The following is a 55,333-nucleotide window of genomic DNA, read 5'->3' on the forward strand; positions in this document are numbered from 1 at the left end:
GCAGCAGCGTGAGGTTTTCGGTCTCGGCGATCTCGCGCGCCTTGGCCGCCGCGACCTCTTCACGGGCCCGCTCGCCATGGTCGGTCAGCACGACGCGCGCGCCGTACCCCGCGGTCGCGTCGCGCTTGGCGGCCGGCGCGTCGATCGGCATGACGATGGCGATGGGGATGCCGAGCGCCTGGCCGGCAGCCGCCAGCCCTTGCGCGAAGTTGCCCGAGGAATAGGCGACGACGCCCTTTTTGGCCTCGTCAGGCGAAAGCCGTTTCAGCCGCCAATAGGCGCCGCGCACCTTGAAGGAACCGGCCCATTGCAGCGATTCCGGCTTGATGAAGACGCGGGCGGCACCCGTCTCGCGGGCAAGTGCGGCCGATTCCAGCAGCGGCGTGATCTGCGTCGCCTTCGAAGTAACAGCATAGGCCTGCTTGAGGTGATCGAGGGAGGGGACGAGAATTGTCATCATTCGCCTCGCGGATACCTTTTGCTCTCTTCGAGATTGTCGAGGTTCATGTGGTTGCGCATGTAGCGCTCCGAGGCCTTTTGCAGCGGCTGGAAATCCCAGGGGTAATAGGCGCCGTTGCGCAGCGCCGGATAGACGACCCAGCGGCGCGCCTGGCTTTCGCGCACGGCGGCGTCGAAACCGGCCATGTCCCAGCGCGCCCGGATCTTGTCCATGAACGCCGCCACCAAGGCCGCATTGGCCGGGTCGGCGGCAAGGTTGTCCCGCTCGAGCGGGTCGGCCTCGAGATCGAACAATTGCGGCGGGTCGAGCTCGCAATGGACGAACTTGTATTGGCCGTCGCGGATCGCCACCAGCGGCGCGTAGGAGCCTTCGGCGGCATACTCGATCAGCGCAGGCGCGGCGCGCTGTCCGCCCTTGGTAAGCGGCAGCAGAGACTGGCCATCGGTCCACGGCGCGATGGCGCCGATGTCGATGCCGGCGAGGTCACAAAGCGTCGGCGTCACGTCGAGATTGGAGACCGGCGCTTCGACCAGACCGGCCGGCACACCCTTGCCGGCTATCATCAGCGGCACCCGCACTGAGCCTTCGAAGAAGTTCATCTTGAACCACAGGCCGCGCTCGCCGAGCATGTCGCCATGGTCCGAGCAGAACAGGATGACGGTGTCGTCGAGCATGCGCGTGCGCTTGAGGACGTCCAGAAGCTCGCCGAGCTTGTCGTCGACATAGGAGATGTTGGCGAAATAGCCGCGCCGCGAACGGCGCACCTGCTCGCGGGTAATGTCGAAGGAGGGGTAGTCAGAGGCATGATAGAGCCGCTGCGAATGCGCGTCCTGCTCGTCATGCGCGATGAACCCGGTTTCAGGGTCGAGCGCCTGGCAATGTTCGTAGAGATCCCAGTACTGCTTGCGCGCAACGTAAGGGTCGTGCGGGTGCGACAGCGAAACGGTGAGGCACCAGGGTCGATGGGTGGCATCATCCTGCTCGCGCGAGAGCTGGTAGAGCTTCTGCGTGGCCAGGAACACGACCTCGTCGTCATACTCCATCTGGTTGGTGGTCTCGGCGACGCCGGCGCCGGTCACTGAACCCATATTGTGATACCACCAGTCGATGCGCTCGCCGGGCTTGCGGTAATCCGGCGTCCAGCCGAAATCCGCTGGATAGATGTCGGTGGTCAGCCGCTCCTCGAAACCGTGCAACTGATCCGGTCCGACGAAATGCATCTTGCCGGATAGGCAGGTGTAGTAGCCGGCGGCACGCAGATGATGCGCGAAGGTCGGGATGGAAGACGCGAATTCGGCGGCATTGTCATAGACCCCGGTACGCGACGGCAATTGCCCGCTCATGAACGAGGCACGGCCCGGCGCGCAGAGCGGCGAGGCCGTATAGTTGTTGGCAAAGCGCGCCGAGCGGGCGGCAAGCGCCTTCAGATGCGGCACATGCAGGAAGTCGGCCGGTCCGTCCGGGAACAAGGTCCCGTTGAGTTGATCGACCATGACGATGAGGAAATTGGGTCGATTCACTGCGCGCTCCGGCCGTTGAGTTTGGTTTCGAGATAGTCCTCGACCAGTGCGATCGCCGTCGCGGCATCGGGCACGCCGTCCTTCAACGCGCGCCTGATGTATAGCCCGTCGATCAGCGCCGCTGTCGCCTCGGCGACGCGGTCGGCTTCGGTGCGCGGCAGGATGCTGGTCAGCCCGCTCAACAGGTTGGAATGCAGCCGCCGCGCATAGACCTTGAGCAGCCGGCGAAGTGCGGCCGATTTCTGAGCCTCGACATAGAAGGCGAGCCAGGCGGCGATCGTTTCCGGCTGGAACTGGAGATCGGAGAAATTGACCGCGACCACCGCCGAAACACGCTCGCGTGAGGTTTTGGCCGAACCCAGGGCGCGCAAAGTGTCGGCGGTCAGTTCGGCCAGTATGTGCCGCATCGTCGCCAGCAAAAGCTCGTCCTTGGCGCCGAAATAGTGATGGGCAAGTGCCGACGACACGCCGGCGCGGCCGGCGATCTCCGACATGGTCACGTCAAGAGAGCCGCGCTCGCCGATCGCCGAGATCGTCGCGTCGATGAGCGCCTTGCGGCGCAATGGCTCCATTCCGACTTTCGGCATTCTTGTTCCCGGCTCTTTCGCCATGATTATTTTTTATTGACCCGTCAATCAACAAAAAATTGACAGAGCGTGTGCGCTGCACCAAGCGATTGTTCGGTTCCGGCCCTTCACGGATCGACAGAAATGGTTCATGCTTGAACAATGCTTGAACAGCGCGCCGTTGCCTTACGTGCTAAACTGGCGCCGAGGATGGAGACCGCCATATGACCGCATGCATCGTCGGCTGGGCGCATTCGCGCTTCGGCAAGCTCGAAGGCGAGACGCTGGAGGGCCTGATCGTCAAAGTGGCAACGGACGCGCTCGACCACGCCGGCATCGGCCCGGACGATGTCGACGAGATCGTGCTCGGCCATTTCAACGCCGGGTTTTCCGCCCAGGATTTCACCGCAAGCCTGGTGCTGCAGGCCGACGACCGGCTGCGCTTCAAGCCGGCGACCCGGGTCGAGAACGCCTGCGCCACCGGCTCGGCGGCGGTCCGGCAAGGCATTCGCGCCATCGACGCCAATGCCGCCCGCGTGGTGCTGGTGGTCGGCGCCGAGCAGATGACGACGACGCCCGGTCCCGAGATCGGCAAGAACCTGCTCAAGGCATCCTACCTGCCGGAGGACGGCGAGACGCCGGCCGGCTTCGCCGGCGTGTTCGGCAAGATCGCGCAGGCCTATTTCCAGCGCTATGGCGACCAGTCGGACGCACTCGCGATGATTGCCGCCAAGAACCACAAGAACGGCGTCGACAACCCCTATGCGCAGATGCGCAAGGATTTCGGCTACGAATTCTGCCGTCAGGAAAGCGAGAAGAACCCCTTCGTCGCCGGCCCGCTGAAGCGCACCGACTGTTCGCTGGTTTCCGATGGTGCGGCCGCTCTGGTCTTGGCCGACACTTCGACAGCGCTCAAGATGCGCCGCGCGGTCGCCTTCCGCGCCAGCGAGCATGTGCAGGATTTCCTGCCAATGTCGAAGCGCGACATCCTCGCGTTCGAAGGTTGCGAGCAGGCCTGGAACCAGGCGCTGAAAAAGGCCGGCGTGACGCTGGACGACCTCTCCTTCGTCGAGACGCATGACTGCTTCACCATCGCCGAGCTGATAGAATATGAGGCGATGGGCCTGGCCAAGCCGGGCGAGGGCGCGAAACTGGCCCTGGACGGCACCACGGCAAAGGACGGCCGGCTGCCGGTCAACCCCTCCGGTGGGCTTAAGGCTAAGGGCCACCCGATCGGTGCTACCGGCGTGTCGATGCATGTGTTGACCGCCATGCAGCTTGTCGGCGAGGCCGGCGGCATCCAGGTGCCGGGCGCCAAGCTCGGCGGCATTTTCAACATGGGCGGTGCCGCGGTCGCCAACTACGTTTCCATTCTCGACCGGATCAGGTAGAAGCGGCCCGCATTTCGCGGGTGATTTCATGACAAATCCGCTTCTGGTCGAGGTTTTGCGCGGCGCGGTGGTCGAGAGCGGCCATCGCGGTGCGGTCGCCGTGTTCAATGCCGACGGCAAGCCCGTCTGGGAGCTCGGCGACACGGCGCGCCCGGTGTTTCCGCGCTCGGCGGTCAAGGCGATCCAGGCGCTGCCGCTGGTCGAAAGCGGTGCTGCAGACGCCTATGGGTTCGGCGACCGGGAACTGGCGCTCGCCTGCGCCTCGCATTCCGGCGAACCGGCACATGCCGAACTGGCCGACGCGATGCTGGCCAAGGCCGGCCTTGACCGGACCGCACTCGAATGCGGCGCGCACTGGCCGATGGATCATGACGCGACGGTGGCGCTGGCGCGCACCAGCGGCGTACCGAACCCGCTGCACAACAACTGCTCCGGCAAGCATGCCGGCTTCCTCTGCACCTGCGTGCACACCGGCATTGCGCATCGCGGCTACGTCAAGGCGGGCCATGCCTTCCAGGAGTTGGTCCGCGACGCCATGCAGGCGGTGACGGGCGCCGCCCATGATGTCGATCATTGCGGCACAGACGGCTGCTCGATCCCGACCTATGCCGTGCCGCTGAAAAACTTTGCGCTGGGCTTTGCCCGCATGGCGACGGGTGCGGGCCTCGAACCTGTGCGCGCCAAGGCGGCGAAGCGGCTGTTTTCCGCCTGCATGGCCGAGCCTTTTCTCGTCGCCGGCACCGGCAGGGCCGACGTCGCGTTGATGCAGGCCGCGCCCGGCCGCATTTTCGTCAAGACCGGCGCCGAAGGCGTCTACTGTGCGGCAGTTCCCGAACTGGGCCTGGGCATTGCGCTCAAATGCGACGACGGCGCCGGACGTGCCGCCGAAGCCATGACCGCTGCCGTGCTGGCGAAGCTGCTGCGCGCCGATGAGGCGCTGGCGGCAAAGCTGATCGAACAAGCCAATCCGGCCATCGAGAGCCGCATCGGCGTCAAGGTGGGTTCGCTTCGGCCAACGGCGGCGCTCAGCTAACGTGGTTTCGTTCAACCGTCAGATGCGCATAGCCGGCATTGCCCAGTGAGGCGAGGTCACCCGTCGCCGGTTCCGCCCAGCGCTGGCCGATGATGGCGCCGTTTTTCGCGCCGTCGATGACGTTGTCCGAGATAACTGCCGTTCCGGCGCCTTCGACGACTGACACGACGATGCCGGTTCCGGCCTTGCGGATGATGTTTCCGGTCGCCACGACATTGCGCAGATACGACCCCCAGCCGATCTGCATACCGTAGAGCGGTGCGTTCTCGACGACATTGCCAGAGACGGTGGTGTCGGCCTCGACGCTGATGCCGACGCCGAAGCCGGGGGCATCGGCGGGGTAGGGGCCCGTCGTCGAGAGGTTACGCACGATGTTGTTCGAGCACACTCCCAGACGGCCGCCTTCGTTGAAATTGACGATCGAGATGCCGTTGGCCGCGCCATCGATGATGTTGTTGCCGATGATCGCGCCTTCAAAAGAGAATTCGGAATAGAGCGCGGTTTCCCCGGACCGCGAGCAGGTGTTGCCGGTGACCTGCAGGTTGCTCGAACTGTTGGCGCGGATCGCCGAGAAGGCGCAGTCCGAAACGCTGTTGCCCGAAATGGCGACATTGCCGGCGCGGAAGGTGTTGATGCCATTGCCGTTCTGGCCGGTGCCGCCGCTGCGCGCCTGGATGCGCTGGACGCGGTTGCCGCTGACGATGGTGCCGTCCTCCGCCTGCTGCCAGCGATGCACGAGGATGCCGCCATTGCCGCAGTCGGACACGGTGTTGCCCGATATCTCCAGGCCGCCGGCCTCGACCGAATAGATGCCGGCGTCCGCCGCGCCCGATATGTCCGAACGCTCGATGCGGCCGGTCACATGCTCCAGCGCCAGACCGTTCTTGCGGCTGCCGGTGACCTGGCAATTGTCGATCATCAGGTGGGCGACGCGGCGCAGGTCGAGCAGCCCTTGTGCATAGTCGGCCATCCAGCGGTTAGCGCCGTCGAACACCAGCCCGCTGAGATCGATATGCTCAGCCTGCTCGGCCATCATCAGATGGCCGTTGCCGCCATAGACGATCCGCGTTGCGCCCGGCACGCCGGAGAGCCTGACACGGGCTGGAAGCGTCAGATTGGACACGACATAGGTTCCCGGCGGCAGGAACACCGGCATGTCGCGCTCGGTGGCGTCGCGCAGCAGTTTGGCAAAAGCCTTGCTCTGATCGTCGAGCGCACCGGGCTGTACGCCAAGCTCGGTGGCGTCGATCGAGCCGCGCATCGAGGCATTCTCGATGCCAGGCAGGACTTTCGCCGAGACCCTGCTCAGCGCAAGGCCGATGACCGCAAAACCGGCGGTTCCCGTGAGAAGCGTTCGTCTGTTCAACATCGGCACAGATTCCTGGCGTTTGTCGCTCAAGTCGCAGGAAACGTGCCAGGCCGGACCGACCTGGCCGGAACGCAGGCAATGGCTTGTGAAGTCACTGCTACACGCCTAAGTTTGGTTTATGAGCAGGGCCTTCACCCGCGAGGAAGACAGCGAAAACGCCATTGCCGGCATCGGCGAGCGGCCGGTCAGCCAGCACCGCAACCTGGTGACGGAGCGCGGTCTCGCGCTGATAGACTCTGAATTGGCCGAATTGCGCGATGAACTGGCCAAGGCCGAGAAAAGGGCCGACCGCGAGCGCATTGCGCTGGTGTCGCGCGATCTGCGCTACTGGACTGCCCGGCGCGAAAGCGCCGAGCTATCCGTGCCGGAGCCGGGCAGCGACCTGGTTCGTTTCGGCATGGGCGTCACACTGGAAGGCGATGACGGCAGGAAGGTGCACTGGAAGATCGTCGGCGAAGATGAGGCCGACCCGGCCAAGGGTTCGATTTCCCATGTCTCGCCGATGGCCGTAGCGCTGTTCGGCAAGAAGGTCGGCGACGTGGCAAGCGTCAACGGCAAGGAGTGGGAGATCGTCAAGCTCTCGGACAGCTAGTCTTCAAGCTTGACGACATGATCGTGGAAGAACGCTGTCGCGCCCGCTTCATCGATTTCGCTGGCTGCGACCATCATAAGCAACTGGATGATATCCGCCTGCTCAGCTTCTAAGCTCAATCCGTTGAAGTAGAGAAACAAGTCGGCTGCCGCAAAAGCCGTGCGTTTGTTGCCGTCAACGAACGGATGGTTCTTGGCGATGCCGAAAAGATAGGCGGCCGCCAATTCGCAAAGATCGGGCTCGCCGTAGGCCTCTTTCTGCTGCCGTCTGGCGAGCGCTGATTCCAGCATGCCTTCGTCGCCGATACCCGGCGCTCCGCCGTGAAGGCGTAACTGTTCTGCATGCATCGCTTCAACGAATTCCCGCGAATGATGCTCGATCATTTCGCCAGCGCGCGGTAGGCAACCTCGTATTTCTTCATCCGCTCACGCGCGATCTTCATCTTGCGCTCGAATTCCTCGGCAGAGTCCTCAAGGCGGCGCAGCCGGAGCTCCTCGCCCTCCCGAACGACAGCTACCTTATCGCCCGTCTTCAGATTCAGCTGCTCAAGAAGCTCTTTGGGCAGGATCAAGCCGTCGGAATTGCCGATCTTACGAATGGTGGTGTTCATGTTGAAATGTCCTGTTTCAACATCGATTATAACGCAACATGCCGGATGTTGCAACCGGAATTATAACAAGCTACCCCGCCAGCAGTCTGTCCAGCAAACGATCCGCCGCTTCCGGGATGACGGTACCCGGCGGGAAGATTTCCGCCGCACCTGCTTTGAGCACGGCGTCGTAGTCCTGCGGCGGGATGACGCCGCCGGCGACGATCAGCATGTCGCCGCGGCCGAGCTTCTTCAGCGCGCCCTTGAGTTCGGGAATGAGCGTCAGATGTCCCGCCGCCAGCGACGAAGCGCCGACGATATGGACATCCTGCGCGACCGCCAGTTTCGCGATCTCTTCCGGCGTCTGGAACATCGGACCGACCGTGACGTCGAAGCCGAGATCGGCGAAGGCGGTGGCGATGACCTTCTGGCCACGGTCATGACCGTCCTGGCCCATCTTGGCGACCAGAATACGCGGCTTGGCGCCAGCCTTTTTCTCGAAAGCCGCGATCTTGTCCTGCAACCGGTCGACCGCCGGATTGTCGCCAAGCGCATTGCGATAGACGCCGGAGATCGTCTGCACCGAGGCGACATGGCGGCCGAACACCTTTTCCAGCGCCAGTGAAATCTCGCCGACCGTGGCACTTGCGCGCGCAGCGCGGATGGCGAATTCGAGCAGGTTCTCGCCGCTCTCCGCGGCGCGGGTGAGTGCCGCGAGCGCGCTCTCGACCGCGCTGACATCGCGCGTGCCTTTCAGCCGCTGCAGCTTCGACAACTGCCGAGCCCGGACCTCGGCATTGTCGATCTTCAGCACGTCGACCTCGATGTCTTTCTCCGGGCGATGTGCGTTGACGCCGACCAGGGTCTGCTCGCCGGAGTCTATGCGGGCCTGGGTGCGGGCGGCGGCCTCCTCGATGCGCAGTTTTGGGATGCCTTTTTCGATCGCGGCGGCCATGCCGCCAAGGCTTTCGACCTCCTCGATATGGGCAAGCGCGCGCGCCGCCAGATCATGCGTCAGCCGTTCGACAAAGGCCGAGCCACCCCACGGATCGACGATGCGCGTGGTGCCCGATTCCTTCTGCAGGATGAGCTGCGTGTTGCGGGCGATGCGCGCCGAATGGTCGGTCGGCAGCGCCATCGCCTCGTCGAAGGAGTTGGTGTGCAGCGACTGGGTATGGCCCTGCGTGGCCGCCATCGCCTCGATCATGGTGCGGGTGATGTTGTTGTAGGGATCCTGCGCCGTTAGCGACCAGCCGGATGTCTGGCAATGGGTGCGCAGCGACAGCGAGCGCTCGTCCTTCGGCGAAAAATTCTTCTTCATCAGGCTCGACCACAAAAGGCGCGCGGCCCTGAGCTTGGCGACCTCCATGAAGAAGTCCATGCCGACGGCCCAGAAGAAGGAAAGCCGTGGCGCGAAGCGGTCGATGTCGAGGCCGGCGGCGACGCCGGCACGGGCATACTCGATGCCGTCGGCAATCGTGTAGGCGAGCTCGAGGTCGGCGGTCGCTCCCGCCTCCTGCATGTGGTAGCCGGAGATCGAGATCGAATTGAACTTCGGCATATGCTGAGACGTGTAGGAAAAAATGTCCGACACGATCCGCATCGAAGGCTTTGGCGGATAGATGTAGGTGTTGCGCACCATGAACTCTTTCAGAATATCGTTCTGAATGGTTCCCGCGAGATCCTTCGGCGCAACGCCATGTTCTTCCGCCGCCACGATGTAAAGAGCCATGATAGGCAGCACCGCGCCGTTCATGGTCATCGACACCGTCATCTCATTAAGCGGAATACCGTCGAAAAGCTGGCGCATGTCGAGGATGGAATCGATGGCGACGCCCGCCATGCCGACATCGCCGGCGACGCGCGGATGGTCGCTGTCATAGCCGCGATGGGTGGCGAGGTCGAAAGCGACCGAAAGGCCTTTCTGGCCGGCGGCAAGATTGCGCCGATAGAAGGCGTTCGATTCCTCGGCCGTCGAGAAACCGGCATATTGCCGGATCGTCCACGGCTGCTGGACATACATGGTTGGGTAGGGGCCGCGCACGAAGGGTGGCAGGCCGGGATAGGTGTCGAGATGCGGCAATCCTTTGAGATCGCCCTGGCTGTAGAGATGCTTGACCGCAATGCCTTCCGGCGTCAGCCGCTGGCCCTTGACCTCGGCCGGCATGCGCCGTGGCGCCGACCAGCCGATCTGGCTGAAATCCGGGATCATGATCCGGCTCCGATCGACTGATCGATGCGGACCGGAAACAGCGGCTCACACACTGCCACGCCCTCGGTCAGGGCTGGCCGCCGCTCAGCCGGCAGCGTCTCGACCGGACGCTCGGTGCCGGACCGGAAAAGCGTCGTGCCGACGATTGCGCGTTCTCCCGATCGATATGCGGCATTGCGCTTCGCGGACGCGGTCTGGACGCGGTTCTGGATGTATCCCTGCTGCAGGCTGACCAGCACGCCACCCTCCGCCTCGATCCGCTGGAATTCCTCCCAGGCGGCCGCGCACAGATCGGCGGTCAGCGCTTCGACGGCGCCCGAACCGCTCGCCGGATCGGCGACATGGTCGACATGGCTTTCATTGGCCATGATCAGCTGCGTGTTGCGGGCGACGCGACGGGCAAAGCCGGCCGGCAGTCCATGCGCGATCGTATGCGGCAGGACGGAGATTGAATCGGCGCCCCCAGCGGCCGCGGCAAAACCGGCGATCGCGGTGCGCAATATGTTCGTCTCCGGATCGGCCGCGGTCATCATGCGATAGGACGTCTCGGCATGGATGCTGGCCGTCGAGGCCGGGATCGAGCAGGCTTCCTGGATTCGGGCCCACAGCCGGCGCAAGGCGCGGACCTTGGCCATCGACAGGAACTGGTCCTGGTCGACGCTGAGCGCGAAGCCGATATGGGGTGCGGCATAGACCAGCGGCTGGCGCGCCTGCTCGAACATCCTGAGATAGGAGACCGCCGAAGCCAGCATCGTGCCGAGTTCCTGCGCCTCGGTCGCGCCGGCATTGTGGAAGACGCGCCCGTCCGCCTCGAGCAGCACGCCCGGCACGCCCATCGAGAAGAAATGCGCCAGCGATTGCGGCATCGAGGCCTGCAGCGCCTCGATCGACATGCGCAGCCGGCCGGTGCCGGCAAAGATCGCCGCCGGATCGATACCGAAGGACAGATTGAGCTTTGCCGGGTCGGAGCGCCGCTTGCCGAGGAACGCCACCAGCCAGTCGGCCACCGCACGGCTCCAGGGATGGGCATCGATGCGGATCTGGACGCGGTTGAGCGGCACGCCGTCCAAAACCGTTTCCAGCGCTTCGGCCGTCCTCGGCAGGCCGTAGCCAAAAGCGTTCGGCGCGCCTTCGAAAACCAGCGACAGTCCGGTCGCGCCTTGCGCGACATCGTCCAGCGCCTGCGCCTTGGCGCGGCCGATATCCGGATCGTCGATGCGCTGGCTGACAATCCATGGCGCTCTCGGATTTGCCCGCACCAGCGGCTCAGCCGTGACCGAACGCTCGTAAAGCGGCTCGATGCGGATGCCGTCATCGCTATGCGACACCAGCTTGTCCTCGAAGGATCCGCCGGCAAGCGCCTTTTCCGCCAAGGCCAGCCAGCGCTGGCGCTCAACGTTCGGAAGGTCGACATCCATGGTCAAGGCGCCGGCGCCCATTGCATTCCCCGTTTTCTCGGCCGCATCAGCCGGGAGTCCAGTCTAAGGTCCCCGGTTGGATATCACAATGCGGCATCCGTTCCGCCAGTTCCCGGGGATAGCTAACCGATTGCCAAACATGCGCAAAATCCGCAAGTTTCGAAAGGCCAATTTCAATGGCGGCCATTGCCGCTGCACGATAGCGTTACTATAGCTCGGATGAGCCTGACATTTTCGACGGATCAGTTTGCGGAGACCGGACATATGGCTGACGACAAGAGCATTTTCATCGGCGCCAGCCGCAAGCCCGACGACAGCTATCAGCGCGCCGAGCAGCTTCTGCTGCAATACGGCAATCGCCATGGCCTGATCACCGGCGCAACCGGCACCGGCAAGACGGTTAGCCTGCAGATCCTGGCCGAGGGCTTTTCCAACGCCGGCGTGCCGGTGTTCTGCGCCGATATCAAGGGCGACCTGTCGGGCATCGCCATGATGGGCACGGCGCAGGATTTCCTGGTCAAGCGGGCCGAGCAGGTCAAGCTCGATCCCTATGATTTCCAGGAATTCCCGGTCATCTTCTGGGACCTGTTCGGCGAGCAGGGCCACCCGATCCGCGCCACCGTCTCGGAAATGGGGCCGCTGCTCTTGTCGCGGCTGATGAACCTTTCCGAGGCGCAGGAGGGCATCATGAACATCGCCTTCCGCATCGCCGATGAGGACGGCCTGCTGCTGCTCGACCTGAAGGACCTGCAGGCGCTGCTTGCCAACATCGCCGAGCGCGCCGACGAGATCGGCTCCCGCTACGGCAATGTGACCAAGCCGTCGGTCGGCGCCATCCAGCGCACGCTGCTGGTGCTGGAGCAGCAGGGGGCGGCGAACTTCTTCGGCGAGCCGGCGCTGCACATCGCCGACATCATGCGCACCACGCGCGACGGGCGCGGCGCCATCAGCGTGTTGGCCGCCGACAAGCTGATGATGAACCCCAGGCTCTACGCCACCTTCCTGCTCTGGCTGATGTCGGAACTGTTCGAGGAACTGCCCGAAGTCGGCGATCCCGAAAGGCCGAAGCTGGTGTTCTTCTTCGACGAGGCGCATCTCCTGTTCGAGGACGCGCCGAAGGTGCTGGTCGACCGGGTCGAGCAGGTGGTCCGCCTGATCCGCTCCAAGGGTGTCGGCGTCTATTTCGTCACCCAGAACCCGCTCGATATCCCCGAAACCGTGCTCGCCCAGCTCGGCAACCGCGTCCAACATGCGCTGCGCGCCTATACGCCGCGCGAGCAGAAGGCGGTCAGGACCGCCGCCGATACATTCCGCCCCAATCCCGATTTCGACTGCGCCACGGCGATCACACAGCTCGGCGCCGGCGAGGCGCTGGTCTCGACGCTGGAAACCAAGGGCGTGCCGTCCATGGTGCAGCGGACGCTGATCCGCCCGCCGTCGTCCAGGCTGGGTCCGATCACGCCCGACGAGCGCCGCCAACTGATCGGCGAGAGCCCGGTCTCCGGCCAGTACGACCAGACCGTCGATCGCGAATCGGCCTTCGAGATGCTGCAGAAGAAGGCCAAGGAGGCGCAGGAGGCGGAAGAGCAGGCGCAGCAGGCCGACAGCGGCCGCTCGCGCTGGACCATTCCCGGCTTCGGCAATGACGACCCCGCGCCGCAGCCAGGCGGCCGCCGCGCACCGGCGCCACGGCCGTCCAACCGCCAGACCGTGGCCGAAGCCGCGATCAAATCGGTGGTGCGCTCAGTGGGTTCGTCGGTCGGACGGGCGATCGTGCGCGGGATTTTGGGAAGCCTCGCCAGGGGGCGCTGAACTGCATCGACCTAAAGCCCGCATATCGATCGGGATCGGCATTGAATTGAACTACTTGGGCACGGTGTAGAACTCGTGGGTGTTCATCTGAGCATTGATCCCAGGCATGCCGTCGGACTGGAAGGAGCCACCAGCGACATGGAACTCGTTGCCAATGAAACCGGCTACGAAGCCGTGGCGGGCAATCTGCATATGCGGTAGGGTCTGCCACGTGTCGGTTGCGGGATCGTAGGCCTCGAAGGCCCAGAATGTGCGCTTGCCTGCCGGGTCCTGGTACTCGCCACCCGTCACATAGATCTTTCCACCATAGGCACTGCCCGACACCCCGCCCCGCGGCGTGGGGGAACGGCCCTTGTAGGTCCAGGAATCGGATTTGGGATCGTACTCCTCGACCAGATCGGTGACGTCGCTCTTGGTCACGAAGGGCAGACCAATTCGACCGTCAATCGCATAAATTTTTCCACCGACAGCAGCGGCGAGAAAGTGATTGCGGCCGGTCTGCATGGGAGATCGGCTTGTCCAAGTGTTGGATGCGGGGTCGTAGACCTCGACAGTCCTGCCGACGATGTTGGGAACGTCGGCCCAAAGGGGCTCCTTCATGTCACGGCCATGTTCATGGGCATGTGCGCCGCCGACCACGTAGATTTTTCCGTCGAGCACCACAGCCGCTGCCGCTCCGCGGGCAGTTGGCATAGGTGGAAGCCTGGACCAGCCGTCGGTCTTCGGATCGTAGACAAAAGCATCAGCTGTCGGTTGCCATTCTTTGGTGCCCGGCTCTCCGACGAAACCACCGAACACGTACACTTTGCCGTCGTAAGCTACAGTTGCAGTATGATGGGCCGGCTCAGGCATTGCCGCCCTCTTCGACCAGGCCTTCGTATTTTCGTCATACATCACGACCGTGCCGACGGGCATAACCTCCGGCACGTCGATGCCGCCAATGACTAACCACTGATTGCCAACCACAGCGCTGGAATTCTCGCTCTGAGGCTCAGGCATCGGCGTTCCCATCTGCCACGTGCCATCCTGGGCGAACGCTGGCGCAAGATTGAGTGCCAGACTTATCATCGCAGCGGAAACCAGCAATTTCGTCTTCATAGGAAGCTCCTTGGTTGCGGTTAGGCGCCGACCCGGAGTTGCCTGAACGCCTTCGTCTCGCAACAGGAGGTAACTGAACGTATGAACAGGTAGAATTATCGATTACGGAATGGGCTCTTTGGGCCCGCCAAACAATGTGATGCTCAACCTTGCTATTCCGAAGCGGCCTTGTCAGAGCTTCGGCCGCGACGCCGCGCCGGTCGGGAAATTGAAGCTTGAGCACTTACCGAACCGTCAATCGACGGCAGGCCCTAGCGAGGAGGACAAATGCACAAGCCAGAACTGCGGGAGCTCATCGCCTTCGCGGAGGCCGCTCGGCAATTGAACTTTACCAGGGCCGCCGCCGCACTGGGGGTGTCGCTACCCAGCTTCAGCCAAACGCTGAGGGGTCTGGAAGAGAAGCTCGGCGTGAGACTGCTCACACGAACCACCCGTAGCGTGTCGCTGACCGCGGCGGGCGAAGAGCTTCTTACCAACATAGGCCCGATATTGAGCGGACTGGACAGTGTCCTCGACGGATTGAACAAGTTCCGTAGCGCTACGGGCGGGAAACTGAGAATTCTGGGTTCACGGACGGCAACAACTGTCCTGATAGCCCCTCTTATCGGCCGCTTCCTTGCAAGGCACCCCGAAATTGAGTTCGAAATCCTTGTCGAGGATCTTCACCTTGATCTGGTGGAACACCGCATCGACGCGGGCATTCAGGTCGGAGAACGCATCGAGAAGGATATGATCGCCGTCCGGATCGCCGAACCTTTCAACGAACTTCTTTTTGCTGCGAAAGACTACCTGCTGGCTCATGGCGAGCCCAGCGCGCCCGGCGCGCTCGTGGATCACCGGTGCGTTCGCCTTCGATCCCCGTGGGACGGCACGATCCAGCCCTGGACCCTCTACAAGGGGGATGAGAAGGCCGAACCCGCCACCGGCACGCATGTCGTGGCCAACGATCTTCGTGCGGTTGCCAGTGCAATTGCCGGAGGCGCCGGAATCGGCCTGGTGCCAGCCGTTCTACTGCAGGAACAGCTGCGATCGGGACGCGTCGTGACTGTCCTCGAGGGGTGGGGTTCCCCGATCTCCGGGATCTACTTGTACTATCCCAGCCGCCGACAGATACCTGCAGCCCTTGCTGCCTTCATAACGTTCATGAAGCAGAATCGACCCGCGCTACATGTGCCTGCAAAGGGAAAGCCGCAGGCGCAGTAGAAACCTTGGAGGGCAGCGGCAACCTGTTGGGTGGCCGCCGCCCCCAAAGAAAGCGGAGTTCAGGGTTGCGGAACAAGGATGTCGCGGGAATAGACAGGCAACGATACGACCGAGACAAGGCTCTCGCTGCCGTCGAAGATCGCGGTCAACTTTCTGCCTTCGGCCTTCAAGGACAGGCTGCGGAGATGGTTTGCGTCGCCGGACTTCACAACGTCAGTAGCCTCCTTGTAGCGATAGATGCGCGAGAATTCTGGCTTGAGCTGCGAGTAGACGTGACTGTCGCCCTTCTCCAGGGTCATCGGGCCACGTTCGAATTCCGTTTGCAGTGAAACCTTCTCACCGCTGCCTTCGAAGTTCCAGTTCTCGCTCACCGTCGTCGGGCTCGAGTTATAGTGAACCCCACGATTGACGTCGTCTTTGGCCGTTTCGGCAATGCCGTAAGGACCGGCTCCACCGCGCGAAAGGCCATCGAACAACATCAGCACGTTCTCACTGCTTCCCGTCTTGTGAACAGGGATGCCGAAAAGCACGTAGCGGTACGGAGCTCCGACTGTACCCTTGGGATCCACCGCATAGAGCTGGTCCACAAATTCCACCTGGAGGTTGGCGCCGGCGGAAGGTGCTGTTGTAAACGGGCTGAGTTCCCAGCCTGCTGGCAGGAATCTGGAGAGCGCAGCCGTCGAAGCCTTGTAGTAGAGAACCGTGCGGACATCGGAATTGCTTCCGCTATAAAGCTCGGCGGCGTTTACGAGCGAAGGCAATGCAAGCGAAATGGTGAGCGCGGCGGCCGCGGCAAGACGGTTACCCAGCGATTTGAGATGCATCATGTCAATGGTTCCTTTGGAGTGCGGCAGCTCCGTCCGGAGCCGTCGCTGAACGAGGATCAAAAGCCGGCAAGGCCGGCCTTGGCGCACTGCTCGTCCTGCGCGCCCGTGCCGCCGCTAGCCGAGATCGCACCGACGATCTTGCCGTCCTTCATGACCGGAATGCCGCCAGGCGCTGCGATGACGTGATCCATGTTCAGCATGAATGGACCCATCTTGGCCGTGACGTCGAAGAAGTCGCGTGTCGGACGCTTGTAGACGGCTGCCGAAGTTGCTTTGTCCAAGGCGATCTGGGCGCTCGCCACCTCGGTGTTATCTGCCTTTTCGTAATAGACCAGGGCGCCGTGCGTATCGACGACGGCGATGGCCATGAGCCACTTGTTGGCTGCGCATTCCTTGATAGCGCCGGCGGCAACCTGCTTGGCCTCCGACAGAGTGATGTCGGGACCATAAACATCAGCGTCGCTGGCAAATGCTAAGGTGGTAACCGAGAGAAAGCCAATGGCTGCTGCTGCGGCCGCGGCCCATTTTGACATAGACATATTTGAACCTTTCGTTGGTCATGCGACCTTGTTTCGTCGAGACGAAGCGAAGGTCGTTGCCGCTTCACGAGAAGACCTGACGGGCGCTCATCAATCATTGGTAGATCTGAGAGTGAATGCCGTTGGTCACTGGACATGGATATTCCTGGCCGTCCCGCGAATGAATGACGAATTCCGAAATGGAGTATTTGGGGATGTGAAAGAATGGGTTTGCACGGACAATGACGCGGCCGATAGGCGGCACACGAACGCGATGAATTGCGCCCAACGCAAGCCGCCTGGTGCGCGACGGTTAAGCCGCCGTTATTCAACGGAGTTATGATGCTGCCCCTAAACTCTGAATTGGACGGGGCTGGCCATCTCGGCAACGGTACGCCCGCAACAGCCCGGCCGAGGCGTGCAGAACTTCGGCGAGTGAGCAGCGAGGCGGAAGTCCAGCTGCAGTGCCCCGACAAACGCAAACAGAGGTCCGAGAATGGTCGCTCCCCGGATGCCGCTCGATCGCTTGTTCGACGACACCAAAGGCTCTGTCCAGCTGCCCAGCGGCGACGCCGTCAATCCTACCCGTCGCGCCTTTTTGGCAGCTGGCTGTCTTTGCCTGGCCTGCGGTTTTGCGACGCCTCTGCTCGCAGATGCGCCCATGGTGAAAAGCCAGGCACCCGGGTTCTATCGCCTGGCGGTCGGCGATTTTGAGATAACGGCGCTGTCCGACGGCAGCGATATGCTCCCTGCCACGAAGTTGCTGCAGGGCGACCCGGCTCGGATCGAAGAAGCCCTGAAACGCAACTATCTCGGCGACCTTGTCGAGACCTCGCACAATTCCTTCCTCGTGAATACCGGAGCCAAGCTGGTCTTGATCGACGCTGGTGCAGGCACGCTATTGGGGCCAACGACGGGCCATCTACTCAGCAATTTGCGCGCCTCGGGTTATCGGCCGGAGCAGGTCGACGAGCTCTACCTTACACATCTGCACACGGATCACGTTGGCGGTCTCATGGCCGAGGGCCAGAGGGCTTTTCCCAACGCGATTGTGCGTGTCGAAAAGCGGGACACCGATTACTGGCTAAGCGAGGCAAATATGCGCGCTGCTCCGGCTGAAGCGAAGCGGTTCTTTCAGGGCGCCATCGCATCGATTACGCCATATATGCGAGCCGGCAAGCTCGCCGTTTTCGAAGGCAACACCGATCTCGTGCCGGGTGTGCGCGCGCAAACAGCCTATGGCCACACGCCCGGACACACCATGTACGTGGTCGAGAGCAAGGGCGAGAAAATAGTGCTGTGGGGCGATGTCGTGCACGTCGCCGCCGTACAGTTCAAAGACCCTTCCGTCACGATCCAGTACGATGCGGACGCATCCGAGGCCGAACGCGTGCACCAACTCGCATTCGCGGATGCGGCAGAAAATGGCTACATCGTGGGCGGTGCGCACATATCGTTTCCTGGGCTGGGCCATGTGCGACGCGAGGCCGAGAACGCCTACACCTACGTGCCCCTAAATTACGAACAGGGATAGGCCTCCATAAGCCAGACTATGTTTGCGTAGCTGGGGCAGCATCTTCAGTCGGCGGGCCGTCGAAGCGCGATCCGCAGACATCTCCTACCAGCGAACGAAACCATTGGTGGGCAGGGTGGGTGTGCAATCGTTCGTGCCAGATCAGCTTGTAGAGCAACTTCTCTGTCTCGAAGGGCAAGTCTCGCGCCACCAGCTGTCGCTCGGCAGCAATGGTGCGCCAGGGTCCGTTGAAGAAGCCCAGCGGCACGCAAGTCAGAAGGTCGCTGCGGGAGACGATCCTCAGCGCGTCGGCAAAGTGATTGACGACGACGGCGATCGTCCTTGTCCGCCCCGTCAGGCCGAGCCAGCCATCCACCAATCCCAGTTCCAGACCGGATGGGGTTACCAGAACATGCGCCGCGGCGGTGAACTGATCGAGCGTTAGTCCGTCGGCAAATTCGTGCCCGCTGCGCATGACGCAGACATAGCGATCCGTCCGCAGGCTTTGCACATGCACATCTCTTGGCAGCGAGGCAAACATGCCGACGGCGCAATCAAGCGTACCGCGGTCGATCCCTTCCAGAGAGCTTTCATGGGTATGAACCGCAAAGGAAACGCGGGCGCGTGGGGACGCCGCCTGCAACGTCAGCGTGATTGAGCTGACACCTTCCATGGCGAGACTGTCGGTGACGGCAATTCGAAAACTGGTCGCATCCGATGCGGGATCGAAATCGTCCGGCGCGAAAGAGGCGCGGATTGCCGTAAGCGAGCGATGCAGTTCGGGCCACATCGCGACCATGCGGGCCGTCGGCTGGACACCAATCGCTGTCTTGAGGAAGAGCTGATCCTTCGTCAGCTTGCGGGCGCGGCGCAATGCATTGCTGACCGCCGGCTGGCTCATTGCCAGGCTCGAGGCCGCACGCGTCACGTTCCTTTCCAGCATGATAGCCTCGAGGACTGCGATCAGGTTCAGATCGAGGCGCACGTTATTCACCCAGGAAATGACGCTTGTGTCTAATTCTAAATTGGACGCACTGCCCGCGGCAAGCAATCCTGTTTCGAACGAGCCACCGAACGCATGCGAGTGAATGCGCGCACCTCGCAACTGGTGCTAAAAGCTCCGCCCAAAACAGAGGATACGCCATGAATGATCTCGCTTTCGCGGACGTGCTGCCGAAACTTACCGGCAAGATCAGCGCCGACCGAATTCGGCTGATGCGGACGCCGCGTCCGCCGAAGGAGCTGATCGACGGCTTCAAGCGGATCGGCGACGCCACCAGCGTTATTTCGGATATTTTGGATGAACTCGGCATCACCGGTGCGATTGGCGCATCGCTTCTGAAGCCGACCCTGCCTTCAACGTCAATCGTTGGTCCAGCACTTACGGTACGCAACATCCTGCAGCGCGAGCATGTCTACGAGACGGCGCGAAACCACGTCAACCGGATGGCGGAGTTCGAAGCCCACAATCTGGCTCTGCCGGGCGACGTGGTGGTCATCGACGGCGTCGCCGGCGTTTCGAACATGGGCGGGATCTCGGCCCAGACGGGAAAGAGACAGGGGGAGGCAGGTGCAATCGTCTCCGGAGGCATTCGCGACCTCGGGCATTCGCGACGGGTCGGCTATCCGCTTTGGGCCACCGAGGTCACGCCCGTCACCGGCAAGTGGCGGATCGAGACCGTGGAGATCAACGGCGATATCCAGATTGCCGGCGTCCGGGTTGCTCCCGGCGATATTGTCGTTGCGGACGAAACAGGCGTCTGCTTCATCCCGATCGCCCGGGCCGCCGAGGTCCTCGCAAAGGCGCTGAAGAAGTCAGCTTTTGAATGGGCGAAGTGCGAAGCAATCGACGCTGGCACCTCGGTCGCAGACCTGCCGGGCAATGCATGAAGCGGTGGATCATCCAGTGAAAAAGCTTCGCGTCGCCATCATCAACGATTACCAGGACGTGGTCCGGACACTGGACTGCTTTTCCAGGCTGGAAGGTCATGAAATTACCATCTGGACCGATATCGTTGACGACATCGACCTGCTCGCAAATCGTCTGTCCAACGCAGACGTCCTTGTGCTGATGCGCGAGCGGACCAGGATCGATGAAGATCTGCTCAGCCGCCTGCCCAATCTGAAGCTCATCAGCCAGAACGGACACATCCCCCATATCGACCTGGCGGCGTGCGAGAGGCATGGCGTCGTCGTTTCGTCCGCTCTTACGTCGCGCCCGTCTTATTCGACGGTGGAATTTACCTGGGGGCTGATCCTTGCAGCGATGCGCAACATTCCGTTCGAGAGCGCCTCGCTGCGGCAAGGCCATTGGCAGACGACCATCGGGCTCGGCTTGAGAGGCCGTGTCCTGGGCATCTATGGTTTCGGCCGCCTGGGCTCGATGGTGGCGCGCATCGGCAAGGCCTTCGGCATGGATGTGCTGGTTTGGGGTCGCGAGGGCTCGCTCGCTCGCGCCAGGTCCGAGGGGTTTGACACCGCCGCGGACAAGGATTCGCTGTTCAGGCTGTCGGATGTCCTCAGTTTGCATCTGCGGCTGAATGCCGAGACCACCGGTGTGATTGGTCCTGATGACCTGGCCTTGATGAAGCCAACGGCCCTGCTTGTGAACACCAGCCGCGCCGAGTTGATTGAGCCGGGAGCTTTGGTGGCGGCGCTAAAGAATGGCCGACCCGGCAAGGCGGCCGTCGATGTGTTCGAACGCGAGCCGCTCACCAATCCGGACGACGCCTTGCTCAGGCTCCCCAACGCGCTATGCACGCCGCATCTCGGCTACGTCGAACGCGACAATTACGAGTTCGCCTACGGCAACGCGTTCGACCAGATCGTCGCGTTCGCTGAGGGAAGTCCGATCAACTTGCACAACGCCGACGGCTTAAAACAGGATCACTGATATGAACCTCGAACTCGACGGCAAAGTCGTCCTGATAACTGGCGGCAGCAAGGGAATAGGGCTGGCTTGCGCCCGGGCCTTCGGCAGGGAGGGCGCTCGCGTGGTGATTGTCTCGCGCAGCCAGCAGAACCTGGATGCCGCGAAAACAGCACTCGCTGCCGAGGGCCTGTCGGTAGCGAGTTTCGCCGCCGACCTGTCGGACGAGCTTGCGGCAAAGGAAATGGTCGCCGCACTCGAGGATCAGGTGGGTCCGATCGCGTCCCTGGTCAATTCAGCCGGCGGCGCCAGGCGAGTTCCTCCGGACGAACTGACGCCAGACAAGTGGCGTATTGCGATGGACGCGAAATTCTTCACCTACATGAACGTTACGGACTACGTCCTGCCCCTGATGGTGGCACGGCGCGCCGGCACGATCGTCAACATCGTTGGCACCGGCGGCAAAATCGCATCACCCATGCATTTGCCGGGAGGGGCCGCCAACGCGGCGCTGATGCTCGCCTCGGCGGGGCTGGCGGCTGCCTGGGGGCACGCCGGGGTAAGGGTCAACGTCATCAATCCCGCCGCCACCATGACCGAGCGTCTGCAGTTGTCGCTTGAGGTCGAGTCCAAAATGACGGGCAAGACGCCGGAGGAGCTGCTGCGATTGAACGAGCAGCGCATCCCGCTGCGGCGCTACGCAAATCCTGAAGAAGTGGCCGACGCCGCGCTTTTTCTCGCCAGCGTAAGATCCTCCTACGTGACAGGGGCGTCGCTGACCATGGACGGAGGTCTCACTCCATTGGTCGTTTGACCCAGCCTTACAGCAAAGAAAATCACGGGAGGAAAAGATGTTCGCTTGGTACAGGGAGTTGACGGAGCGGGAGCGGAACACCTTCTGGGGTTGCTTCGCCGGCTGGGCAGTCGATGCGATGGACGCGCAACTCTTCAGTTTCGTGCTGCCAATTCTCATTGCGGCCTGGGGAATGACGACGGCGCAGGCCGGCTATCTGGCCACGGCAACGCTGCTCTCCGCGGCGATCGGAGGATGGGCCTGCGGATATCTTGCCGACCGTTTCGGCCGTGCCCGCATCATGCGGTTCACGATCCTGTGGTTCTGCGCCTTCACCTTCCTTGCCGGTTTTGCGCAGGACTTCCAGCAGTTGATGGTCCTGCGCATCATGCAAGGGCTGGGCTTTGGCGGCGAGTGGGCCGCCGGCGCGGTTCTCATGGGCGAGATCATTCGCGCCGAACATCGCGGCAAGGCCGTGGGCACCGTCCAGAGCGGCTTCGGCGTTGGATGGAGCGCTGCCGCCATATTGGCAGGCCTGGTTCTGGCGCATCTGCCCCAGGAGTATGGATGGCGCGTTCTGTTGATGATCGGTGTTCTCCCCGGCCTTCTGGTTCTCTATTTGCGCCGCAAGATCGAGGAGCCGGAGATTTTCGTCAAAACGCGCGCACATGTTGAGAAGACCGGGACTCGTCCGGGATTGGGCGCAATATTCCAGCCGGAAACCTTGCGGATAACGATCCTGTCCTCATTGCTTGCCTTCGGCGTGATTGGCGTTGGCGGTGCGATCGTCAACTGGCTGCCCACCTTCATGAAGACAGTGCGCGAACTGTCGCCGAGCGATTCGGGGTACTACGTGTTCGTGGCGACCGGTGGCTCGTTTTTCGGATTTCTGGCGAGCGCATACCTGTCCGATTATCTGGGACGGCGCCGCACGTTCCAGCTGTTTCTCCTGTGTTCCTGGCTGATCACCATCGCGTACATGTTTTTGCCGCTCTCCGGCTGGCCGCTGGTTGTCCTGGGAGCGCCGTTCGGTTTCTTCACGATCGGAAACTATGCGGCGCTGGGCCCGTTCTTCACCGAGCTGTTCCCCTCCGCCATTCGCGCCAGCGGCCAGAGTTTCGCCTACAATTTCGGCAAGGCGGCAGGCGCGGTAGCCGTGTCCACCATTGGAATACTGGCGCAATACATCACTCTGGCGGAGGCGATCGGCCTGGTTGCGCTGCTGGGCTACAGCATCGCCTTTGCCGCAACCCTCATGCTGCCCGAGACGCGTGGAATTCAACTCACTCCTGGTTATGAGCCTCTCGCGCCGCGCCCCGACAGCGGCGTTTCTTCCCCGCCTGCCGAGGCCGCCGTTGTGCGCGCGAGACGATAGCCGGCTTCGGTTTTGCTCTTGCAGCAACCTTGATTCCTAGACTCGCCACCAGCACCCCACGAACCAGATCTCGCGGAGGATCATCAGACCATGCGCAAGAGCATTTCGGTGAAGGGACTGAGCCACAGGCATCCGGTTCCCAATGCCTGTCGGATTGGCAATATGGTGTTCTCAGGCGCGGTTCACGGGGTGAGCCCGATCACGCACGAGCTGCCCTCCGGCATGGCCGATCAGTCCGCCAATGTTTTTGCCAACATGCTTGCCATCATCGAAGCCGCCGGCGGCAGCGCGGCGGACATCATCAAGGTGGAAATCTATCTCCGTGACAGCAGCGACAGGAATGCCGTGAACCAAGAATGGCTGCGGATGTTTCCTGATCCGCAATCGCGCCCGGCTCGGCACGTTCGGCCATTGCCCCCGGATAGCCCATCTCTGGTGCAATCCGAATTCATTGCCGTCATCGAGGATGTCGCTTGATCTCGGCGCAAAGGCTGGTGTGTGGCTGATAGGCTAGTCCAACAGCACACCGCGAGGTGTGCGTTGCGCACCGACCCACATTCGATGCTGACGTGAGCCACAGGGCGGCGACATTCGCCGCCCTGTACGACGAGCTCAGAAAATCGAATTCGGGATCAGTTCACAGGGCCGAGCAGGGTCGATCCATCCGGGACGCCGGCGTCGATCGGAATAGCCCTGCGGTTCGCCGTCGCCACCATGGGCTGACCGATATTGGCGGTAACGACCACAGGCGTCTTCGAAGGCACGCGGTCGTAGAGGTCGATGATGTCCTGGTTGATCAGGCGAACGCAGCCCGACGATACCGACTTGCCGATCGAATTCCATTCCGGCGAACCGTGCAGGCGATAGAGCGTGTCCTGGTTGCCCTGGAACAGATAGAGCGCGCGTGCGCCGAGCGGGTTCTTGAGCCCGCCGGGCATGCCGCCATTGTCGGCACTGTATTCCTTCAGCTCCGGCTGCCGGGCGACCATCTCGTCCGGCGGCGTCCATTTCGGCCATTTCTGCTTCCACTGGACGACGGCATCTCCCGCCCATTCGAAGCCGGCGCGGCCAAGGCCGACGCCGTAGCGGATCGCCTGGCCGCCCTCACGCACGAGATAGAGGTGGTGGCCGGTCGTATCGACGACGATGGTGCCCGGCCTCTGGCCGGTCGGGTCGGGAACGATCTGGCGCAGGAACTGTGGGTCGATCTTCTGGTACGGTATGGCGGGAACCTCGAAGCCTCCGTCGCTCATCGGACCGTACATCATCGCATAATCGGACAGGGGCGGCTCGACATAGGCCGGCGGTGGCGGCTCGACCGGCTGCTGCCCGATTGTGCCGCAGGCGGAAACCGCGACCGAGGCTGCGCCAAGCGCGGCGGCATTAAGAAAGCCGCGGCGGCTCAGGCGAAGGGAGGACGAATCGGGTGTGAACATGGTTGCCTTTTCTAGGTCTTAGTTTGCAAGATAGCGTGAATGTACCGAGCGTGCGGTCCACCTAACGGTCGGTGGCGATAGGCGGTTCCGATTCTGGCCTGACGGTGGACAAACAAAGGCAAAGCTGTGACTGCCATGCATCTGTTGCCCAACAGCAACAGGCCACGTCACAGGCCTTGAACCATGGGCGGGAGCGGTTTCATCCACCGGTCATCAGACCTTCTAGCGACGGCAGGATCAGTGATGGTGGAAGATCCCGGTATTCGTCGGGCTGGTTGGCGCGGTTGATCCACACCGTGCGGAAGCCGAATTTGGTGGCGCCGGCGACGTCCCAGCGGTTGGAGGACTGGAACGACACCGCCGCCGGGTAGAGACGCCATCCAGTGCTCACCATGTCGTAGACCGACGGATCGGCCTTGAAGCGCCTGACAGTATCGACGGAAAAGACGTCGTCCAGCACCTGGTCGAGCGCCGCCGACTTGACCGCCGCCTCCAGCATCTCAGGCGAGCCGTTGGAGAGGATGGCGAGCTTTGCTCCCGACGCCTTGAGCGCCTTGAGCACGGCCGGCACCTCTGGGTAGCAGTCGAGGCGCCAATAGGCGTCGAGCAGCTTGGTCCGTAGCCCTTTGTCTGCCGAGGGCACCTTGCGAAGTGCGAAATCCAGCGCCTGCTCGGTCAGCTGCCAGAAATCGACATAGGCGCCCATCAGCGTCCTGACCCAGGAATATTCGAGCTGCTTGGCGCGCCAGATTTCGGACAGCAGCTGGCCGTCCGGGCCGATCTGGTCGGCATGGCGTCGCACGGCGGCATGCACGTCGAATAACGTGCCGTAGGCGTCGAAAACATAGGCTGCGTGATGCATGGCGACAGTTTTGAGGCGAGCAGGCAAAAGGCGCAAGCATTGATTGCAAGGCGCTCATGCTGGCCTGAACGATTCTCGGCGATGCCGGTTGACGGCAGCCGTCAAAGCATCTTCCTATGCTGCCCCGGAATATCATTCAGGGAAGCAAGCGATGACACTGGCGGCAGCGGCGCAATCCGTGACATGGACCTTCGTCGACGGCGACTGGCATGAGGGCAATGTCGCCATCCTGGGACCGCGCAGCCACGCTATGTGGCTTGGCACCAGCGTCTTCGACGGCGCCCGCTGGTTCGAAGGCGTCGCGCCCGACCTCGAGCTTCATGCAGCGCGGGTGAATGCGTCGGCGATCGCGCTCGGCTTGAAACCCACCATGACCACCGACAAGATCGTCGGGCTGACCTGGGACGGGTTGAAGAAGTTCGACGGCAAGACCGCGGTCTACATCAGGCCGATGTACTGGGCCGAGCACGGCGGCTACATGGGCGTGCCGGCCGATCCGGCCTCGACCCGCTTCTGCCTCTGCCTCTACGAATCGCCGATGATCTCGCCGGCGGGTTTTTCGGTCTCCGTGTCGCCGTTCCGGCGGCCGACCATCGAGACCATGCCGACCAACGCCAAGGCCGGCTGCCTCTATCCCAACAACGGCCGCGCCATCCTCGAAGCCAAGATGCGCGGCTTCGACAATGCGCTGGTGCTGGACATGCTGGGCAATGTCGCCGAGACCGGAACCTCGAACATTTTCCTGGTTAAGGACGGCCATGTGCTGACGCCGGCCGCTAACGGCACCTTCCTGTCCGGCATCACCCGTTCGCGCACCATAAACCTGCTCGGCGACTATGGTTTCAAGACCACCGAAAAGACGCTGTCGGTGCGCGACTTCCTCGAGGCGGACGAGATCTTCTCGACCGGCAACCATTCCAAGGTCGTGCCGATCACCCGTATCGAGGAGCGCAACCTCCAGCCGGGGCCGGTGGCCAAGAAGGCGCGCGAACTCTATTGGGACTGGGCGCATTCGACGTCCGCCGCCTGAGCCGCCAGGCGACTTGCGGCGGGCTACTTCGCTTGCCCGCCGTTTGTTTTGACGCAGGGTCCATTCGCAAAACCGTGTGACAGTTTTCCGGAACCTCTCTAGAAAGGGAACCGGCGCTTCATTCCGGAGTTGTCCCTAATCATTCCAGACCTATGTTAGTCCGGTATCGACACCGGATTTTTCCATGAGGGAGTACCATCCATGGCTTTCGAATTGCCCGCTCTGCCGTACGACTACGAGGCGCTCCAGCCTTACATGTCGAAGGAGACGCTGGAATACCACCACGACAAGCACCACAAGGCGTATGTCGACAACGGCAACAAGCTGGCCGCCGAGGCCGGGATGGGCGACCTGTCGGTCGAGGACGTGGTGAAGCAGTCCTTCGGCAAGAATGCCGGGCTCTTCAACAACGCCGCCCAGCACTACAACCACATCCATTTCTGGAAGTGGATGAAGAAGGGCGGCGGCGGCGGCAACAAGCTGCCGGGCGCGCTGCAGAAGGCCTTCGACAGCGACCTTGGCGGCTACGACAAGTTCAAGGCGGACTTCGTCGCCGCCGGCACCACCCAGTTCGGCTCGGGCTGGGCCTGGGTTTCGGTCAAGGACGGCAAGCTGACGATCTCGAAGACGCCGAACGGCGAGAACCCGCTGGTCCATGGCGCCACGCCGATCCTCGGCGTCGACGTCTGGGAGCACTCCTATTACATCGACTACCGCAATGCCCGGCCGAAGTACCTCGAGGCCTTCGTCGACAGTCTCATCAACTGGGACCACGTCCTCGAACTCTACGAAAAAGCCTGATCGCACTTTTGAAAAGCCCCGGTCGACCGGGGCTTTTCTTTTTCGGCGCTGAAGCAGCGTCAACAAAATTGCACCTGGGGGAGGGGAATATTCAGGCCATCCACGCCGTTATTGTTTTGTCTCGAACTATCTTCACCATGGAGCCAATTGAATGAGAAAGCTTGTCATCGCCATCTCTATGCTCGCCTTTGCCGGTTCGGCGGCGTTTGCCGACCCGATCATGGATCGCCAGGCCCTGATGAAGGAACGTGGAAAGATTGCCGGCGGATTGTCGAAAGTGGTCAAGGGTGAGGAGGCTTTCGATGCTGCCGCCGTGCTGACTGCGTTGCAGTCGCTGCAGGCGAATGCCGAGAAACTTGACGTCGATGCCCTCTTCCCGGCCGGCAGCGACAAGGGCGACACCAAGGCGTCGCCGAAGATCTGGGAAGACACGGCCGGCTTCAAGGCGGCCAACGATAAATATGTCGCCGACGTCAAGGCGGCGGTCGCGGCCGCCCCCGCCGATGTCGATGCCCTGAAGGCGCAGTTCAACACCATCGGCGGTGATTGCGGCACCTGCCACGAGGGATACAGGATCAAGAAGGGCTGACGGCGGGCAATGCCCTTGCTGAAAAAGCTCATCGGCGCCGCCCTCGTTCTGGGCGGCGTCGGCGCTGTTGCCGCGTGGTTTATGTCGGCGCCGGTCAGGCTCGACGCTGAAACCGTGGCGCAGCTCGGTCCCGGCGATGCCGCCAGGGGCAAACGCATCTTCTATGCCGGCGGCTGCACCTCCTGTCATGCCAAGCCCGGCTCGCAAGGCGAGGCGCGTCTGCAACTGGCCGGTGGTCTTCAGCTCAAGACGCCGTTCGGCACTTTCGTGCCGCCGAATATTTCGCAGAATGCCAAGGACGGCATTGGCGCCTGGACGGAGGAAGACCTGGCCAACGCCATGCTGAACGGCGTCTCGCCGGGCGGCGAGCACTTCTATCCGGCGTTTCCCTACGCCTCCTACGCCCGCATGAAACCATCTGATATTGCCGACCTCTACGCCTTCCTGAAGACGCTTCCGGCGGTGGCCGGCAAGGCGCCGGGCCATACGCTCGGCTTCCCCTTCAACATCCGCCGCGGCATTGGCCTGTGGAAGCTGCTCTATCTCAGCCCGCAGCCGGTGATCGCTTTGCCTGAAGGCACGCCGGACAAGGTGATGGCGGGCCGCTATCTGGTCGAGGGGCCAGGCCATTGCGGCGAATGCCACACGCCGCGCGATCTTGCGGGAGGAACGAAGAAGGCCGAGTGGCTGGCGGGTGCGACTGCCGCCGAAGGCAGCGGTATCGTGCCCAACGTCACCTCGGGCGAGGGCGGCATCGGTGACTGGTCGGATGCCGACATCGCCAACTATCTCGAAACCGGCTTCACACCGGACTTCGATTCTGTTGGCGGCGCAATGGTCGACGTGCAAAGGAACATGGCCCAATTGACGCCCGAGGACCGCGCGGCCATCGCCGCCTATCTCAAGGCGGCCCCGCCGCATCCCAACGGCTATCCCGCACGCAAAAAGCCGGCGGGCTGATCAGCGCAATTTACGGGTGGCGGTCCCCGAGGAAATCGAAGCCGCTGTCGAAGAAGTGATTGTAGTCGCAGGTCAATTCCTCGCCGGGCGCGATGTCGCGCAACGCATAAGTCTCCTCGGGCGAGGAGACGTCGCAGTTCGGTTCATCGGCATGGTTCATGTAGCGCGCGTCATCGGCTTCGAAGACGATGTATCCGGGGTTGCGCCGATCAGGATAGGAGTAGCGGTCGAGATAGCCCTTCACCGGCCCGGTCTCACCCTCATAGGTGTCGACCTCGATCAGCCGGTCAAACCGGGGGTCGAGCTTCCAGACCAGCGTGCCCCGTGGAATGTGTTTCTTGGCGAAGACGCCGATGCCCTGGATGGACGATTTGTCGAGATAGACGTCGACGAGCAGCATGGCGGACCCTTGCGAGGTTGTGACGGGCAGGTGCGGCTCTGAAAAGCCGAGCATTGGGTAGCGCGCGGCGATGCCAATTGCGAGCGGAAAATCAGCGGCGCTTGCCGCTCATTCAAAGCTTCGAAAAAGGTCATGCGCAAATCAAAAAATCATTACCCAAGGCGGGGCATCGCATCGCATTCACCCGGCCAGATCGGCCTTGCCTGTCACCTTGAGCGCGAAGGCATAGGTGTAGGCGATCTCCTCCAGCCTGGAAAACCGACCGGAGGCGCCGGCATGGCCTGAGTCCATGTTGATCTTGAACAGCACCGGGTTGTCGCCGCTCTTGCGCTCGCGCAACCGCGCCACCCATTTGGCCGGCTCCCAATAGGTGACGCGCGGGTCGGTTAGCCCCGCCAGCGCCAGGATCGGCGGATAGTCGAGCGCCGCCACATTGTCATAGGGCGAATAGGCAGAGATGGTCCGGTAGTCCTCCACCGATGCGATCGGATTGCCCCATTCCGGCCATTCCGGCGGCGTCAGCGGCAGCGTCGCGTCGAGCATGGTGGTGAGCACATCGACGAACGGAACCTCGGCGACGATGCCGCCAAAACACTCCGGCGCCATGTTGGCGATCGCCCCCATCAGCATGCCGCCGGCCGAGCCGCCTTGCGCGACGATACGGTCATGCGCGGTGTAGCGCTCGGCCACGAGATGGCGGGCGCAGGCGATGAAATCCGTGAAGGTGTTCATCTTGTGCTGCCGCTTGCCGTCGTCGTACCAGCCATAGCCCTTGTCCTTGCCGCCGCGGACATGGGCAATCGCATAGACGAAGCCGCGATCGACCAGTGACAGGCAATTGGTGTTGAAGGCAGCCGGCACGGTGATGCCATAGGAGCCGTAGCCGTAGAGCAGGCAAGGTGCTGTGCCGTCGAGCGGCGTGTCGCGGTGATGGATCAGCGAGATCGGCACCAGTTCGCCGTCGGCGGCAGGCGCCATCAGACGGCGCGTGACATAGTGGGCCGGGTCGTGGCCGGACGGCACTTCCTGGGTCTTCAGCAGCACCCGCTCGCGGGTGCGCATATTGTAGTCGAAGATCTGCGCCGGCGTCGTCATCGACGAATAGGTAAAGCGCATGAACTCGGTGTCGTATTCATAGGATCCGGACAGGCCAAGCGAAAAGGCCTCCTCGTCGAACGAGATGAGATGTTCCTCACCGCTCTTGCGGTCGCGCACGACGATGCGCGGCAGGCCTTCCTTGCGCTCGAGACGGACCATATGGTCCTTGAAGCCGATCACCGACAGGATCAGCCGGCCGGCTTCGTGCGGCACCAGCTCCTGCCAGTTGGCGCGCACCGGGTCGCCGGCCGGCGCCGTCATGATCTTGAAATCCTTGGCGCCGTCGGCATTGGTCAGGATGAAGAAGACGTCGCCGCCTTCCTCGAGATCGTATTGCAGGCCGCTTTCGCGCGCTGCCACCAGCTTCGGCTTGGCAAGCGGATCGCCGGCGCGCATCAGCCGGTATTCGGATGTCTCGTGATCGTTGATGCCGATCAGGATCCACTCGTTGGAGCGCGTGCCGCCGACATCCATGAAGAAACCGGGATCGGTTTCCTCATAGACCAACCGGTCGTTTTCGGTTCCGTCGCCAAGCGCGTGGAACAACACCTTGGACGGGCGATGGTTGGAATCGAGGCGGGTGTAGAAGAAGCCGCTGTCGCCGGCATCCCAGACACCGCCGCCGCCCGTATCGGGGATCTGGTCCGTCAGTTCCTTGCCGCTGGCGAGATCGCGTACGCGAAGCGTGAAGAATTCAGAGCCCTTGTCGTCGAACGCCCATAGCAGCTTCCCGTGGTCGGCCGAATGGTCGACGCCACCGAGCCGGAAATAGGCCTTGCCCTCGGCTTCGGCGTCGCCGTCGAGCAGGATCTGCTCGTCGCCGCCATCGCGCGGCGTGCGGAAATATCGCGGCTGCTCGCCGCCGAGCTTGAAGGACGAGCCGTAGGCGTAAGAGCCATCCTTCATCGGCACGGTGGAGTCGTCCTCCTTGATGCGTCCCTTCATCTCGGCGAAGAGCCGCTTGCGCAGCGGGGCCATATCGGCCGTCAGCGTTGCCTGGTAGGCGTTCTCGGCTTCGAGGTGAGCGCGGATGTCGCCGTCGAGAAGGGAAGGATCCCTGAACATCGCCTGCCAGTTATCGGCGCGCAGCCAGCCATAGTCGTCGGTGCGGGTGAAGCCGTGATGCGTGTCGAAGACAGGCCGTTTCTCGGGCTGCGGCGGGCTGGCGGTCGGAAAGGCTGGTGTCCTGGTCATTGCGTCTCGCTGGGAAGTTGTTTGAATGGCAAATGAACACGCCGACCAGCACCGGTTCAAGGGCAGGACGGCAGGATGAGGGCGGCTCTCAGGAGATGGGCCGGAGGAGGGATGATGAAGTTCCATATTCGCACCGCTGCGGCTCTCGCCGTTGCTTCGACTGTTCTGGCCTTCACCGGTCAGTCTCATGCAACCGTCTTCGCGGCTTGGCAAGTGGCCAACGTGCCGTTCGGCGACACGCTCAACGCGCGCAAATATCCATCAGGTGAATCGCAGAAGCAGGCCGCCTATCCCAACGGGACAGTCTTGCAGATGACCGGCAAATGCACCGGCGGCATAAACCTGCTTGATATTGCCGGTCAGCCGCACTGGAGGCAGGAACAGAAGATCCGCTATCGCTGGTGCGAAATCTGGCATGATCCGGCGCAGAACGGCCATTTCGTCACCGGGTGGGTCTATGGGAAGTACATCACGCCCTATTGACCGGCCCTGGTTTCCTGCGGCTCAGTCACACGCATCAGTAATGCGCTGCAACCCATGATTTCATTAGAATCGGGAAACCTTTCGACCTGTTTCCGGTCAAGCAAAGCCCAAGCATTCGCTCCTTTTAGCTGTTGCTGCTGATGTAACGGAGGCCTGACGTCGCGTCAGCCGGCGCTGGTCGGGTCAGAAAAATCTCGCTAAGTTACGCAGCGCACGAAATTTTGAAGCTGAACAGCGAATATTTGATTACTATCGCTGAATATAGCGTAATATGCGAATTGACTTACTTGGTTCGCGGGCTCATTAAGATTCCCCGACGCGAATCGCAGGGTCACTCACCTGCATGAAAATTCGCGCGATGCCCGGCCAAAAAAGGGCGCAGTTAGAAACAACTCTCGTTGGGGCCTGAATATGATGGATATCGTCGAAACACCTTCCAGAAACAGCGATGCGCTGATCGAGCTGACCGCCGATGTGGTGGCCGCCTATGTCAGCAACAACCCCGTGCCGGTTGGCGAACTGCCGAACCTTATCGCCGATGTCCATGCCGCTCTCGGGCGCGTGGGCGGAGCCACCGAGGCGCCTGTCGCCGACAAGCAGAAGCCTGCGGTGAACCCGAAGCGCTCCGTCCATGACGACTACATCGTCTGTCTCGAGGACGGCAAGAAGTTCAAGTCGCTGAAGCGCCACCTGATGACCCACTACAATCTGACTCCCGATGAATACCGCGAGAAGTGGGGTCTGGACGCGAGCTATCCGATGGTTGCTCCGAACTATGCCGCGGCTCGCTCGCAGCTTGCCAAGAAGATGGGTCTCGGCCGCAAACGCAAGGGCCGCTGATACTGGTCTTTGCTGATTTCGTTTCGACGACAGACGGCGCCTGCGGGCGCCGTTTTGCTTTGAATGGATTTGTCTGTGTCCGCCGGCAGACGAACAGTCCATCATACCGGCCTATGTCCGGTTAGGCGGTCAGCTTCAGCGCCGCATCGGCGTCGCGCTTGATGCGCTTGACCATCGAGCGGAGGCCGTTGGCGCGCTGCGGCGATAGGTGCTCGTCGAGGCCGAGGCCCTTCAGCGTCGCTTCCGCGTCGGTCTCCCGGATTTCGCTCGCCGGCCGTCCCGAAAACAGCGCCAGCATGATGGCGACCAGACCACGCACGATATGGGCGTCGGAATCGCCCTTGAAAGAGATGACCGGATCGGCGCCCGGTCCCTGTTCGGTGGTCAGCCAGACCTGGCTGACGCAGCCCGGCACCTTGTTGGCGGGGCTACGCTCGGCATCGGGAAATGGCGGCAGCGCTTCGCCCAGTTCGATCACATAGCGATAACGGTCTTCCCACTCGTCGAGCAGGGAAAAGTCGTCGCGGATCGTCTGGATCGTCGTCGTCATCATACCGGATATAGTCATCCGGCACTGTCGCGTCACGGAAAAAGAAGAAAAACACCGCAGGCGTCGAGAGGTCGGACGCGCCTGCGGTGTCGCCAAGATCTGCGGCAGGAAAAGGTCTCAGTTGGTCGTCGGCAGTCTTACAGGTATCTCGACTGTCGCCGGCAGGACGATAGTCTCGGCCACACTGCCGGTGGCAACCGTGGTGTCGGGTCCGGCAGCCTGCTGATCGCTTGCCTGCTGGTCGTCCAGCATGGCGGCCGCGATCTTGGCGGTCTCCTTGGCCCGGGCGGTAATCGTGTGCATGGCGGATTTGCCGGTCTCGCAGACATCGGGTTTGCGCTCGCAAATGCCGGCGATGTCGCCGACCGCTTCGCGCGCCGCAAACAGGGCCTGGATCGGTCCGACGCTCTCGTGACCGGCCTCGTCGGTGCCGACATTCAGCGGCAGCGCCAGCAGCACCAGCGAGAACCAGAAAGCCGCCCTTATAAGAAAGCCCATCGCAATGCCCTCTCGTCCGTGACCGGGTCATGCATCCGTCGGCATGACCTCTTTTATGGGCAGTATGGTGGCACACCCGCGCAAAGGACGGCTTGCGCTGAAACCGAGGATTTTCCTCAAATTTTAGGCAAATTCGAAACGATTGGTTTTGCAATCGATTTGACTTGAAAGCTGTCGATTTTTTTCATCAAGCAGTAACCATGCATCTATTTGATTTTTATGAATATTCTCGGGCACGGAGTGACGCTGCCAGCCTGGGCCGAAGGCACGGCGGCGCCCGATCCGCATAACGCTCCATTTACCATGACGGCAGATCGCCTGCGCCGGCGTCCCGATATTTGCCGCGGGCCTGGCGTCGGCCGGGTCCTGCCTTATCCATTCCTTAAACGCTCAATGCGAGTTTCAGATCAATAAGAGCGACCTGCAAAAAGCAGGGCAAATTCACGACCGGGTGCGAGTGCGTTGAGTTCGATTACGGCCAGATACGTCGAATTGCCTGGCGCGATAGCGGCCGGCTGCGAACGTATGGTTCATCCGACCATCACCGTGCCGGATGAGCGCTTGCGCCAGCGCCGGTTCATCGGCGTCATGCTGGCAGCCCCCTTCCTTGCCGCAGGCGCCGCGGTGACGCTGGTCACCTCCAGCCTCGGCGCGGCCGTCACCGTGGCTGCGATCTTCGCTGCCTTCGGCCTGTGCTGGTTCGCCGCCTTGCTTGTCGCCGCGACGGGGCGGATGGCCTTGGCCGGCCAGGCGGCGCTCGCGATGGGCGGCCTCGCGCTTACCGGAGCGATCTTTGCGGCAGGCGGCCTGGCCTCACCGATTGCCCTGTTTGCCGTGGCATTGCCGTTCGAAGCCTGGTGGATCGGCGGATCGAGGCGCGCTGGCCTGTGGGGTGCGCTATGCGCTCTCGCAGCGATCCTGCTGCAGCCCTTTGCCGGTCCCATCCTGCCGCTCGGGCCGTCGCAAATAGCCGCCTGGCACTGGCTTCTGCCGCTGGCCTGGGCGTTGACGCTGGCTGTGCGGCTGACGGCGCTGCGCAACCCGGCTAACGCTGGGCATGCGACCCCTGCCGGCGACCATCTCGAGGATATGATCGATGCGGTCGTCCTGCGCGTTGCCAGGCATGGCGAGGTGCTGGATGCCTCGGCCAGGGCGCGCAGCATTCTGAAGCTGCCGCCGGAGCTTCTGTTCGGCGCCGGCCTGTTCGAGCGCGTCCATCTTTCCGACCGCGTCGCCTACCTCAGCGCGCTCGCCGACATGCGCGACGGGGCCGTGGCGCGGCGGGTCGACCTGCGCGTCCGGCTGCCGCGCGACGGCGCTTCGTCCGACAATTTCAGGCCGTTCCGCCTCGACCTGATGCGGGCCGAGCATCAGCAGGATGCGTTCACGCTGCTGCTGCGCGAAAACGACGACGTCGCCGGGCTGCGCGAAGAGCTTGCCGCGGCAAAAGAGGCGACCGCGGCCGCCGAAGTGGCCAAGGGCCGCTTCCTGGCGGTGGTCAGCCACGAGCTTCGCACGCCTTTGAATGCCATCATCGGCTTTTCCGACATGCTGCTGCATGAAATGTTCGGCGCCTTCAAGGATCCGCGCCAGAAGGAATATGTCGGCTTGGTCAGGGACTCCGGCCAGCATCTGCTCGGCGTCGTCACCTCGATTCTCGATGTCTCCAGGATCGAGGCCGGCGCCTACGCGACCGAGCTGGAACCGTTCCGTTTCGTCGAAGCGGTCGACATGTGCCGGTCGATGATGCAGTTGCAGGCCGAGGCCAAGAGCATCCGCCTTACGACGCAGATCGCCCCCGACTCTGGCGAGATCAATGCCGATCGCCGCGCCGTGCAGCAGATCCTGATCAACCTCGTCTCCAACGCCATCAAGTTCACGCCCGATGGCGGTGACGTGCTCGTCGGCGCCAAGCGGGTCGGCTCGCGGCTGCATTTCTGGGTCAGCGACACCGGCATCGGCATTGCCGAGGAGGATTTTGAAAATCTCGGCAAGCCGTTCATGCAGATCCAGAACGACTATACGCGCCGCTTCGAGGGAACCGGTCTCGGCCTGTCGCTGGTCAAGGGCCTGGTGGCGCTGCACGACGGCACGATGTCGATCGAGAGCATGCTGGGCGAGGGCACCACGGTGACGATCAGCCTGCCGGTGAACGGGCCGAAGGGACGTTCGAAGGGCAAGGACGGCGGCGTGCTGGCAATGCCCGCGGTGATGACGAAGGGGGACAGGAATGGCTCGCTCCGCAAAACAGGCTAAGGCGGTCAAGCGCCGCGGCAGTGCCTTCGAGGACGGCGCGATGGCCGTCGGCGGCATGATCTCGCGCAACCCTGTCCTGGTCGGCGGCTCGACCGCCTTCCTGGTCACGTTGTTCTACGTCTCGGCCAATGCGCTCTGGTACCAGCCGTTTCCGCATGCCGGCGCGTTCTTTGCCACCAGGAGCATCGAGGACTTTCCGCGCACAGGCTCAGACGAGCCCGAAACCACCATCAACATCGTGCGTCCGGCGCCGGTCAAAAGCGACCCGACAATCGAAGAGGTCCAGGGCATATTGAAGGACCTCGATTTCTACTCCGGCACCGTCGACGGCATTTCCGGTCCCAACACGCGCAAAGCCATCCAGGCCTACCAGCAGAAAGTCGGTCTGCCGGCCTCGGGCGAAATCGACGCCGTGCTGCTCGATCAGCTCGGCGCCAGGCAGACGACAGCGGCCATTCCGCATCCGGTGCCGAGGCCCGTGGACACCGCTGCCGCCGCCCCGGCCGTCGCCGATCCGACGCCCGCACCCATCCCGGCCTCCGCGCCCTCCAATGCAGAGGCTCAGGCGCCCGATGCCCGCATTATCAAGATCCAGGCCGGGCTGAAGGCATTCGGCAATGACGACATGCAGCTCGACGGCGTCGTCGGCGCCCGCACCAAGGCGGCGATCAAGGAATTCCAGTCGCTCTTCGGACTGCCCGAAACCGGCGAGCCCGACGAGCTCGTCTACGTCAAGATGCGCGAGATCGGCCTGACCAACTGACCCTGGGGGCAGTGGCTGACCGAACCGTTCCTGTTTCCGGCGCGATGCTGTAAGGAGCCGCGCATGTCGACCGGAAACCTCCCATGCGTGTAACCACTGATCTGTGGGTGTCGGCCCTGTTGCGCCGGGTGTTTGCCGCTGGCGGTTTTGCCGCCGTGGTCAAGCGCGGTGCGGCCGAGGCCGGCGCCGTCTTCGTGCTTGCGCGGAGCAGGCTGGGTGAGGTCGCCCTGTTCGGGCCGGCGCCGCAGACAAGCTACGATTCGGCGAAGCCCGACGACCGCTTCTTCACCTTGCTCGGTTCGGGCGACGATGCCGCAATGCTCGACGCCAGGCTGGAGCGGGAGAAGAAATTCGATCCTGATATCTGGGTGCTCGAGATCGAGGCCGGCGCTGTTCCGGTCGAGGAACTGCTTTCGGTCAAGACGGACTAAGGCTTGGATTGATCTCTAGGATGCCTTGCGGCTGGCGGCCGGATCGTCGCCGTTCGACGACTGGCGGCTCTCGGCATTCGCCACTTCGGGGCCATTGCCACGGATCGCTCGCGACAATGCCTCTGCCTTCCAGCCGCGCACCCTGTCCAGCGCCGCCTCGCGATGCAGCAGCCGGTAACGGTCGAGGAACAGCCGGATTGCCTGCGGATGCGGAAACTCCCTCGGGAAGACGGCGACCGCGATCAGAAAGGCCCGGTCCTCGCTGAGGTCGAGTGCCCTGAGCGCGGTAAGCAGCGCGGCATGGCTTGACTGTTCGATCAGCGACCGCGCCGTCTGAAAATCGATGTCGAGCGCATCGGCGAGCGCGGTCTGGAAGAAGGCGGCATTGCCGGTCAGCGCCGTCTCGCGCAGCTTGACGTAGCTCGCCTGGCCGAGGAACGGATTGACGCTGACATCCTCGCCGGCCGTATCGGGGCGCATCATCGCGCGCAGCCGGCGCCTTGCGTTCTCGGCGGCATTGCCGCGGGGCTCCCGCGTTTCCGCGTCGGCTGCAGCGGCGGCCGCTTCCTTCGCCGGCACCGCTTCTGCATTGCCCGGCGCTGCCTCGGTTTTCGCCGGCATTGCCGTCACGATCGTCTGCGGCGGCCGCATCCTGACCAGCGTCGGCTTTTCAAGCGCCTTGATCAGATCCGATATGGTCGGGTTCAGGTCCTTGCGCCGCGCAATGGCGCGCGCATGCGGCAGGCCGTGCCGTCCGATCAGCGCGATGAGGTCGATGTCGCTCAGCGCCCGCGAGCGGATCAGCAGGGGAGCGGCGGTATCGACCGGCTCCTCGGCCAGGCGCCGCACCAGGGCGCTAGGCGCATACTCGCATTCGGAAAGTGCCGCGGCGACATAGCGGCGCGATTCGACCGAAACCTCGCTGAACAGCGGCAGCGTCAGATCTTCGAGCTGGGCGATCTCGCGGCGCGAGGGCCGGGTGAGTGAGCAGAATGCCGACACCACGGCGCGGAACAACCTTTCGGCCTTTCCCGCTTCAGCCCGAATAGCGATTTGCCTGAAATCCGAAGATGACACGGAGGATACGCCCGACACTCGACACGACTTGGACCACGCTCGACCGGGACTGTGTCGGTTTCGCGATTACCAAGAACAAAGATCAAGTTAGCGACGATCCGTTAGCGCTCCGTTAACCCTCTGCCCGCCTTAATCATATTTGGAGGCGTTGCGTTGTGCTCCGGGGCAACCGAGAGGAATGCGCGAACCATGGGCATGGTACTGTCTTTCGTGCCGCGAACGGCACCAACCAATCGAGCAAGTCAAAACACCGGTACGCCGGCGGCGGTGATCATTTTCCCCGGCGTCCGCTACGAACCTTCGCCGCTAACCGGCGATGCGAGGCCAAGCGGTCCGGACAAGCCGGGTGCGCCGAGGACGCCGGTCCCGCATCATTAGGGCGCCGCGGTCGAAATCAGTAGTCCTGCAGCTCGCAGGAACTCTGCTCCAGGAACTGTGAGACGACAGGTTTCCAGCTGTCGTCGGGCACGAAGGAGCGGATGACGAAGATGCCTTCCTCGATCGGCGCTTCGACGAAGATCGCGCCCTGCAGCTCCTCGGGAAGTTGCCTGCGCACATCGATCATCTGAGCCGGCGTCAGCACCACGGTATCGAGCACGCCGCCGGTGGCGCTGTGGTCGTTGAAGGAATAGAGGTTGTGGCCGCTGCGGTCATAGACCGAGACCGACCAGAACGGTACGTTTCCGGGCGCCTTGATACGCACCATGCCCTCGGCGAGGTCGAAGCGGCAGGCCGCGGCGTAAAATAGGGGATCGACGGATTTCACCACCGGCGCACCGCCGGCCTCGGCGTCGAGCCTGGTCATCTTATAGAGGTCCGAGGCCATCGCCAATCGCGACCAGGCGTCGCGTTCGGAAAATTCCGGCACCAGCATCAAGACGACGATATGCACGATGCCGGCACCGAGCAGACCGAGCAGGACGGTGTGCAGCAACTTACGCATTGCAGCCGGCCTTCACGATCCTGGGCAGCGTCACATCGGAAAGGCCGGTGCTGCTGGCGATCGGCGTGTCGTAGAAGGTGAGCACGAAATACATCCGTCCGAAGCCCTCGGTCAGAAGCCAATTGCCAGGGGCCGGGCGGTTGCCGACGGTGATGATCACCGAATTGTCGGGCTGGCGCAGCACCTGATAGGACTGCAGAGCCGCAAGCCTCGGCCTGTCGGTGTCGACCACGCCGAGCGATTGGTCGGCGGCATAGAGGGTCCAGAAACGGGCGGTTGGGAAGCCGCCTTCGATCATGTAGGCGCATTCGCGCCTGAGCTGGTCGCCGCCGGCATCGCGTTCGGCGATGAAGGAGAGCCCCTCGGCCCGGCCGAGCGCCAGCACGCCCTCGCGTGCCACGCGTGCCTTCGAATAGGGGTCGGCCGCTTGCGTGCCGATCTCGGGGAAGGCGGTCCACTGGCCGATCCTGATCGCGCCGACGCCGTCCTGTGCCTTCAGCGCATACCAGACGCTGCTGCCGCCGCCGCCGATGGCGATGGCAAGCGCGACGAGCGTCAGAAAGGCGTTCTTGAGCATCAGGGGCCGGGAACAACAAAGGATTGCCGCTCGGGGATATCGCGGGGCAGGGGCTCGTGGCAAGGCCGGCGTCCGGCTGAATTGGCCGCTCAGAGCGCCGACAGCGTCTCCGGCGCCTTGGGCGGCTCGAGCACGGGCGCTGCCTGGAACATCTTGGTCATCTCCCGCAGCGTCTGAGTGGTGCGGCTGGACAGCACCGGCGGGCGCTCGGCGGCGGCTTCGGCCTCCGCCTGCTCGGCGTTCTTCTTTGCCGCCTCCTCGGCCTTGGCCGCGACTTCCGGATCGACGAAGGGATGATCGAGGCCGGGGATCGGCTTCAAGTCGATGTTCTGGTGCGCGTAGACCATCAGCCGCTGCCACACCATCGCCGGCAGCGTGCCGCCGGTCATGTTCTTGGTCGGGGTGAAGTCGTCATTGCCGAGCCAGACAGCGGCGGTGTAATTGCCGGTGAAGCCGACAAACCAGGCATCGCGGTAGGATTGCGTCGTGCCGGTCTTGCCGGCGACCACGATGTTGGGAAGCAGAGCGCGCCGTGCCGTGCCGATCACCGGCACTGCCGCCAGCATGGTGTTCATGTATTTCAGCGCCTGTTCCGACAGCACGCGGTGCGTCGGCGGCGCGTCCTTGGCCCAGTCGTAGACCACCTCGCCACTACGGGTGACGAGCTGCGTGATTCCGTGCCGCGAACCGACGAAACCGTTCTGCGCGAACACGCTGTAACCGGTCGCCTGGTCCATGACCGTCATGCCCGACGTGCCGAGCACCATGGTCTTGTGCCCTTCGAGCGGCGACTCCACGCCCATCGCTTCGGCCATCGCCTTGATCGGGCCGATGCCGAGATAGTCCTTGGCCAGTCGCACCGGCACGGTGTTGATCGATTTGGCGATCGCCGTGATCAGCGTCACGTTGCCGGCCGAGCCGCCATTGTAATTGTGCGGCGACCAGCCGCCCCAGCTGATCGCGCCGCCGGAAACAACCGAGTCCGGCGTGAAGCCGTGCTCCATGGCGGTGGCATAGACATAGGGCTTGAAGGACGAGCCGGTCTGGCGCAGTGCCTTGGTGGCGCGGTTGAACTGGCTGGCGCCATAGTCGCGGCCGCCGACGATCGCCCTGACCGCGCCATTGGTCTCGATGACCACCACCGCCCCTTCGGTGACGTTGTATTCCTTGCCGAACTGGCGCAGGTGGAATTCGACGGACTCTTCAGCCGCCTTCTGGATGTTGGCATCGAACGTGGTGTGGGCGACGAGCGAGTGCTGGCCGGACTTGGCGGCGATCTTCTTGACCTCGTCGAAGGCCCAGTCGAGGAAATAGTCCGGGCTCTTCTGTTCGCCGCGATCGACGACGTCGGCCGGATGCAGCCTCGCCTGCAGCACCTGGCCTTCGGTCATGAACCCGGAATCGACAAGGTTCGACAGCACCACATTGGCCCGCGCGCGAGCGGCGGGCAGGTTGATATGCGGTGCGTATTTGGTCGGCGCCTTGAACAGGCCGGCCAGCATCGCTGCCTCGGCGAGGTTCAGATCCTTGACGCTCTTGCCGAAATAGAAATCCGCCGCCGCCTCGATGCCGAACGTGCCGCCACCCATATAGGCGCGGTCGAGATAGAGCTGCAGGATCTCCTTCTTCGACAGATTGGCCTCCAGCCAGAGCGACAGGAAGGCTTCCTTGATCTTGCGCTGCAAGGTGCGCTCATTGCTCAGGAACAGGTTCTTGGCCAGTTGCTGGGTGATGCTGGAACCGCCTTGGACGACGGAATTGGCCCGCACATTCTCGAAGATCGCGCGCGACAGGCCGAGCACGTCGATGCCGTAGTGGTCGAAGAAACGCCGGTCCTCGGTCGCCAGCACCGCCTTGATGACATGGTCGGGCATCTCGTCGACCGGCACCGAATCGCGCTGGATGATGCCGCGCTGGCCGATCTCGTTGCCGTAACGGTCGAGGAAAGTGACGGCGAAGTCGCCCTGGGTGCGCCAGTCGCCGGTGGTGATCTGGAAGGCTGGCAAGGCCAGCGCAAAAAGCACCACGATGCCGCCGGCGCCCAGCGTAAACCCTTCGCTCAGCACTTCGACGATGCCGCGCCGCCAGCCTTTGACACGGAAACGCCGGGAAAAGATGGTAGCTGCTTCCCAGAACTGGCGTGCCTTGAAGCCGATCTCGTAGAGCGAGGAATCGAGCCACGCATCCACCGCCAGCAGCGCCGCGGCGATCGGACCTCTTCTCTTGCGTGGCATCAAAGGACTGGTCATTCCAGAATTCCGCCCCACGCCGTGACCTGATTTCAAGACGGCGCCCCGGAGAAGACTATTCGTCCATTTTAGCACTGCTCACAAGGGCAGCGAAGCCACACCGCGCGGTTTGTTGACTGGGTAGAGAAGGCTTCGAGGCTGATAGCGCCCGGCCGATGTCAGCGCGCCGCGATGAAGCGCATGAAATGCGCCACGTCGGCCTCGCTCGGCTCCTGGCCGGTGAAGCTGCGCAGATAGGCGGCGAGATGACTGACCCGGGCCTCGACCGGCTCCTTGAGGTCGAGCACGTAATAGCCGATCTGCATGTAGTAGAGCACGCGGGCGCGGATGAAGGCGTCTTCCTCGTCGTAGCCGTGCCGGCGGTACATGTCGCGGATGGCGACGAGGCGCTCGTCGTCCGCCTGGTCGATCATGCGCCGCACATCGTCGGAGCGGCGCGCCCATTCGCGAATGGCAAAGTCCAGCCGGGGATCGAACAGCCGCTCGTCGGCCCAGCATTCGAAGACGTTCATGACGCCCATGATGATGCTTTCGGCCGGGCGCCCGGCGCGTTCGACGATCGCCTTGGTGTTGGTGTCGTGCCAGTGCGCGAGCAACTGGTCGAGCAGGTCCTGGCGGCTTTGGAAATACCAGTAGAAGCTCGAGCGCGAGACGCCGAGCTTCTGGCCGAGCGGCAGCACGCGCACGCTTTCGATGCCGTCCGAAATCAGCGTCTGCAGCGCCAGATTGATCCAGTCCCAGCGCGTCACCTTGATGTTGCCTGGCGCCGGCTCGTCCTGGGGTGCAATCATGATCATGTCCGCACAAGTGCCATGGCGCGCAGCGGCGTGCAAGCGGTCTGTACACAAGTGTCTAGACACATATGTACAGTGCCTGTATGGTGAGAGCCTCCAACGAGAGGGAGAGGCTCGTGAAGTCGCACTATCGCGCAGTCGTCATCGGGGGTGGGGTGGTTGGCGCCTCGGTTCTCTACCACCTGGCGCGCTTCGGCTGGAAAGACGTGGCGCTGATCGAGCGCGCCGAACTGACCGCTGGTTCGACCTGGCATGCGGCTGCCGGTTTCCATGCGCTGAACGCCGACCCGAACGTCGCGGCGTTGCAGGACTACACGATAAAACTCTATCGCGAGATCGAGGCCGAGTCCGGCCAGAATGCCGGCCTGCACATGACCGGCGGCGTCAACATGGCCAGCGACCCCGCCCGCTGGGAATGGCTGAAATCGGCTTGGGCGGTGTTCCAGTCGGTCGGCATCGAGACGGCGCGGCTGGTGAGCCCGGAAGAAATCAAGGAGATCTGCCCGATCGTCGATGTCAGCGATGTGCTGGGCGGCCTCTACGATTCCAACGAAGGCCATCTCGACCCCTATGGTACTACCCATGCCTATGCTGGAGCGGCGAAGAAGCGCGGCGCCGAAATCATCCTGCGCAACCGGGTGCTCGACCTCAAGCAGCGCGCCGACGGCGGCTGGGACGTCTTCACCGAACAGGGCATGATCGTCGCCGAGCATGTCGTCAACGCCGGCGGTCTCTGGGCAAAGCAGCTCGGCCGCATGGCTGGCGTCGAGCTGCCGGTGACGCCGATGGAGCATCACTATTTCGTCACCGAGGACATTCCGGAGGTCGCCGCCCTCGACAAGGAACTCGGCCTCGCCGTCGATCTCGATGGCTTTGCCTACCTCCGCCAGGAGCGCAAGGGCGTGCTGCTCGGCGTCTACGAGCAGAACCCGAAGCATTGGAACATGGACGGCGCGCCCTGGGATTACGGCATCGAGCTGATCCCGGAAGACATCGACCGCATCAGCCCGGAACTCGCCAAAGCCTATGAGCGCTTTCCCTGCCTCGCCACCGCCGGCATCCGCAAATGGGTCAACGGCGCCTTCACCTTCACGCCCGACGGCAACCCGATCGTCGGGCCGGTGCGCGGCCTCAGCAACTACTGGGTCGCCTGTGGTGTCATGGCCGGCTTCAGCCAGGGCGGCGGCGTCGGCAAATCGCTGGCCGAATGGATGATCCATGGTGAGCCTGAGGCCGACATCTTCGGCATGGATATCGCCCGCTACGGCGCCTTTGCCGCCAACCGCGAGTATCTGAAACAGACGACGCGGCAGTTCTATGCCCGCCGCTTCGTCATGACCTTTCCCAACGAGCGCCTGCCTGCCGGCCGACCGCTGAAACGCCCCGGCGCCTATGACGGCATGAGCGCTGCCGGATGCGAATGGACCTCGTCCTGGGGCTTGGAAATCCCCGCCTATTTCGCGCCGATGGGTTTTCGCGAAAACACCACGCTGAAGCGCTCCAACGCCTTCGACATCGTCGGCGACGAGGCGCTGCAGGTGCGCCGCGCCGCCGGTCTCGTCGACACCTCCGCCTTCTCGCGCTACGCCGTGTCCGGGCCGGGCGCGGAAGCCTGGCTCGACCGGCTACTAGCCTGCAGGCTGCCGAAGCCGGGGCAGGTGAGGCTGGCGCCGATGCTCGGCCATGACGGAAGGCTGAAGGGCGATCTCACCGTTTTCAACTGGGGTGGCGGCCAATACTGGATCATGGGCTCCTACTATCTCAGGGAATTCCACATGCGCTGGTTCGAGGGGCATGGTGCCGACGGCGTCTCTGTCACCGACATTTCCGACACGATCTCAGGTTTCCTCGTCACCGGGCCGGATGCCCGGGAAATCGTCGCGCGCACCACGCATCAGGATGTCTCGGCGAACGCCCTGCCGTTCATGGCCTGCGGCGCGTTCGACATCGGCATGGCGCAAGCACGTGTCGCGCGGCTGTCGATCGCCGGTGAGGTCGGCTTCGAGATCAATTGTCCGGCCACCATGCATGCCACCTTGCGCGACACGTTGCTTGCGGCCGGCGAGGATCTCGGCCTAGCGGAAGTCGGCTTCTATGCGCTGAATGCGCTCCGGCTGGAAAAGAGCTTTGGCATCTGGTCGCGCGAATTCACCCAGGCCTACACGCCTACCCAGACCGGACTCGACCGTTTCATTGCTTTCTCCAAGGGCGATTTCATCGGCCGCGATGCGGCGCTGACGGAGCGCGATGGCGGCGGCATCAGACAATGCCTGGTGACGCTCGAGGTCGATGCCGTTGACGCCGACGCCAGCGGCTTCGAACCGGTCTGGCATCAGGGCCGGCGCGTTGGCTTCGTCACCTCAGGCGGATATGGCTACACGGTCGGCAAGAGCCTGGCGCTGGCGCTTGTCGATCGCGATTTTGCTCGAGAAGGCACCGCCTTGTCGGTGCATATCGTCGGCGTCGAGCGGCCGGCGCGCGTCATTCCGGCCTCGCCCTACGACCCCGAGGGCAAGGCGATGCGGCAATGAGGAGGAACTGTTATGGTTGATGACGCTGCACGCGACACCAGGCGCGAGCGCCGGCGCGGCCGCACCGGCGAGGCCGGCAGCGAGTCGAGCCGCCGCCCGGACTACCGCTCGCTGAAAAACCCGTTCCTGCCGCAGCCGGTCTTTTCGGACGATCAGGTGGCGGCGATCCACGATACGGCACTGCGCGTGCTGGAGGAACTCGGCATCAAGGTGTTGCTGCCCGAAGCGCGTGAGCGTTTCGCCCGCGCCGGCGCGCTGGTCGACGAGGACAGCCAGATGGTACGCATCGGCCGCGACATCGTCGCGACCGCACTGGCCTCGGCGCCAAAATCCATCCGGGCGCTGGCGGGCGACCGTAGCCGTGACCTGATGCTCGAACTCGGCTCGATGACCTTCCTCGCCGGGGCCGGCGCGCCCAACGTCACCGATCTCGAACGCGGCCGGCGGCCAGGAACGCTTGCCGCTTTTGAGGAATTGACCAAGCTGATCCAGCATTTCGACGTGCTGCATATGCTTTGCCCGTGCATCGAGCCGCAGGACGTCGACAATCGCTTCCGCCACTATGCCGTCAACCGCGCCCAGCTGACGCTGTCGGACAAAGTCCCGTTCATTTTCGCGCGCGGCACGCCGCAGGTCGAAGACGGGTTCGAGATGATCAGGCTGGCGCGCGGGTTCTCCGAAGAAGAATTCTTTGCCGGCGCCCATTGCTACACCGTCATCAACACCAACTCGCCGCGCCAGCTCGACATTCCAATGGCGCAAGGCATCATCGACTTCGCCCGCGCCGGCCAGGTGTCGATCATCACACCGTTCTGCCTGGCGGGCGCCATGGCGCCGATCACTGTGGCCGGCGCGCTGACGCTGCAGCATGCCGAGGCGCTGGCGGGCTTGACCCTTGCCCAGATCGTGCGGCCGGGCGCGCCGGTCGTCTACGGTTCCTTCTCCTCCAATGTCGACATGAAGTCGGGCGCGCCGGCCTTCGGCACGCCGGAGCACGTCAAGGCGACGCTGGGGGCTGGCCAGCTGGCGCGCTTCACCGGCCTGCCCTGGCGTTCGGGCGGTGGCAGCGCCGCCAACATTTCTGATGCGCAGGCAGCCCACGAGACGCAGTTCGCGCTGTGGGGCTCGGTGCTGGCAGGCGCCACCGTCTGCATCCACGCCGCCGGCTGGCTCGAGGGGGGCTTGAGCGTTTCCTTCGAGAAGCTGATTACCGACATCGAGGCGCTGCAGACGGTCGCGGAACTCTGCGCATCAACACCTGGCGACGAGGATGCGATCGGCTTCGAAGCCATAGCCGAAGTGCAGCCGGGCGGGCATTTCTTCGCGGCCAGCCACACAATGGCGCGCTACCGCACCGCCTTCTACGAGCCGCTGGTCGCCGACTGGTCGAATTTCGGCAACTGGACGCAAGCCGGCTCGAAGAGCGCGACCGAACGAGCAACGGGTGTCTGGAAGCGGCTGGTCGCCGACTTCCAGCCACCGACATCCGCCGCTGCTACGTCAGGCATCCTCGATGAGTTCATCGCACGCCGCACCGAACAGGGCGGCGCGGCACCCGTCTCCTGATCAGGACATGCGCCCGCTACATCGGGCGCTTGTCGCCGGCCTTTTGGGGGTCGCGGCGTATCGTGCCGGCGTCGGCCTTCCGATGCTTGTCGGCGGCAAGCCGGCGAATGCGGTCGAAGCGGCTTTCCTCGGCTGGTTCGGTTGCCGGTACAGAATTTGGCTTCGGTACGAACGTTATCATTTGTCGTTCTCCTTGCCGCTGGGTCGCGCCGGGGAAGATCCCCCGGCGGCTGTCTTTCAGGCTCTTATGCAGAGTTCGTTTGTCTCGAAGAGGTAGAAGAGTTCATGCCGCGAGAGCAACCGCACAGCTCGTGGCGCCCAGCCTGTCGGGCGATGCTTCTCCGGGCATGGTCGCCCAGCCGCCCGTCTCAATGAACTGCCGCTTCTTGTAGCTGTCGGTCAGGGCCTTGAACTCGACAAGCTTGGCGGCCGCATCGGGCGCTGCGTTGAAGCGATCGACACAGATGGCCGAGGCCAGTTTGCCCCGCGCCACATCGCCGGCCGTTGCCGACAGTGAGCGCGAGGTGCCGCCTGTCACCCATCCACCCCAGTTGAAACCGATGATCAGCGTGGCGACGAGGGTTACTGCGCATGCCCAGAAAAGCGTGGACTTGGCCGGCTGGTAGTCTTCCCAGCGACGCGCGAGAGATGGCTTGCTGCTTTGTGTGGACACGGAACAAGTTCCTTCCTGATTGGGTTGAGATAGGTCGCCCGGCCGGTCGCGGAGCGGCCGGAATTTCATGGAATTTCTTTCTGGAGCCGGCATGGGTGGCCGCTGCTCCTGTATAGGCGCATTGGCACTCGATAGATAGGAGTGCCAAGAATTATTCGTGCGATACGTGGAAATATTAAAACGTATTATTTTGCCAGATCGTTTTCCGATATTCGGAATATCTAAAATATTTCCAAGTTTGAATTTTGTCGGACGAATGCCTATCTATATCGAACAAGTTCGTTTTCACGATTTCGAGCGTAACGGAGATTTGTCGATGGCCGATGGCAATCAAAGTATCATGGAAAAAGCTGAAGCCCGCTTTGTCGACAAGCAGAAAAAGACTGCGGAGCGAAACAAGGCGACTGCCGAATATATGTCCGAAGCCAAGGCCCGGATCATCAAGACGGCAAGGCTGCGCGAATTGCGGCTGGCCAAGGAAGAGGCCGATCGCGTGGCGGAGGCCCTGAACCCGACGCCGAAGAAGAAGCGGGTGGCCAAGAAGATCGCCGCAACGGAGGTCAAGTCATGAGCCTCACATTCCCCAATCGCAGCCGCAGCTATGACGCGGCGGGTCGGCGCATCCGATTTGTCGGCCATGACGGCATGTTCCAGATTTCCTTCTCGGTCGCAGCGGATGCCATGTCGAAGATGCGACCCGAAACCGCAGCCGACGAGGCCGGCTATCTCGCCGCCTTCGATACGGCCAGCAGCGCCATATACGACGTCGCCAGGACGGCCTACGACCGCACCCGCAAGAGCATGTATGTGCTGACAGCGGCTGATTTTCGCTAACTGAATCTTGTTCGCAGTCAGCCGGCTGAGTTGGCAGCAGGATCACCTATTCGCCCGCCGCTCGACATCTTTGCGGTTCAGCCAGTCGAGCATCTCCCCGCATGGCGGCGACAGAGTCGTATTTCCGAGATCATGCGCGTTCATGATCCGGAGAAGACGGACTGATTCGTGCCGTTCCACCATGCGGGTCGTCATCTGGCGGAACGCGCGCAACGCGGCTAGGGCCTGTTCCACCCCAATGGATTGGGATGGCTCTATCTTTTTGTTCGAGCATGATCTTTTCCGAAAACCGGATTCCACTTTTCGGGATCATGCTCTAGGCTGCAAGCGAATTGCCGGTGGTGCAACAAAGCTTGTTCAAGGCGTAACGGGCGAGGGAGAAAACGATGACGGCGCCCGACGATTTGCTGCAGGCCTTATTCCTGAGATTGAAGAGCGATGCCTCGCTGTCGGCGCTGCTGGGCGGCGCCGGCCTGCTCGAGCAGGCAACCGACAACGCTGCCTTTCCCCACGTGACCTGTGGCCGGACCAGCGCTTTTGACCTGGACACTGGCGCCGACAACGATGCCGATCAGCTTGTGACGCTGCATGTCTGGTCGAAAGCCCATGGCGGAGCCGAGACGCGTGTCATCATGGACAGCATCAAGGCGCGCCTTGCCGACGCGGCGCTGGCCATCGGCCCGCATGGCCAGACACGCCTGTCGCTGGAATTCGCCGAGGCCCGCTATGACGAGGATCTGGCGGTCCATCATGGCATGCTGCGCTTTCGCGCCATCACGCAGGAAAACGCCTGACGCGCTTTCAATATCGGTGAAACCGAGTCTAGACTGGACCTTCGCTGGTTTCAGTGGGTTGAGCGGTGGAATCTCAGCTTGATTGTCTCGCGTTGCAGGGGTGTGGCGGGCATGGTTTTTCGGGCGTTCACCGTTCATTTCACGTTCAGCACCGATGCGTTACAACGCTGACCATGAAAACGCTTCGCTCCCATTTCCGAACCGCGACACTGGCGCTTGCAGCGGCCGGCCTGTTTGCGTCGCAGGCGACGGCAATGCCGGTCGTCGCGCCCGCCGACACGCAGCCGATCGTGCTGGCTGCGTCGGACTGCTACGCGATCGGTCAGCAGGTGGCCGAGCAGAATGGCGGCACTCTGGCCAAGGCTTCTCAGACAACGCGCGGTGGCCAGGCGGTCTGCGTCATCGTCGTGCTGGTGCCAGGCAAGGACGGTCAGCGTCCGCGCCGCTCCGAATTCGTCGTTCCGCTGAACTGATCAACCTTCCATCTTACAGGCCTCCGTTTCCCAGGCCGCCGGAATCGGCCTATACCTGACCCCGGATCCGTCAACAGGTTCTAACCGTCATGCGCGTGCTCGTCGTCGAAGATGACAAGGATCTCAACCGGCAGATAGCGGATGCGCTGGTCGATGCCGGCTATGTCGTCGACCGCGCCTTCGACGGCGAGGAAGGGCATTTCCTCGGCGACACCGAACCTTACGACGCGGTGGTGCTCGACATCGGCCTGCCGCAGATGGACGGCATCAGCGTCGTCGAGCGCTGGCGCCGCGGCGGCCGCAAGATGCCGGTGCTGATCCTGACGGCGCGCGACCGCTGGAGCGACAAGGTGTCGGGGATCGATGCCGGCGCCGACGACTATGTCACCAAGCCGTTCCATATCGAGGAAGTGCTGGCACGGGTGCGGGCGCTGATCCGCCGCGCTGCCGGCCATGCCTCGTCGGAATTGACCTGCGGCCCGCTGCGCCTCGACACCAAGGCCTCCAAGGCCGATGTCGACGGCCAGCCGCTGAAGCTGACCTCGCATGAATTCCGGCTGCTGGCCTATCTGATGCACCATATGGGCGAGGTCGTGTCGCGCACCGAGCTGGTCGAGCATCTCTATGACCAGGATTTCGATCGCGACTCAAACACCATCGAGGTCTTCGTCGGCAGGCTTCGCAAGAAGATGGGCATCGACATGATCGAAACCGTGCGCGGCATGGGCTACCGCATGCGTGAGCCGGAGGCGTAAGGCGGAACCTCTCACCTCAAAACCGGTCGTCTCCAAGACGCTTTCGGCGCGGTTCTGGCCGCGCTCTCTGGCGTTTCGCGTCATCGCCTTCTCGACCCTGTGGGCGATCCTGACGCTGGTCGTCATCTTCACCCTCATCACCACGCTCTACCGCCAGGCTAGCGAGCGCGGCTTCGACAGCCTGCTTTCGGCGCATCTGTTCAACCTTATCGGCTCGGTCGGCGTTTCCGAAAGCGGCCAGCTGACCGGCGCGCCGGACCTCGGCGATCTGCGCTTTTCCGAACCGAATTCGGGCTGGTACTGGTCGGTTGAACCGGCCTCCGAGGGCGTGCATGGCGAACTGCACTCCTCTTCGATGACCAAGGCGATTCTTTCGCCGAGCGTCGCCGAGGTTCCCTTCAACACTAGCTTCCAGCGCAGCTATGGCAGCGAAGGCATCCATGGCGAGGAGCTGGAGGTGTTCGAAAGCGAATTCGTCCTCGATGCCAAGAACCGCGCCGCGCGCTTTCGCGTCATGGGCAACCAGACCGAACTGGAGCAGGAGATCGCCAGCTTCCAGCGCCGCCTCCTGACCTATCTCTCGCTGTTCGGCGTCGGCATGATCGCCATCAACGCCTTCGCCATCCTGATCGGCCTGCAGCCCTTGCGCCGCGTCCGCAACGCGCTCGCGATGGTGCGCGAGGGCACGGCGCAGCGGCTCGACGGCAGTTTTCCGGCCGAGATCGAACCGCTGGCCAACGAGACCAACGCACTGATCGAGAACAATAAGCGCATCGTCGAGCGTTCGCGCACGCAGGTCGGCAACCTCGCCCATTCGCTGAAGACGCCGCTGGCCGTGCTGCTCAACGAGGGCCGGGCGCTCGGCGGCGCCAAGGGCCAGCTCATCACCGAGCAGGCCGCCTCGATGCAGAAGCAGGTCGACCATTATCTGCAGCGGGCGCGCGTCGCCGCCCAGCGCGACAGCGTCGTCTACCGCACCCCGGTGGCGCCCCTGGTCCAGCGCATGGTGCGCGTGCTGCAAAAGCTCAACCCTGAGACAACCCTCACGCTTTCACTGCCGGCCACCGACATCATCTTCGGCGGCGAGCGCGAGGACCTGGAGGAACTCTTGGGCAATCTCCTCGACAACGCCATGAAATGGGCCAGGGGTGCGGTCGCCGTGTCGGTCTCGCCTGTCCCCGGCAAGGATGCCAATTTGTTCGAGATCGCCATCGAGGATGACGGTCCAGGCATTCCCGAGGACAAGGCGCGCGAGGCGCTGAAGCGCGGACGGCGCCTCGACGAAACCAAACCTGGCACGGGGCTCGGCCTCGCCATTGTCGCCGACCTCGTCAACGAGTATGGAGGCGGTCTGGCGCTTGAACGCTCCGTCATGGGCGGGTTGAAGGCGGCGGTGCGGTTGCGGAGCCTTCAGTGATGCTATTTTCAATGGTGGGCCGCGGCCAAATTTCCGACAAATATCAATACTATGGCCTTGCCGGCTTCCCGATGGCGCGGCCCCCAGTTCATCCTGCTCGAGAAATCCGGTTGTTGGCATGAAGATTCGCGTCGCGCTCCTTTCCGCACTGCTCGCCGTTTCCGGCTGTGGGACGTTGGGCAAGGGCGGCCCTGGCGCGGCGGTCACGCCGGCGCCGGCCGCCACGCCTCAGGCCGGCAGCAAGGTGGCGACGACGATCATTTCGGCCATGGGCGGTGGCCTTGTCGGCGGATCGATCGGCTCCGGACTGAGCGATGCCGACAAGCGCAAGGCGCTGGAAGCCGAATACAAGGCGCTCGAATACACGGCGAGCGGCCAGAAGGTGACATGGAAAAGCGACAGTTCGGGCCGCTCGGGCGAAGTCGTTGCCGCCCAGCCTTATCGGGTCGGCTCGCAGGACTGCCGGCAATACACCCATACGGTGTTCAGCGGCGCCGCCGGGGCCACCGCGCGCGGCACCGCCTGCCGCAATGCCGACGGCAGCTGGACGCCGCTGACCTGATCAATGCTTGTCGCCCAAAAGTGCGCAGCGGTTTTGGGATAACGACATGCATCAAGAGGAAGCCGGATCGGGTTCAGATCCGATCCGGTTGACATCGGTCAAGGACAGACGGCGCACGTGCCGTCAAAGCGTCGCAGGATGCCCATGTTGGCAGGGCAGGGCTCTGCCGGTATTGGATGAAAGATGCTGTTCTGGGTCATAGCCGCTATCCTCACGCTAGGCGCCAGCCTTGCGGTGCTGCTGCCGCTGGCCGGCGGCCCGACGGGCGCGTCGGCGGCCGGCGACCACGACCTCGAAGTCTATCGCGACCAGCTGTCCGAGCTTGACCGCGACGTGGCGCGCGGCCTGATCCAGCCGGCCGAGGCCGAGGAGGCGCGTGCCGAAATCGGTCGCCGCATCCTGCGCCTCGGCGCTCCCGGTCAGCCCGACACGGTGGCGGCGCGGCGGCCATCGCTGGCGGCAAGGCTGGTGGCGACAGTGGCGGTGCTGGCGGTTCCGCTGGTCAGCTGGGGGCTTTACATCAAGCTCGGCTCGCCCGATTTGCCTTCGCAGCCGCTCGCCGAGCGGCTCGCCAAGAATCCTGCCGACTCCTCGGTGGACGAGCTGGTGGCGCGCGCCGAGGCGCATCTGGCCGCCAACCCTTCCGATGGCCGCGGCTGGGACGTGCTGGCGCCAATCTATCTGCGCCTGCAGCGTTATTCCGACGCGGTGAGCGCCTATCGCAACGCTATCCGCCTCGACGGCGAAAGTGCTGCCCGCCAGGCCGGCCTCGGCGAGGCGATCGCCAATGCCGCCGGCGGTATCGTCTCGGCCGAGGCGCAGGACGCGTTCGAGGCGGCGTTGAAGCTCGATCCGGCCAATGCGAAGGCAAGCTTCTACCTGGCAATGGGCCTGGCGCAGGAAGGCCGTACAGGCGAAGCAACGGCGGCATGGCAGAACATGCTCGGCACACTGCCGCCGGAATCGCCCTGGCGCCGCGCCGTCGAGCAGGCGCTGGCCGAAAACGTGAAGACGGCCGTCGCGTCGGGAGCGCCCGCCAACGGCCCGGGTGCACAGGCGGTCGAGGCGGCGCAGTCGATGTCGCCGCAGGACCGCCAGACGATGATCGAAACCATGGTCGCCGGGCTCGACGAGAAGCTCAAACAAAACCCGCGCGACACGGAAGGATGGATGCGGCTTATTCGTTCCTATGTCGTGCTTGGCAAGGCCGACCAGGCGCGCGATGCGCTGAGCCGCGGCATAGCCGTCTTTGGCGCCGACAGCGAGGAAGCGAAAAAGTTCACCGCCTTTGCCGCCTCGCTCGGCCTGACGGTGACGGAGTAGACGATGACGCGCAAGCAGAAGAGATTGTCAGTGATCGTCGCGGGGCTGGCTTTCCTCGGTGCCGCCACCGGTCTCACCTTCTACGCGCTCGGCCAGAAGGCCTCCTACTTCTACATGCCCGGCGATCTTGCTACGGCAACCGTCCAGCCCGGCCAGCGTATCCGACTCGGCGGCCTCGTCGAAAAGGGCACGATCGAGCGGGGGCAGGGCGCGACCGTTGCCTTTTCGGTGACCGACAAGCAGAAATCGGTCAAGGTCACCTATACCGGCATCCTGCCCGACCTGTTCCGCGAGGAGCAGGGCGTCATCACCGAGGGCAGTTTCGGCCCGGACGGCGTCTTTGTCGCCGACAGCGTGCTGGCAAAGCATGACGAGCGCTACATGCCCAAGGAAGTCGCCGACGGCCTCAAGGCCAAGGGCGTCTGGCAGGAGAGCAAGAGTGAGTAACGCGCTTGGTTGAAACCGGACATTTCGCCCTCGTCCTCGCCTTCGCGCTGTCGCTGGTGCAGATGCTGGTGCCTCTCTATGGCGCGCGCGCCGGCAACCAGAAGATGATGGCGGTCGGCGGTCCGGTGGCGGTGACAGGCTTCGCGCTCACCGCGCTCTCTTTCGCGGCGTTGGCAATCGCCTACGCAAGCTCCGACTTCTCGGTGGCGAGCGTCTGGGAGAATTCGCATTCGCTGCAGCCACTGATCTACAAGATCACCGGAACCTGGGGCAATCACGAAGGCTCGATGCTGCTCTGGGTGCTGATCCTGACCTTCTTCGGCGCTCTTGTTGCCGCCTTCGGCTCCAACCTTCCGGCAACGCTCAAGGCCAATGTGCTGGCCGTGCAGGGCGCTATCGGCGCCGCCTTCTTCCTGTTCATCCTGGCGACGTCCAATCCCTTCACCCGGCTCAATCCGGCCCCGATCGAGGGCCGCGACCTCAACCCGGTGCTGCAGGATCTCGGCCTCGCCATCCATCCGCCGCTGCTCTATCTCGGCTATGTCGGCTTCTCGATCTGCTTTTCATTCTCGGTCGCGGCCCTCATCGAGGGCCGAATCGACGCCTCCTGGGCGCGTTGGGTACGGCCGTGGACGCTGGTCGCCTGGATGTTCCTCACCGGCGGCATCGCCATGGGCTCCTACTGGGCCTACTACGAGCTCGGCTGGGGCGGCTTCTGGTTCTGGGATCCGGTCGAGAACGCCTCCTTCATGCCATGGCTGGCAGGCACGGCGCTGCTGCATTCTGCGATCGTCATGGAAAAGCGCTCGGCGCTGAAGATCTGGACGCTGCTGCTCGCCATCCTCACCTTCTCGCTGTCGCTGCTCGGCACCTTCCTGGTGCGCTCCGGCGTGCTGACCTCGGTGCATGCCTTCGCCACCGACCCGACGCGCGGCGTCTTTATCCTCTGCATCCTGACGCTGTTCATCG

General features: G+C 63.2%; 57 protein-coding genes (2 of these 57 cut by a window edge). 32 read left to right on the forward strand and 25 right to left on the reverse strand.

Annotated features, from left to right (window positions below):
- The 3 genes in view from ACFX5Q_RS09850 to betI are tightly spaced (each overlapping or abutting the next) and all read right to left on the reverse strand, a layout consistent with a single transcriptional unit that may run on beyond the window.
- A protein-coding gene (locus tag ACFX5Q_RS09850) for a threonine/serine dehydratase (RefSeq protein WP_404277289.1) crosses the window boundary here: on the reverse strand, positions 1-460 show its 5' portion. Its footprint begins 542 nt before the window's first position; 460 of the gene's 1,002 nt are visible here — the first part of the coding sequence; the start codon lies at positions 458-460; its stop codon lies beyond the left edge, outside the window.
- A complete protein-coding gene (betC, locus tag ACFX5Q_RS09855; RefSeq protein ID WP_404277290.1) occupies positions 457-1,980 on the reverse strand; it encodes a choline-sulfatase in 1,524 nt (507 codons plus the stop codon). The genes ACFX5Q_RS09850 and betC overlap by 4 nt, the downstream gene beginning before the upstream one ends.
- Positions 1,977-2,567, reverse strand: a complete 591-nt coding sequence (betI, locus tag ACFX5Q_RS09860; protein ID WP_404277291.1) for a choline-responsive transcriptional repressor BetI — start codon at positions 2,565-2,567, stop codon at positions 1,977-1,979. Before betI ends, betC begins: the two co-directional genes overlap by 4 nt.
- 203 nt (positions 2,568-2,770) lie before the next feature.
- Between betI and ACFX5Q_RS09865 the strand changes: the two genes are divergently transcribed.
- Both ACFX5Q_RS09865 and ACFX5Q_RS09870 read left to right on the forward strand, forming a co-directional pair.
- Positions 2,771-3,937 carry an acetyl-CoA acetyltransferase gene (locus ACFX5Q_RS09865; RefSeq protein WP_404277292.1) on the forward strand — a complete coding sequence of 389 codons (1,167 nt, stop codon included), beginning with the start codon at positions 2,771-2,773 and terminating at the stop codon, positions 3,935-3,937.
- A 28-nt stretch (positions 3,938-3,965) separates the two neighbouring features.
- Positions 3,966-4,970: an asparaginase gene (locus ACFX5Q_RS09870; RefSeq protein WP_404277293.1), complete on the forward strand. Its 1,005-nt coding sequence runs from the start codon at positions 3,966-3,968 to the stop codon at positions 4,968-4,970.
- Here the strand turns inward: ACFX5Q_RS09870 and ACFX5Q_RS09875 are convergent.
- The gene (locus ACFX5Q_RS09875; protein ID WP_404277294.1) at positions 4,963-6,339 is read right to left on the reverse strand and encodes a TIGR03808 family TAT-translocated repetitive protein; all 1,377 of its coding nucleotides are present in this window, start codon (positions 6,337-6,339) and stop codon (positions 4,963-4,965) included. The genes ACFX5Q_RS09870 and ACFX5Q_RS09875 overlap by 8 nt on opposite strands.
- Before the next feature lie 118 nt (positions 6,340-6,457).
- Between ACFX5Q_RS09875 and greA the strand changes: the two genes are divergently transcribed.
- Positions 6,458-6,931, forward strand: a complete 474-nt coding sequence (greA, locus tag ACFX5Q_RS09880; RefSeq protein ID WP_192183736.1) for a transcription elongation factor GreA — start codon at positions 6,458-6,460, stop codon at positions 6,929-6,931.
- Here greA and ACFX5Q_RS09885 read toward each other — a convergent pair.
- The 4 genes from ACFX5Q_RS09885 to ACFX5Q_RS09900 all read right to left on the reverse strand — a co-directional run bounded on the left by ACFX5Q_RS09885 (position 6,928) and on the right by ACFX5Q_RS09900 (position 11,171).
- Complete coding sequence (locus ACFX5Q_RS09885; RefSeq protein WP_404277295.1) at positions 6,928-7,314, reverse strand: type II toxin-antitoxin system death-on-curing family toxin; 387 nt, start codon at positions 7,312-7,314, stop codon at positions 6,928-6,930. The two genes, greA and ACFX5Q_RS09885, sit on opposite strands and share 4 nt — an antisense overlap.
- Positions 7,311-7,541, reverse strand: a complete 231-nt coding sequence (locus ACFX5Q_RS09890) for an AbrB/MazE/SpoVT family DNA-binding domain-containing protein (protein ID WP_181062136.1) — start codon at positions 7,539-7,541, stop codon at positions 7,311-7,313. The genes ACFX5Q_RS09885 and ACFX5Q_RS09890 overlap by 4 nt, the downstream gene beginning before the upstream one ends.
- A gap of 70 nt (positions 7,542-7,611) precedes the next feature.
- Complete coding sequence (gene scpA / locus ACFX5Q_RS09895) at positions 7,612-9,732, reverse strand: methylmalonyl-CoA mutase (protein WP_404277296.1); 2,121 nt, start codon at positions 9,730-9,732, stop codon at positions 7,612-7,614.
- A complete protein-coding gene (locus tag ACFX5Q_RS09900; RefSeq protein WP_404277297.1) occupies positions 9,729-11,171 on the reverse strand; it encodes a methylmalonyl-CoA mutase subunit beta in 1,443 nt (480 codons plus the stop codon). The genes scpA and ACFX5Q_RS09900 overlap by 4 nt, the downstream gene beginning before the upstream one ends.
- A 243-nt stretch (positions 11,172-11,414) precedes the next feature.
- On the opposite strand from ACFX5Q_RS09900, the gene ACFX5Q_RS09905 reads away from it, so the two are divergent.
- Positions 11,415-12,962, forward strand: a complete 1,548-nt coding sequence (locus ACFX5Q_RS09905) for a helicase HerA-like C-terminal domain-containing protein (RefSeq protein WP_404277298.1) — start codon at positions 11,415-11,417, stop codon at positions 12,960-12,962.
- A gap of 51 nt (positions 12,963-13,013) precedes the next feature.
- On the opposite strand, the gene ACFX5Q_RS09910 is transcribed toward ACFX5Q_RS09905, so the two are convergent.
- Positions 13,014-14,060 (reverse strand): Kelch repeat-containing protein, encoded by a 1,047-nt coding sequence (locus tag ACFX5Q_RS09910; RefSeq protein ID WP_404277299.1) that lies wholly within the window; start codon positions 14,058-14,060, stop codon positions 13,014-13,016.
- A gap of 267 nt (positions 14,061-14,327) precedes the next feature.
- Between ACFX5Q_RS09910 and ACFX5Q_RS09915 the strand changes: the two genes are divergently transcribed.
- The gene (locus ACFX5Q_RS09915) at positions 14,328-15,263 is read left to right on the forward strand and encodes a LysR substrate-binding domain-containing protein (RefSeq protein ID WP_404277300.1); all 936 of its coding nucleotides are present in this window, start codon (positions 14,328-14,330) and stop codon (positions 15,261-15,263) included.
- 59 nt (positions 15,264-15,322) lie between these two features.
- Here the strand turns inward: ACFX5Q_RS09915 and ACFX5Q_RS09920 are convergent, their stop codons facing one another.
- Together ACFX5Q_RS09920 and ACFX5Q_RS09925 are read right to left on the reverse strand one after the other, a co-directional pair.
- Positions 15,323-16,090, reverse strand: a complete 768-nt coding sequence (locus ACFX5Q_RS09920) for a hypothetical protein (RefSeq protein WP_404277301.1) — start codon at positions 16,088-16,090, stop codon at positions 15,323-15,325.
- A 56-nt stretch (positions 16,091-16,146) separates the two neighbouring features.
- Positions 16,147-16,629: a heme-binding protein gene (locus ACFX5Q_RS09925; RefSeq protein ID WP_404277302.1), complete on the reverse strand. Its 483-nt coding sequence runs from the start codon at positions 16,627-16,629 to the stop codon at positions 16,147-16,149.
- A 505-nt stretch (positions 16,630-17,134) separates the two neighbouring features.
- On the opposite strand from ACFX5Q_RS09925, the gene ACFX5Q_RS09930 reads away from it, so the two are divergent.
- Positions 17,135-18,142, forward strand: a complete 1,008-nt coding sequence (locus tag ACFX5Q_RS09930) for an MBL fold metallo-hydrolase (protein WP_404277303.1) — start codon at positions 17,135-17,137, stop codon at positions 18,140-18,142.
- A gap of 16 nt (positions 18,143-18,158) precedes the next feature.
- Here the strand turns inward: ACFX5Q_RS09930 and ACFX5Q_RS09935 are convergent, their stop codons facing one another.
- The gene (locus ACFX5Q_RS09935) at positions 18,159-19,106 is read right to left on the reverse strand and encodes a LysR family transcriptional regulator (RefSeq protein WP_404277304.1); all 948 of its coding nucleotides are present in this window, start codon (positions 19,104-19,106) and stop codon (positions 18,159-18,161) included.
- Between the two features lie 230 nt (positions 19,107-19,336).
- Here ACFX5Q_RS09935 and ACFX5Q_RS09940 point away from each other — a divergent pair, with 230 nt between their 5' ends.
- The 5 genes from ACFX5Q_RS09940 to ACFX5Q_RS09960 all read left to right on the forward strand — a co-directional run bounded on the left by ACFX5Q_RS09940 (position 19,337) and on the right by ACFX5Q_RS09960 (position 23,635).
- Positions 19,337-20,011, forward strand: coding sequence for an RraA family protein (locus ACFX5Q_RS09940; protein WP_404277305.1), 675 nt, complete (start codon positions 19,337-19,339; stop codon positions 20,009-20,011).
- Positions 20,012-20,027: 16 nt separating this feature from the next.
- Positions 20,028-21,014 carry a D-2-hydroxyacid dehydrogenase family protein gene (locus tag ACFX5Q_RS09945; protein WP_404277306.1) on the forward strand — a complete coding sequence of 329 codons (987 nt, stop codon included), beginning with the start codon at positions 20,028-20,030 and terminating at the stop codon, positions 21,012-21,014.
- Between the two features lies 1 nt (position 21,015).
- Positions 21,016-21,804: an SDR family oxidoreductase gene (locus ACFX5Q_RS09950; protein ID WP_404277307.1), complete on the forward strand. Its 789-nt coding sequence runs from the start codon at positions 21,016-21,018 to the stop codon at positions 21,802-21,804.
- A 37-nt stretch (positions 21,805-21,841) separates the two neighbouring features.
- On the forward strand, positions 21,842-23,158 hold the full coding sequence (locus tag ACFX5Q_RS09955; protein WP_404277308.1) for an MFS transporter: 1,317 nt from the start codon (positions 21,842-21,844) through the stop codon (positions 23,156-23,158).
- A 90-nt stretch (positions 23,159-23,248) separates the two neighbouring features.
- Positions 23,249-23,635 (forward strand): RidA family protein, encoded by a 387-nt coding sequence (locus ACFX5Q_RS09960; protein WP_404277309.1) that lies wholly within the window; start codon positions 23,249-23,251, stop codon positions 23,633-23,635.
- Between the two features lie 155 nt (positions 23,636-23,790).
- Here the strand turns inward: ACFX5Q_RS09960 and ACFX5Q_RS09965 are convergent, their stop codons facing one another.
- A complete protein-coding gene (locus ACFX5Q_RS09965; protein ID WP_404277310.1) occupies positions 23,791-24,594 on the reverse strand; it encodes a L,D-transpeptidase in 804 nt (267 codons plus the stop codon).
- Positions 24,595-24,793: 199 nt separating this feature from the next.
- Complete coding sequence (locus tag ACFX5Q_RS09970; protein ID WP_404277311.1) at positions 24,794-25,456, reverse strand: haloacid dehalogenase type II; 663 nt, start codon at positions 25,454-25,456, stop codon at positions 24,794-24,796.
- 151 nt (positions 25,457-25,607) lie between these two features.
- Here ACFX5Q_RS09970 and ACFX5Q_RS09975 point away from each other — a divergent pair, with 151 nt between their 5' ends.
- The 4 genes from ACFX5Q_RS09975 (at position 25,608) to ACFX5Q_RS09990 (ending at position 28,836) form a co-directional block, all read left to right on the forward strand.
- The gene (locus tag ACFX5Q_RS09975; protein WP_404277312.1) at positions 25,608-26,486 is read left to right on the forward strand and encodes a branched-chain amino acid aminotransferase; all 879 of its coding nucleotides are present in this window, start codon (positions 25,608-25,610) and stop codon (positions 26,484-26,486) included.
- Between the two features lie 201 nt (positions 26,487-26,687).
- Positions 26,688-27,287 carry a superoxide dismutase gene (locus tag ACFX5Q_RS09980; protein WP_404277313.1) on the forward strand — a complete coding sequence of 200 codons (600 nt, stop codon included), beginning with the start codon at positions 26,688-26,690 and terminating at the stop codon, positions 27,285-27,287.
- Between the two features lie 151 nt (positions 27,288-27,438).
- The gene (locus ACFX5Q_RS09985; protein WP_404277314.1) at positions 27,439-27,876 is read left to right on the forward strand and encodes a c-type cytochrome; all 438 of its coding nucleotides are present in this window, start codon (positions 27,439-27,441) and stop codon (positions 27,874-27,876) included.
- Between the two features lie 9 nt (positions 27,877-27,885).
- Positions 27,886-28,836, forward strand: a complete 951-nt coding sequence (locus ACFX5Q_RS09990; protein WP_404277315.1) for a c-type cytochrome — start codon at positions 27,886-27,888, stop codon at positions 28,834-28,836.
- Positions 28,837-28,846: 10 nt separating this feature from the next.
- Here ACFX5Q_RS09990 and ACFX5Q_RS09995 read toward each other — a convergent pair whose 3' ends face one another.
- A complete protein-coding gene (locus tag ACFX5Q_RS09995; RefSeq protein WP_404277454.1) occupies positions 28,847-29,236 on the reverse strand; it encodes an SET domain-containing protein in 390 nt (129 codons plus the stop codon).
- Positions 29,237-29,416: 180 nt separating this feature from the next.
- Complete coding sequence (locus ACFX5Q_RS10000) at positions 29,417-31,528, reverse strand: S9 family peptidase (protein ID WP_404277316.1); 2,112 nt, start codon at positions 31,526-31,528, stop codon at positions 29,417-29,419.
- A gap of 111 nt (positions 31,529-31,639) precedes the next feature.
- On the opposite strand from ACFX5Q_RS10000, the gene ACFX5Q_RS10005 reads away from it, so the two are divergent.
- Positions 31,640-32,011, forward strand: coding sequence for an SH3 domain-containing protein (locus ACFX5Q_RS10005; protein ID WP_404277317.1), 372 nt, complete (start codon positions 31,640-31,642; stop codon positions 32,009-32,011).
- Positions 32,012-32,425: 414 nt separating this feature from the next.
- Entirely contained in the window at positions 32,426-32,851 is a 426-nt protein-coding gene (locus tag ACFX5Q_RS10010) for a MucR family transcriptional regulator (RefSeq protein ID WP_404277456.1), read from the forward strand.
- A 121-nt stretch (positions 32,852-32,972) separates the two neighbouring features.
- Here ACFX5Q_RS10010 and ACFX5Q_RS10015 read toward each other — a convergent pair whose 3' ends face one another.
- Together ACFX5Q_RS10015 and ACFX5Q_RS10020 are read right to left on the reverse strand one after the other, a co-directional pair.
- A complete protein-coding gene (locus ACFX5Q_RS10015) occupies positions 32,973-33,401 on the reverse strand; it encodes a SufE family protein (protein WP_404277458.1) in 429 nt (142 codons plus the stop codon).
- A gap of 117 nt (positions 33,402-33,518) precedes the next feature.
- Positions 33,519-33,899 carry a DUF5330 domain-containing protein gene (locus ACFX5Q_RS10020; protein WP_192183435.1) on the reverse strand — a complete coding sequence of 127 codons (381 nt, stop codon included), beginning with the start codon at positions 33,897-33,899 and terminating at the stop codon, positions 33,519-33,521.
- A 525-nt stretch (positions 33,900-34,424) separates the two neighbouring features.
- Here ACFX5Q_RS10020 and ACFX5Q_RS10025 point away from each other — a divergent pair.
- From ACFX5Q_RS10025 to ACFX5Q_RS10035, 3 genes are all read left to right on the forward strand, one after another.
- Complete coding sequence (locus ACFX5Q_RS10025) at positions 34,425-36,155, forward strand: ATP-binding protein (RefSeq protein WP_404277318.1); 1,731 nt, start codon at positions 34,425-34,427, stop codon at positions 36,153-36,155.
- Positions 36,130-36,918, forward strand: coding sequence for a peptidoglycan-binding protein (locus ACFX5Q_RS10030; protein ID WP_404277319.1), 789 nt, complete (start codon positions 36,130-36,132; stop codon positions 36,916-36,918). The genes ACFX5Q_RS10025 and ACFX5Q_RS10030 overlap by 26 nt, the downstream gene beginning before the upstream one ends.
- Before the next feature lie 83 nt (positions 36,919-37,001).
- Positions 37,002-37,349: a DUF1491 family protein gene (locus ACFX5Q_RS10035; protein WP_404277320.1), complete on the forward strand. Its 348-nt coding sequence runs from the start codon at positions 37,002-37,004 to the stop codon at positions 37,347-37,349.
- Positions 37,350-37,364: 15 nt separating this feature from the next.
- Here ACFX5Q_RS10035 and ACFX5Q_RS10040 read toward each other — a convergent pair whose 3' ends face one another.
- From ACFX5Q_RS10040 to ACFX5Q_RS10060, 5 genes are all read right to left on the reverse strand, one after another.
- Complete coding sequence (locus tag ACFX5Q_RS10040; RefSeq protein WP_404277321.1) at positions 37,365-38,426, reverse strand: hypothetical protein; 1,062 nt, start codon at positions 38,424-38,426, stop codon at positions 37,365-37,367.
- A 394-nt stretch (positions 38,427-38,820) separates the two neighbouring features.
- Entirely contained in the window at positions 38,821-39,369 is a 549-nt protein-coding gene (locus ACFX5Q_RS10045; protein WP_404277322.1) for a DUF1254 domain-containing protein, read from the reverse strand.
- Positions 39,362-39,946, reverse strand: a complete 585-nt coding sequence (locus ACFX5Q_RS10050) for a DUF1214 domain-containing protein (RefSeq protein ID WP_404277323.1) — start codon at positions 39,944-39,946, stop codon at positions 39,362-39,364. The genes ACFX5Q_RS10045 and ACFX5Q_RS10050 overlap by 8 nt, the downstream gene beginning before the upstream one ends.
- 89 nt (positions 39,947-40,035) lie before the next feature.
- Positions 40,036-42,195 carry a transglycosylase domain-containing protein gene (locus tag ACFX5Q_RS10055; protein ID WP_404277324.1) on the reverse strand — a complete coding sequence of 720 codons (2,160 nt, stop codon included), beginning with the start codon at positions 42,193-42,195 and terminating at the stop codon, positions 40,036-40,038.
- Positions 42,196-42,353: 158 nt separating this feature from the next.
- On the reverse strand, positions 42,354-42,992 hold the full coding sequence (locus ACFX5Q_RS10060; RefSeq protein WP_404277325.1) for a TetR/AcrR family transcriptional regulator: 639 nt from the start codon (positions 42,990-42,992) through the stop codon (positions 42,354-42,356).
- 113 nt (positions 42,993-43,105) lie between these two features.
- On the opposite strand from ACFX5Q_RS10060, the gene ACFX5Q_RS10065 reads away from it, so the two are divergent.
- Together ACFX5Q_RS10065 and ACFX5Q_RS10070 are read left to right on the forward strand one after the other, a co-directional pair.
- Positions 43,106-45,520, forward strand: coding sequence for an FAD-dependent oxidoreductase (locus ACFX5Q_RS10065; protein WP_404277326.1), 2,415 nt, complete (start codon positions 43,106-43,108; stop codon positions 45,518-45,520).
- A gap of 12 nt (positions 45,521-45,532) precedes the next feature.
- Positions 45,533-47,086 carry a trimethylamine methyltransferase family protein gene (locus tag ACFX5Q_RS10070; RefSeq protein WP_404277327.1) on the forward strand — a complete coding sequence of 518 codons (1,554 nt, stop codon included), beginning with the start codon at positions 45,533-45,535 and terminating at the stop codon, positions 47,084-47,086.
- A 16-nt stretch (positions 47,087-47,102) separates the two neighbouring features.
- Here ACFX5Q_RS10070 and ACFX5Q_RS10075 read toward each other — a convergent pair whose 3' ends face one another.
- Positions 47,103-47,267: a hypothetical protein gene (locus ACFX5Q_RS10075; protein ID WP_404277328.1), complete on the reverse strand. Its 165-nt coding sequence runs from the start codon at positions 47,265-47,267 to the stop codon at positions 47,103-47,105.
- 102 nt (positions 47,268-47,369) lie between these two features.
- Entirely contained in the window at positions 47,370-47,759 is a 390-nt protein-coding gene (locus ACFX5Q_RS10080; RefSeq protein ID WP_006199711.1) for a hypothetical protein, read from the reverse strand.
- Between the two features lie 316 nt (positions 47,760-48,075).
- Here ACFX5Q_RS10080 and ACFX5Q_RS10085 point away from each other — a divergent pair, with 316 nt between their 5' ends.
- The 10 genes from ACFX5Q_RS10085 to ACFX5Q_RS10130 form a co-directional block, all read left to right on the forward strand.
- The gene (locus tag ACFX5Q_RS10085; RefSeq protein WP_404277460.1) at positions 48,076-48,330 is read left to right on the forward strand and encodes a hypothetical protein; all 255 of its coding nucleotides are present in this window, start codon (positions 48,076-48,078) and stop codon (positions 48,328-48,330) included.
- Entirely contained in the window at positions 48,327-48,593 is a 267-nt protein-coding gene (locus ACFX5Q_RS10090; RefSeq protein ID WP_192183447.1) for a DUF1488 domain-containing protein, read from the forward strand. Before ACFX5Q_RS10085 ends, ACFX5Q_RS10090 begins: the two co-directional genes overlap by 4 nt.
- Positions 48,594-48,979: 386 nt before the next feature.
- Positions 48,980-49,387, forward strand: a complete 408-nt coding sequence (locus tag ACFX5Q_RS10095; protein WP_404277329.1) for a DUF3168 domain-containing protein — start codon at positions 48,980-48,982, stop codon at positions 49,385-49,387.
- 173 nt (positions 49,388-49,560) lie between these two features.
- Positions 49,561-49,860, forward strand: a complete 300-nt coding sequence (locus ACFX5Q_RS10100; RefSeq protein ID WP_404277330.1) for a hypothetical protein — start codon at positions 49,561-49,563, stop codon at positions 49,858-49,860.
- 89 nt (positions 49,861-49,949) lie between these two features.
- Complete coding sequence (locus ACFX5Q_RS10105) at positions 49,950-50,615, forward strand: response regulator transcription factor (protein ID WP_006199718.1); 666 nt, start codon at positions 49,950-49,952, stop codon at positions 50,613-50,615.
- Positions 50,599-52,032, forward strand: a complete 1,434-nt coding sequence (locus tag ACFX5Q_RS10110; RefSeq protein ID WP_404277331.1) for an ATP-binding protein — start codon at positions 50,599-50,601, stop codon at positions 52,030-52,032. The genes ACFX5Q_RS10105 and ACFX5Q_RS10110 overlap by 17 nt, the downstream gene beginning before the upstream one ends.
- Positions 52,033-52,150: 118 nt before the next feature.
- Positions 52,151-52,594, forward strand: coding sequence for a hypothetical protein (locus ACFX5Q_RS10115; RefSeq protein WP_404277332.1), 444 nt, complete (start codon positions 52,151-52,153; stop codon positions 52,592-52,594).
- A gap of 183 nt (positions 52,595-52,777) precedes the next feature.
- Positions 52,778-53,917 carry a c-type cytochrome biogenesis protein CcmI gene (ccmI, locus tag ACFX5Q_RS10120; RefSeq protein WP_404277333.1) on the forward strand — a complete coding sequence of 380 codons (1,140 nt, stop codon included), beginning with the start codon at positions 52,778-52,780 and terminating at the stop codon, positions 53,915-53,917.
- A 3-nt stretch (positions 53,918-53,920) separates the two neighbouring features.
- Positions 53,921-54,364 carry a cytochrome c maturation protein CcmE gene (gene ccmE, locus ACFX5Q_RS10125; RefSeq protein ID WP_120016928.1) on the forward strand — a complete coding sequence of 148 codons (444 nt, stop codon included), beginning with the start codon at positions 53,921-53,923 and terminating at the stop codon, positions 54,362-54,364.
- Positions 54,365-54,369: 5 nt separating this feature from the next.
- On the forward strand, positions 54,370-55,333 hold the 5' end (the start) of the coding sequence (locus tag ACFX5Q_RS10130; RefSeq protein ID WP_404277334.1) for a heme lyase CcmF/NrfE family subunit. It continues 1,019 nt past the right edge of the window; only the first 964 of its 1,983 coding nucleotides appear in the window; its start codon is at positions 54,370-54,372; its stop codon lies off the right edge, out of view.

This window comes from Mesorhizobium sp. IMUNJ 23033, from assembly GCF_044778005.1.
Taxonomy (GTDB): Bacteria; Pseudomonadota; Alphaproteobacteria; order Rhizobiales; family Rhizobiaceae; genus Mesorhizobium; species Mesorhizobium amorphae_A.

Coding starts and splice junctions, on each gene's coding strand:
- ACFX5Q_RS10050 (WP_404277323.1), bottom strand. CDS start 39,946: ATGCTCAAGAACGCCTTTCTGACGCTCGTCGCGCTTGCCATCGCCATC.
- ACFX5Q_RS09990 (WP_404277315.1), top strand. CDS start 27,886: ATGCCCTTGCTGAAAAAGCTCATCGGCGCCGCCCTCGTTCTGGGCGGC.
- ACFX5Q_RS10020 (WP_192183435.1), bottom strand. CDS start 33,899: ATGGGCTTTCTTATAAGGGCGGCTTTCTGGTTCTCGCTGGTGCTGCTG.
- ACFX5Q_RS09965 (WP_404277310.1), bottom strand. CDS start 24,594: ATGTTCACACCCGATTCGTCCTCCCTTCGCCTGAGCCGCCGCGGCTTT.
- ACFX5Q_RS10010 (WP_404277456.1), top strand. CDS start 32,426: ATGGATATCGTCGAAACACCTTCCAGAAACAGCGATGCGCTGATCGAG.
- ACFX5Q_RS10025 (WP_404277318.1), top strand. CDS start 34,425: ATGGTTCATCCGACCATCACCGTGCCGGATGAGCGCTTGCGCCAGCGC.
- ACFX5Q_RS09915 (WP_404277300.1), top strand. CDS start 14,328: ATGCACAAGCCAGAACTGCGGGAGCTCATCGCCTTCGCGGAGGCCGCT.
- ACFX5Q_RS10070 (WP_404277327.1), top strand. CDS start 45,533: ATGGTTGATGACGCTGCACGCGACACCAGGCGCGAGCGCCGGCGCGGC.
- ACFX5Q_RS09910 (WP_404277299.1), bottom strand. CDS start 14,060: ATGAAGACGAAATTGCTGGTTTCCGCTGCGATGATAAGTCTGGCACTC.
- ACFX5Q_RS09925 (WP_404277302.1), bottom strand. CDS start 16,629: ATGTCTATGTCAAAATGGGCCGCGGCCGCAGCAGCAGCCATTGGCTTT.
- ACFX5Q_RS09870 (WP_404277293.1), top strand. CDS start 3,966: ATGACAAATCCGCTTCTGGTCGAGGTTTTGCGCGGCGCGGTGGTCGAG.
- ACFX5Q_RS10095 (WP_404277329.1), top strand. CDS start 48,980: ATGACGGCGCCCGACGATTTGCTGCAGGCCTTATTCCTGAGATTGAAG.
- ACFX5Q_RS10015 (WP_404277458.1), bottom strand. CDS start 33,401: ATGACGACGACGATCCAGACGATCCGCGACGACTTTTCCCTGCTCGAC.
- ACFX5Q_RS10085 (WP_404277460.1), top strand. CDS start 48,076: ATGGCCGATGGCAATCAAAGTATCATGGAAAAAGCTGAAGCCCGCTTT.
- ACFX5Q_RS09905 (WP_404277298.1), top strand. CDS start 11,415: ATGGCTGACGACAAGAGCATTTTCATCGGCGCCAGCCGCAAGCCCGAC.
- ACFX5Q_RS09950 (WP_404277307.1), top strand. CDS start 21,016: ATGAACCTCGAACTCGACGGCAAAGTCGTCCTGATAACTGGCGGCAGC.
- ACFX5Q_RS09865 (WP_404277292.1), top strand. CDS start 2,771: ATGACCGCATGCATCGTCGGCTGGGCGCATTCGCGCTTCGGCAAGCTC.
- ccmE (WP_120016928.1), top strand. CDS start 53,921: ATGACGCGCAAGCAGAAGAGATTGTCAGTGATCGTCGCGGGGCTGGCT.
- ACFX5Q_RS10045 (WP_404277322.1), bottom strand. CDS start 39,369: ATGCGTAAGTTGCTGCACACCGTCCTGCTCGGTCTGCTCGGTGCCGGC.
- ACFX5Q_RS09980 (WP_404277313.1), top strand. CDS start 26,688: ATGGCTTTCGAATTGCCCGCTCTGCCGTACGACTACGAGGCGCTCCAG.
- greA (WP_192183736.1), top strand. CDS start 6,458: ATGAGCAGGGCCTTCACCCGCGAGGAAGACAGCGAAAACGCCATTGCC.
- ACFX5Q_RS10035 (WP_404277320.1), top strand. CDS start 37,002: ATGCGTGTAACCACTGATCTGTGGGTGTCGGCCCTGTTGCGCCGGGTG.
- betI (WP_404277291.1), bottom strand. CDS start 2,567: ATGCCGAAAGTCGGAATGGAGCCATTGCGCCGCAAGGCGCTCATCGAC.
- ACFX5Q_RS09955 (WP_404277308.1), top strand. CDS start 21,842: ATGTTCGCTTGGTACAGGGAGTTGACGGAGCGGGAGCGGAACACCTTC.
- ACFX5Q_RS09970 (WP_404277311.1), bottom strand. CDS start 25,456: ATGCATCACGCAGCCTATGTTTTCGACGCCTACGGCACGTTATTCGAC.
- ACFX5Q_RS09890 (WP_181062136.1), bottom strand. CDS start 7,541: ATGAACACCACCATTCGTAAGATCGGCAATTCCGACGGCTTGATCCTG.
- ACFX5Q_RS10000 (WP_404277316.1), bottom strand. CDS start 31,528: ATGACCAGGACACCAGCCTTTCCGACCGCCAGCCCGCCGCAGCCCGAG.
- ACFX5Q_RS10075 (WP_404277328.1), bottom strand. CDS start 47,267: ATGATAACGTTCGTACCGAAGCCAAATTCTGTACCGGCAACCGAACCA.
- ACFX5Q_RS09960 (WP_404277309.1), top strand. CDS start 23,249: ATGCGCAAGAGCATTTCGGTGAAGGGACTGAGCCACAGGCATCCGGTT.
- ACFX5Q_RS09920 (WP_404277301.1), bottom strand. CDS start 16,090: ATGATGCATCTCAAATCGCTGGGTAACCGTCTTGCCGCGGCCGCCGCG.
- ACFX5Q_RS09985 (WP_404277314.1), top strand. CDS start 27,439: ATGAGAAAGCTTGTCATCGCCATCTCTATGCTCGCCTTTGCCGGTTCG.
- ACFX5Q_RS09875 (WP_404277294.1), bottom strand. CDS start 6,339: ATGTTGAACAGACGAACGCTTCTCACGGGAACCGCCGGTTTTGCGGTC.
- ACFX5Q_RS10055 (WP_404277324.1), bottom strand. CDS start 42,195: ATGACCAGTCCTTTGATGCCACGCAAGAGAAGAGGTCCGATCGCCGCG.
- ACFX5Q_RS10060 (WP_404277325.1), bottom strand. CDS start 42,992: ATGATCATGATTGCACCCCAGGACGAGCCGGCGCCAGGCAACATCAAG.
- ACFX5Q_RS10115 (WP_404277332.1), top strand. CDS start 52,151: ATGAAGATTCGCGTCGCGCTCCTTTCCGCACTGCTCGCCGTTTCCGGC.
- ACFX5Q_RS09940 (WP_404277305.1), top strand. CDS start 19,337: ATGCGGACGCCGCGTCCGCCGAAGGAGCTGATCGACGGCTTCAAGCGG.
- ACFX5Q_RS09975 (WP_404277312.1), top strand. CDS start 25,608: ATGACACTGGCGGCAGCGGCGCAATCCGTGACATGGACCTTCGTCGAC.
- ACFX5Q_RS10005 (WP_404277317.1), top strand. CDS start 31,640: ATGATGAAGTTCCATATTCGCACCGCTGCGGCTCTCGCCGTTGCTTCG.
- ACFX5Q_RS10030 (WP_404277319.1), top strand. CDS start 36,130: ATGGCTCGCTCCGCAAAACAGGCTAAGGCGGTCAAGCGCCGCGGCAGT.
- ccmI (WP_404277333.1), top strand. CDS start 52,778: ATGCTGTTCTGGGTCATAGCCGCTATCCTCACGCTAGGCGCCAGCCTT.
- ACFX5Q_RS09900 (WP_404277297.1), bottom strand. CDS start 11,171: ATGGGCGCCGGCGCCTTGACCATGGATGTCGACCTTCCGAACGTTGAG.
- ACFX5Q_RS10100 (WP_404277330.1), top strand. CDS start 49,561: ATGAAAACGCTTCGCTCCCATTTCCGAACCGCGACACTGGCGCTTGCA.
- ACFX5Q_RS09885 (WP_404277295.1), bottom strand. CDS start 7,314: ATGATCGAGCATCATTCGCGGGAATTCGTTGAAGCGATGCATGCAGAA.
- ACFX5Q_RS10090 (WP_192183447.1), top strand. CDS start 48,327: ATGAGCCTCACATTCCCCAATCGCAGCCGCAGCTATGACGCGGCGGGT.
- scpA (WP_404277296.1), bottom strand. CDS start 9,732: ATGATCCCGGATTTCAGCCAGATCGGCTGGTCGGCGCCACGGCGCATG.
- ACFX5Q_RS10105 (WP_006199718.1), top strand. CDS start 49,950: ATGCGCGTGCTCGTCGTCGAAGATGACAAGGATCTCAACCGGCAGATA.
- ACFX5Q_RS09995 (WP_404277454.1), bottom strand. CDS start 29,236: ATGCTGCTCGTCGACGTCTATCTCGACAAATCGTCCATCCAGGGCATC.